The following is a 57671-nucleotide window of genomic DNA, read 5'->3' as shown; positions in this document are numbered from 1 at the left end:
AAGATTGTTGAATTCTCCGATTCCCTGAAATTTATAATCATTTTTTCTGACTGACCGGCAGTCATTTCTCTCTCCCCGGCGCCGAACAGCATAAAGTCTGATTCACCGTCTATCAATTTAATGAGGGTGCTTAGCTCATCTTTATCACTCAGCTGTACTTCTCTGACTCTCATCATCTCTCTATCCTTTCCACACTCTCTTTATACTTTCCTGCAATCGGCAGGCTCTTTGAAATGAACGAACCTACATCACTAAAATTTTAACATAAAAAGGTAATTTTTTTATAATAAATACTCGCCCGCATCCGCTGAGGAATACAGACAACCTTTTAATACATACATTTAACTGATATCCCAAATTCAATGACTAATTAGAAGGTAAAAATTAAAGGGGAGATTAAATTGGCTATCCAGCGCGGAACCCACATCATCCATACAGTTAAACCGGGAGATACAGTTTACAGCCTGGCTGTAAGATATGAGAGTGATATAGATGCTATCGCTCGCGTAAACGGTATTTATCCCCCGTTTACAGACCCGTTTGTCATTTTTCCCGGGCAAGTGCTTGTCATACCAAGACTGACTGTTGATCCTACCGAGACATTTTATGTGATCCAGCCGGGGGACAGCTTAACTAGAGTAGCAGACAGGTTTTCTGCTCCTGTGACAGTCTTGGCAGGAACGAACCCGACGATCCAAAATCCTGATTTCGTTTTCCCGAACCAGCAGATTCGGGTGCCCGTTTTTATTTATGATGTAGAGGCCGGCGACTCTTTATTTTCAATCTCCCAAAAAACAGGAGTGCCAACAGGACAAATTCTGAATGCTAATATGTTCCGGCCGGCAATTTCTCCAGACTTAATTTTTGAGGGAATTAAGTTAATTGTGCCCATACCTGTTTCACAAAATATATTTGTTACAGAGCCTCTGCCCGGAAGCACAATCCAAAACAACAGTCTTATAGAAGGATATGCAAGAGCCTTTGAAGCAAATGTACTTTACAGAGTGGTAGATATAAATGATAGGGAGGTAGCCTCTGAATCATTTACGACCGCTGACTTTGCAGGTCCTAATTTCGGGAAATTCCGTGATTCCATCACTTTTGATAATCCGCCGTCTGCCCAGGAAGGAGAATTACAAGTATATACAAGAAGTGCTGAAGACGGATCAATTCAGGACCTGGTTCAGATTAAGGTAAATTTTCAAACTGGCGCCCCTTAAATAATTTTCATAGAGTAGTCTTATTAAGAAGCTTGGAATTCCTCCAAGCTTTTTAACATCTATTAATTAATTTAAAATTTGCACCAATTCATCATTTATCCAAAGCTGAAGTAAGTGAAATCTGTTAGACAAGTCTTTCCCCTGTGATTGACCTGGCAACATGAACACCTGAACTGGCGGCTCCGATAGAACCTGCTCCTGGAAAAATATTATCCCCACAAAGCCATAAGCCATCGATTCCTGTCCGGTGACGAACAGCACGCCATAGTGCATTTTGCTTAGTCTGCGGGAAGCCCCCCACGCCACCGCTTTTTCTTTTAACAAATCTTTCCCAGGCTCTAGGTCCTCCGCTCAATACATACACGAGACCATGTTCAGATCCAGGAGCGAGTTCTTCCAGCTTTTTCAGCACATTGTTTTTTATTTGCATGGACTTATAATCATACGCTTCTTTTGTCTGCCATTCTTTTAAGTGAACATGTGCTGAGACTGTAATCGTCCTGTAGCCTGCAGGCGCTCTCAGAAGGTCGCCCTTTTTTGAAATAGACATAAAAAAGTGATTTCCTTCACTTGAAGGACCGTCAGGGTCAAGCATAAATTGATGAAATAAGTTTACATCGTCCGGTAAGCAGTCTTCTTTCAATGCCATATAGACTGTATAAGTCCCCCATTGTTTTAAAGGGTCTTCTTTTGCTTTTATTTTGCGATGGATTTTACTCATTACTTCTGTCTCTAAAAGATCACGCAAGTTTGAAAGGGGAACATTCAACACGACATGGTCCGTTTCATAAATATGCCCCCGGTGATCTTCCACCCTCCACTTATCTTCCTTCTTAACAGAAACAACGCTTCTTGGCTTTTTAACGGTTCCCCCGTTTTCAAGTATAGATTTTATAAGCTCCTCAGCTAAGCGAAATAAACCGCCATCTACATAAAAAGCACCTTGGTGATAAATATCCAGGGCTGCACACCCCATCAATAATTCACATTCTTTATATGTGGTTTGCATACTATCCATTAAAACACCATTGATAAAATGAATAAACGTCATGCAATTCTGAAGCCTGTGCTTTTTCACCAGTGAAGCGAGTGACTGGTTCACATAAGGTATAAGGGTTATGGAATCTAAAGAAAATCCCCTTAAGAGTGCGCGGTATTCCTGAAAGGATTCTGGCGGAAGAACAGGATAATGCTGCATATGATTTCTTAAAACTTTACCAACCCTCCAAACTTCATTAAAAAAGTTCATAATTCTAAGTGAATCATCAGGCTCTTCTTTTTCCCACATCGTTAAAAAACGGGATCGTTCCGTGTAATAGGGAAGAGTACGGGATCCTATGCGCACATCCATAACAGTTGGAAGTGGAACAGCATTGATTGTGATTCCTAAATAGTCGTTCACTTTTGTATGAAGACCGTTCGGTTCGAAACCCATGCCTAATGTGGCACCAACCGGGAAAGTGAAGTCTTTTCTTTGAAATTTACCTGCACACCCTCCCCACTCCGCTGCTGCTTCTAATAATGTCACTTGATACCCATTCTTTTGAAGTAACGCTCCTGCGGTCAAACCGGCAATTCCTGAACCGGCTATGAGGACTCCCTTCCCCATGTCTCCCACCTCCCTCTGATAATTTCATTATGTGGAAAAGAAAGAAATATTGCAAAGATATTAAAAAAACACCTTCTCCGACAGAAAGCAGAGAAGGCGCTTTTCTATATTCCGTATTATCCTTCCAGAAGCAAGGCTTCCGGATCTTCAATAAGTTCTTTCACTTTTACGAGGAATCCGACAGCATCTTTCCCGTCAATAATTCTATGATCATAAGATAGTGCGATATACATCATCGGACGGTTCTCAAACCGTTCGTTATCGATAGCTACCGGACGCATTTGTATCTTGTGCATTCCCAGTATACCTACCTGAGGAGTGTTTAATATAGGCGTAGACCATAAAGAGCCGAATACTCCTCCGTTTGTAATTGTAAAAGAACCTCCCTGTAAATCGCCGAGTCCGAGTTTCTTGTTATGCGCTTTTTCCGCGAGTGCTCCAATTTCCTTTTCAATTCCGGCAAAATCCATACGGTCTGCATCCCGAACGACTGGAACCACCAGCCCGTCATTTGTAGAGACGGCTACACCAATATCAAAGAATTTCTTTAAAACAATGTCGTCACCATCTATTTCGGCATTCACGTACGGGTATTTTTTAAGGGCGCCAATAACAGCTTTAGTAAAGAAAGACATAAATCCCAGCTTTACGCCGTTGTCATCGAGAAATTTATCTTTTCTTCGCTTACGAAGTTCCATTAAGTTTGTCATATCCACTTCGTTAAAAGTAGTCAGCATAGCTGCTGTTTGCTGCGCCTCCACGAGACGGTTAGCGATCGTTTTGCGACGTCGGGACATTTTAATTCGTTCGACAGGTTTAGATGGATCGCCTTTTTCTTCTTTTGCTCCTTTTTCAGGGGCCGGGGCCGGGGCCGGTTTGGAGGATGTTTGTTTTGCTTCATATTCATCAATATCTTCTCTTCTAACCCGTCCAAGCGGATCACGCGGATTAATGTCATCAAGGTTGATCCCCTTTTCCCGGGCATACTTACGGGTAGCAGGAGATGCAAGCGGCCGGTGATCGCTTTCTGAACCACCAGACTCTCCCGTCTTCTCTTCGGCTGTTACTGCTTTTTTGTCCGCCTCGACGTCACTCTCTGGTTTGCTTTCCTTTATTTCTTTTTGTTCCTGTTCAGTATCGCCCTTACTTTCAGAAGCTTCTCCACCAGTATTAATTTTGGCGATGACATCGCCTACTTTCACAGTATCTCCAGCCTCAAACAAAGTTTCTTCTAAAGTCCCCGCTTCATCTGCGGCAATTTCAACGTTTACTTTATCTGTTTCAAGTTCTACTATGTCTTCCCCTTTTTCTACATAGTCGCCCGGCTGCTTAAGCCATTCGGCAACTGTGCCTTCTGTAACGGATTCTGCTAATTCAGGTACTTTAATTTCAAGCATTATTCAGGACTCCCTTCGAGATTTCGTGTGACAGCTTCAGTAATAATTCTTTTCTGCTCTTTTTTGTGTACTTTAGGATCTCCTTCAGCAGGACTGGAACGTCGTTTCCGTCCGATAAAGTGCACGTCGCATTCCTGCCCTGTATCTTGCAGATAAGGGAGAATATAATGCCAAGCGCCCATGTTTTGCGGTTCTTCCTGGAGCCATACGAGCTCTTTTACATTCGGGTACTTTTCCAGTTGCTCTTTAATATCTTTAGACGGGAACGGATAGAGTTCTTCGATTTTAACTGCCTGGAGCCAGTCGAGATTATCTATCTCTTCTCTTATTTTTTCATCTAGCTCCACTGCTACTTTACCGGAACAGAATACGAGACGTTCCACTTTTTGCGGATTATTGCCAAGGTCTTTATTTACGAGTACAGGTTCAAACTTTCCTTCACTGAGATCCTCAGGAGAAGAAGATACATTTTCATTTCTGAGAAGGCTTTTAGGCGACATTAACACTAATGGTCTAATCTCATTTTCTTTTAACAGTTTTGCCTGCCGGCGAAGTAAATGAAAGTACTGGCTGGCTTTAGTTAAATTGGCCACGTGCCAGTTATTTTCAGCGGCAAGAGTTAAAAACCGTTCCATCCTACCGCTGGAATGCTCAGGGCCCTGGCCTTCATACCCATGAGGGAGCAGGAGGACGATGCCCGATTTCTGGCCCCATTTAGCCCGTCCGCTTGAAATAAACTGGTCAAATATAACTTGAGCACCATTTGAAAAGTCTCCGTATTGAGCTTCCCAGATGGTTAATGTTTCCGGTGATTCTACATTGTAGCCGTACTCGAATCCTACACATGCTGCCTCAGATAAAGGACTGTTGTGTACCGCGAAAGATGCTTTAGCTGACGGCAGAGTGTGAAGAGGTGAATATATATCATCAGTCTCATAATCATGTAAAATCAGGTGACGGTGAGAGAACGTCCCCCGCTCTGAATCCTGGCCAGTCAGCCTGATCGGAACCCCTTCTGAAATAATCGATCCAAATGCCAGCGTTTCTGCCAGTCCCCAGTCAATTTTCCCTTCTTCTTTTAAGGAATCTACACGCCGCTTAAGAATCTTTTCAAGCTTCGGAAAGACATTAAATTTTTCAGGAAAAATAAGCAGGTCGTCGTTAATCTGGCGCAAGGTTTTGAGCGGCACTTTCGTATCTATTCCTGCAAGAGTGCTTCTGACGTAAGCAGGCGGCTTCATCGTTTCGTCTATATGTTCACGTTTATTTTGCTTAATTTTATCAAACTGGTTTTCCAGCTTAGAGATAAATTCAGATCTTAATTCTTGAAATTTATTTTCTTCAATCAGTTTTTCATCAACAAGTTTTTTTCCGTAGATTTCAAATACTGTCGGATGGTCTTTAATTCTCTTGTACAGAGACGGCTGGGTGGCCAGAGGTTCGTCCATCTCATTGTGGCCGTATCGGCGGTACCCGATTAAATCTATGACAATATCTTTAGTGAATTCCTTACGGTAAAGATACGCTAAATGGATAGCTGCAAGGCAGGCTTCAGGATCATCTGCATTCACATGAATCACAGGAATTTCATACCCTTTCGCCAAATCACTGGCATATTCAGTTGACCGTGAATCGCCGCTTACGGTCGTAAATCCAATCATATTGTTAGCAATCACATGGATTGTCCCGCCTGTTGAGTAACCATTTAACTGACTGAGGTTTAACGTTTCAGCTACAATTCCCTGACCAGGAAAAGCGGCGTCACCATGGATCAAAATCGGAAGAGCTTTATTCTTTTTCTGCTTAGGAAACCCGGGTGATTTCCGGTCTTCCTGTGCTGCTCTTGCAAAGCCTTCAACCACCGGATTCACAAATTCCAGATGACTTGGGTTGTTTGCAAGACTAATCGTGGCGTTTGACTTGCTTTCTTTAATTTCACGGTCAGCGCCTAAATGGTATTTAACATCCCCGGTCCACCCGTAGTTAATTCCTACAGACCCTTCAGAGGGGACTAAATCTTTATTTGGGGCATCATGGAATTCTGAAAAGATCATTTCATACGGTTTTCCGAGTACGTGGGCAAGGACATTTAATCTGCCTCGGTGAGCCATACCAACCATCAGTTTTTCAGTGCCGTCTTCCACTGACTCGCGTACCACTTCATCAAGCATAGGAACCATTGTATCAAGCCCTTCAATGGAAAAACGCTTCTGTCCTTTGAATGTTTTATGGATAAAGTGTTCAAAACCTTCTACTTTATTTAATCTTTCCAGCATCTGCACTTTTTTTGTGTCGGTTAATTCAGGAAGGTAGTCTCTGGATTCAACCTTTTGGAATAACCAGCGCCGTTCTTCAATGTCCTGCACCTGGTCAAATTCAAAAGCAAGCCGTTTAGTATAGGTTTCTTTTAAATGTTCAACAGCTTCTAAACCATTATTTAACGAGGAATAATGGTGCGGGGACAGAAGTTCAGGAGGTACTTGCCGAATTTCTTCGTCAGTAAGACCGAATTCTTCATAATTGAATATGTTGCTTTTCTCCTTCAAATTAACGGGAATAATGTCGGCCATTAAATGGCCATTGCGCCTTATGGATTCTGCGAGCTTCATTGCCCGGATAGCAGTAAAATAAGTATTAGTGCTTGTTTCTTTTAAGTCCTTGTTCTGAACCGGGGTTGCGGGCTCGACTTCTTCTTTATACCCCCCCCATTTTCTGAAAAAACTTTGTAATTCTTCTTCTACTAATGCCGGGTCATCCTGGAAATCTTCATATTTTTCCAGCATATAGCCCAGGTTTGGCCCGTAAAACTGGGACCACCCTTCGCTCAATCTGATCGATTGATTTGCCATGTCGGTAACCTCCATTGATAGTAAATATGTACATCAACCTATTTAACAATACACAAATAGGATAAAAGCGTTTACAAAGCTATTCTACCACTTTACTACTTTAACCTCAAAGGGTTAGTTTCTGAAAATAGCGATTTTTGACGTAATTTATCTATATTTTCTCTTTCCCGCTTAAAATAAAATAAACCGCCTAACTGAATTTATGTTAATTATACCTAATGCTTTCAATAAAAAACTCAACTAAACCTGAAAAGACCCAGTTGAGTTTGCTTACTTTATATTATTTTTTTCCAGAATTTTTCTAATCTCCGGAGTGCTTCTTCCAGTTCCTCCATAGAATAAGCGTACGATAAACGTATATATCCTTCGCCAAAAGAGGAAAAGGCGTCACCCGGCACCACTGCAAGCTCTTCTTCTTCCAGCAGCTTTACAGCAAAATCAAAAGAACTCATTCCCGCTTTTTTGATAGACGGAAATACATAAAAAGCTCCTGACGGGGCTACAGCCGGTATGCCTATTTCCTCCAGTTTTTTTATCATAAAATTTCTTCTCGTTGCATACTGGCTTTTCATCTCTAAGGGATCATTCTGCCCGTTTTTAACAGCTTCCAACGCTGCATACTGAGAAACGGAACTTGCACAGCTCACGTTATACTGGTGAACTTTCAATATATGCCTGCTTATCTCCTCCGGTGCAAAAACAAACCCTATTCTCCACCCTGTCATAGAATGGGATTTGCTGAGCCCGTTTATAACAATTGTTTTCTCGCGCATCCCTTGGAGGCCCGCAATAGATTGATGCACTGACGAATAATTAAGCTCTGAATATATTTCATCCGCCATGACAAACAAATCTTCGTTTTTTAAGTAGTAAGCAAGATCTTTTAACTGCTCTTCATTAAGAACAGCACCTGTCGGATTGGAAGGATAAGGAAGAATCACTGCTTTCGTTTTTGGCGTCCTGTGTTCTTTTAAATGGCCGGGTGTAAGTATAAATTCTGTCTCTGTTGTGTCAATAAGTACCGGCTTTGCCCCGCTAAGGCGGATGATAGGTTCATATGCCGGGTAAACAGGTGCGGGAATAAGAACTTCATCGCCGGGTTCCAGAATAGTACGCATCGTAATATCAATTCCTTGGGATGCACCGGTGGTGACGATCACTTCTGTATCAGGTTTATATGTTAACCCATATTTACGTTTAACAAAATCACAGGCGTAATGTCTTAACTCCGGTAAGCCAGCATTAGGTGTGTACCGCGTTTTGTTACTGTCAATAGCCTCTTTTGCAGCCTCTTTTACGTGTTCAGGCGTATGAAAATCAGGCTGTCCCAATGTCAGCTGAACCGCTTCCGGATACTCCTGAACACGATTGAAAAACTGCCGGATTCCTGAAATTTCAATGGCTTTTGCATGTCTGTTAATTCTTGATTCCATATAAACTGCCTCCATAATACTGCGTTTTAAATTAGGTGAGAGAGAATAGTAATTTTCCAGCAATTTCATCCGGCCTCCTGGCTGAATGGAAATAGAGGAAGTTTCCACTTTGAAGTTAGACAGGGCTGACCCATGCAATCACTAACAGCGTGATAATAAAGTGAAAAACATACAATCCTATGGCGCCGGTAAACACACGCCAGAACCACTCCCCAAACCTTCTGTTTACAGATAAACGTTGTTTAACTATTTTTAATGAAAGAGCTGTAATAATTATAAGGTACAAGACGAGATACAGGATTTCCACCAGCAAATTAGACCCTTGAAGCGGCTGGGCTACTGTATCAGTCATTAAAAGAGTCACATTTGCTCCTAAAGCAATAAATTTAGCTATAAACAATTGAAAAAAAATGATCATATTCAGCCACCACGACCATGTTTTTTTAAACAGTATTCCGACAGCAGCCGGAATAAACAGTAAAAATAAACTATCGGACACCAGAAGCGTAAACATCCTTTCTCCAAAGCCCCATAATATCCCTATATACAGGTAATAGCCGTAGTAAGCCAGGACAAACAGTAACAGAAATACGGCGTAGATATTAATTAAGATAGTCAGTTTGCGTTCCATATATAAACTCCTTCTTGTAGTGCCCTTTCAAATTACTGGTTTAACAGGTCTGCACCGGACCGCCCAATAAGATAGGCTGCTATAGCAAACGCCTCGGTCTGGTCTCTGACACGGTCTAAACCTTGAGGAGGCTGCCGCACCTGCAAATTATATCTGTCAGTAATCTGCAAAGTGTTCTGGTTTGCCTGCCTTAGAAAGCTGGAGGTTTCCTGTAAACCATATCTCCCGCTTTGCATCACTTCATAAAAAGAAACGAACCCGTGCATAACTCCTCTGTATCTTGTAGCCCTGACCGGAACCCCTTCTTCAGCAAGCCTTTCGGCATAAGCCTCGCCTTCATCCCTTAATGGATCAAATTCAGCAGTAATAATTAAAGCAGGAGGTAAACCGCTTAAATCCTCTGCATGAAGAGGAGAAGTATAAGGATTAGTCCACATTACTTCTTCCGGTGTATAGAAATCCCGAGCCCGGTACATCACTTGCCTCGAAAGTAAATAATAGCCACTGTCATAAATTTCCCTTGATTCGAAATGAACGTCCTGAAAAGTTGTTAACGGGTATAAAAGTACTTGGGAAAGAATATCAGGCCCATCCCTGTCCCTTGACATCATGGCAGTTACCGTAGCTATATTCCCTCCTGCACTGTCACCAGCGACACTCAGCCGGTCTATATCCCCGTTAAACGTATCAGCGTGGTCTACTGCCCATTCAATAGCCGAATAACTGTCTTCTACAGCTGTAGGAAAAATATAGTCAGGGGCAACCCGGTAACTCGGAGCGATGACCACACTGCCGGTTCTTGCAGCGAGTGCCCTGATAATATTATCATGAGTATCCAGGTTTCCATATCCTTCCAGAAACGCCCCTCCATGATAGTACATAATAATCGGGAAAGGCCCTTCCCCCTGAGGCCTGTACATTCTCATAGGAATTTGAACGTCTCCCTGAACAGGTATATAAAGGTCCTCTCTTAATAACGGCGACCCGCCCCCTCCGCCTCCTGTCACAATACGGGGTGGTCTGATATTAATATCAAGGCTGACTAAATTATTATTAATTGCATGAAGAACGACAGCAGTTTTTGCCGGAAGTCTCCCTTCATCAGTGGACTGCCATAAATAGACAGCTACAGATATAATAATTAACATAGAAGCCACAAATAATGCGGTTAATAAGAACAGATGTTTAAAAATTTCCTTTGCCCATCTCATGTTGACCAAAAACCTCCTGGTAGTCTAAGCCACTGAGCCGCGATTTTATTGAATATTTTTATTTAAAAATTAAAAGTGAAAGCTTCCAGTCAGGCCTGCCTCAGCTTTTTATATTTTCAAAGCGCTTCATTATAAAATGAGGCCTGTTCTTAATAGATATGCTTTAATCATTTTTGCCGGGATGCTTATCCAGACATTTCCCCTGGATGTGATTTATCAGAAACTGTTAGTTTAAAAGTTTTTGACAGGAATTTGTATGTTTATTTATATTTTAACACTTTCAAGAGAACCTTTGTATTTTTTAATATGTAGCCTGTAAACTCCCAGATTAAACTATGCTTTTCCGTAATATTGAAATTATGGGCAGGTTTCCGGATAAACCCAGAAAATGTTGGTATGCTAATTATACTTTAAATGATAAAAGAGGTGAGAAGAATGAGGATGGAATTAATAGCTAAAGACAGTGCTATTCCTTGCGAGGTCACGGCAGATGCGGATAATGGGATATATACTATTCGAAAAAACGATACTTCCGGCGAAGTGTTTAATGACTTACCATCTTTGAAATCCTGGGTGCAGGAATACTGGGGAGCAGATCAGTTTGTGCCGCCTTCACAGTATAATGAATTGCTGGCTAAGCTTTCTGACCTTGAGACAGATGACCTGTAATAAAAAGGCTTAGTCTGAAGCCGGTTAGACAGCAAAACTAAGCCTTCCAATAACTATTTCAATGATAAGAAAAGAAAACCGGTGACAAACAGCCAGTCAGTAAAATTATGCGCGTCGACCCTGTTTGAAGAAAGGTTTTCTTCTTTTTTCGTGTTTTCAGGGAGATCATAACTGAAAAATGGTAAATCGAGAGGTTCTCTTTCTTCAAGAGTGCTGAAACATATCAGCCGGTTCTCTTCACCGCGTACCGTCAGTAACCCGTTATCAGAAATCGTAAAGGTTATTTCTTCACCTTTTTTTGTACTTACCGGTACCTTCACAGGAAAAATAAATTCTGCCATAGGAGATTCCTTCTCAAAGGTGAGCCACTGCGTCTCGTAATTTGCAAACGCATAGTCAAGCAGTTTTAAGGTGTCAGCCACTCCATGATTTCTTGATGGACTGCTTAAAGTAATTATAATCAGCTCTGTATCTTCTTTAACTGCTGCAGTCGCAAGGGTATAACCTGATTTACGCACATAACCATTTTTAATACCTATAACCATCTCTTGATCCCTGAGAAGCGGGTGGTGATTATAAAGTACCGTTTCCCAGCCTTCTCCAACCCATTCGACAGATTCTGTGCTTACAAGATCTCTAAATACCTCATTTTTCATGGCGTAAGCGCTTATTTCGGCCATATCTTTTGCCGTAGTAATATGGTTCTTATCAAACAGGCCATGGGGATTAGTAAAATGTGTATTCTTAACACCAATGCGTTTTTGTAAAAAATCATTCATCTCATTAGCAAAATTATCTACTGATCCTGCAATATGTTCAGCTAATGCAATCCCCGCGTCATTCCCTGAACTGACCATCAGCCCATGCAGAAGCTGCTGGATGGTGACTTCTTCCCCTTCCAGCAGATAAACGCGTGTGCCTATAGCATTCACTGCCTTTTCGCTGACCGTTACTATGTCATCCATTTCCTGCGTTTCTATCGTTATTATAGCGGTAACCATTTTTGTAATACTGGCTGGATACATAGGCTTATTAATGTTTTCCCCGAATAGTATTTCGCCTGTATTTGCATCCATTACAGCATAGGCTTCACTGTAAATGCCGCCTGTCATCCCACTTGATGACGAACTGGAAACAAACAGGGGTGAAACCATAAGGAAAGGCATGGAAATAACTGCTATAACTAGGAATTTGAGACTAAGAACCTTCATTTTATCACCTTTTTATTTATGATATTTTTATCATAAACAACTTAACATAAGATGAACAAGTCATTCATTATTACGATTCCATTACAAAATAATATTTTTCCAGTATATTGTAATTGTTAAAGGGGTCAGACCCCCCATTAAATGGGAATAGAGGATCAGTCTTCCTGATCCCCTATTGTATAGTCAGTTTATTTATCTTTTACGAGCAGCACGTCGAATGCTGGATCTCCTTTTAGCAGCCCGACAGCGATCGCTGTATAGTTTTCTCCCTGTTTAAGCTCCACGTTAGGGATATTAAATACGGCTTCTTCCTGGCCTGCCGGACGGATATCCAATGAGTACTCCCCGGCTGGAAGAGTATCATATTCACTTGCTTCAGGGAAACCAAGACCGGACACCAGCAGCGTATCCAATGAATACACATCAACTTTTGGAGCATCGGGTGATAAGTGAACCACTCTTAACTTGGCTTCGTCCTCAATTGTAGTTAAATCATCCTTGTACACAGCCAAAGCCAGATCTTCAAGCTTTCCGCTTGCAGCCACAGTATAAGCTTCACCACTCATAACTGTAATATTTTCTTCTAAGACAGCCTCAGCCTTTTTAGGCTTGTCCCCGGCAGCGTAAATTTTAATGTCATAACTTCCTTCTTCAAGAGGAAGGTATTCGCTTATTTCTTTAAATTTTATTCCACTTAAGATTCTATCTTTGTTAACATAGACATCAACAGCCGGTGCATCCGGAGAAGCATGCAGAACACGTACTTTTGCTCCATCAGCTGTTTCAGCGGCCTCTGTGCTGATAGCAGCCGGAAGGAACATCGTTAAAAATGCCAGAAGGCTGAATACTATTAGAAAATGCTTTTTCATTCTATTCACTCCATTCGATGTATTTGACAAGGTTATCCTGTCCTATATTGATGGAATTTATGTAAGTTTTTATTTGAATGTTAACTAACTCCTCTCATACTAGTGCCACTAAACGAGATAACCTAATAAATATAAGTGAGGGATAATTTTTATGAAAAAACTAGCAGACAATTTAAAAAACTTAGACGGAAAATCTTACCGTGCTCTAAAGTCTATTCAAGGAACATACAAAGGCGGTTTTTACCATTTACATTTAGATTATGTGCAAGGAGATCCTTTTGCGGCGCCCTCAAGGCTTCGCTTCTTTGTGCCTGAAAAACATACAGATCTTAAAACCGGTCAATTTAACAATAAAGTCCGCGAGACAGCATTTAAACATTTCTTTGCAAAAGAATGCCAAAAGCAGATTTTTAAAACAAAAAATCCTGTTCATGGAACAGGAAAGAGCGGCATGATATTTATTGACAGCCCAGGCCAGGAGATGATTGACCGGACAGCAGTAAAAATAACAGAACAAGGAATAGAATTCCGTCTTTCTGCAGGGCTGCCGGCACAAGGAAGAAGGATCCTCGGCCACAAAGCAGCAGACCTGCTTACTAACGTCATTCCGGACATAATCAGGAAAACGATAAACCAGTATGACCGTAAGTCCCTGGAAGAACTATTACTGCTTGCTGATGACCAGGAGTTTATCCGGCAGGAACTTACGAAAAGAGGCCTGATTGCCTTTATTGCCAATGACTCAATTCTTCCCCGTCAAAGTGGAATCAGCAATAAACCGTTAAAAAATGAAAAGGTTATTCCTTTTAAGAGCCCGGAAGATTCAGAAGTAAGCTTCAATTTGCCTTCAGGGAAAACCATCAGCGGCATGGGGATAAAAAAGGGAATTACATTAGTGATTGGCGGAGGTTACCACGGTAAAAGCACACTGCTTCAAGCTATTGAGCGGGGAGTTTATAACCATGAGACAGGAGACGGCCGTGAATATGTACTGACCGATGAAAGTGCCGTTAAAATCCGGTCTGAAGACGGCCGTTATGTCGGCAACGTCAATATCTCACCTTTCATTAACGATCTTCCCTTCGGTAAGCAAACGACTGACTTTTCATCAGAAGATGCAAGCGGCAGTACATCGCAGGCAGCCAATATTATGGAAGCTCTCGAAATGAATACGAAACTTCTGCTTATTGACGAAGATACAAGTGCAACTAACTTTATGATCAGGGACGGGCGGATGCAGCGGCTCGTCAAGAAAGATAAAGAACCGATTACCCCTTTTATTGACCGTGTCCGCGATTTATACGAGAAGAAAGATGTCTCCACCATTCTTGTCATCGGGGGATCAGGGGATTATTTTGATGTGGCAGATTATATTGTGATGATGGATGAATACAGACCTTACAATAAAACAGATGAAGCTAAATCCTTAGCTGAAGAAATGACTACAAACCGGACAAAAGAAGTATCTGCATTTGTGAATACAGAGCAGCAAAGGGACCTCCATCGCCGAGAGATCGAAAAATTGTTTGATAAAAAAGAAAAAGTTGAAAGCAAAGGGCTGCACACTATCCGGATTGGTAAAAGCAGCCTCACGCTGAATGATGTCGAACAGCTTGTAGACTCCAGCCAGACACAAGCTGTAGCCCTTATGATTAAAAAGATAGTAAAAGACAGAAATGGCTCACGTGAGCTAAAGAAAGCTATAGATGATTTATATGAGCAGATCGAAAAACACGGATTGGATATCCTTTCGCCATTTCAAAATCAGCATCCGGGAGATTTTGCACTCCCGCGGAAATTTGAATTAGCAGCGGGATTTAACAGAATAAGGAAATAGCTGAAAAAGACAGGTGCATTTACTTTGCACCTGCCTTTTTATATGCTTAAGTTCTGTCTGGAGCTGTGTTCTCGCAGTAGGTTTATTAGAGCTTAAAAGGATTTTTTGATGATAGTTATTCAAATATACTGATAGAAGGGGTAAATTCGCTGATAGAATCATTTTTTCGCTGATTGATTCACTCTTTTCGCCGATTAAATCCCATTTTTCCTTGATTGAAAAATCCACAGCATCTTTTATTTAAAAATTGACTTGTATTCCCCGTACCCTTCTTCTTCAAGCTGGTCTGCTGGAATAAAGCGGAGGGACGCGGAATTAATGCAATACCGTAATCCTCCAGGTTTGGGCCCGTCTGTGAACACATGTCCTAAATGAGAGTCAGCTTCGGCACTTCTCACTTCAGTCCTGATCATAAAGTGGCTTGTATCTTTTTTCTCGACTACAGCATCACTTTTAACAGGCTTTGTAAAACTGGGCCATCCACAGCTCGATTCAAACTTATCGTTTGAACTGAACAACGGTTCGCCGGATACAACGTCTACATACAGCCCTTCTTCAAAGAAATCCCATAACGGATTTTTAAACGGAGGTTCCGTCCCGTCTTCCTGTGTCACTTTAAACTGTATAGGTGTCAGTTTGTTTTTTAAATCTTCTCTATTCATTTTCTTACCCCCCACTCCCTTTTTATAAAGTCTTCCCGTCCGCTGCCTTTTCTGTACATTTTGTAATGAAACGGGTTCTTTTTATGATAATCCTGGTGATACTCTTCTGCTGAATAAAAAACTGAAGCTTCGCGAATTTTAGTGGCAATTGGCTCTTTAAATTTTCCGCTTTCTTCAAGTCTCTTTTTCGATAATTCTGCAATATGTTTCTGCTCTTCATCGTGGTAAAAAATGGCTGTTGTATAAGAATCTCCCCGGTCATGAAACTGACCGCCAGGGTCTGTAGGGTCAATCTGCTGCCAAAACAGCTCAACAAGCTTTTCATACGGAAAAACAGCCGGATTGTAAGTAATTTGCACAGCTTCCAAATGTCCCGTCGTTTCTGAACAAACTTCTCTATAGGTGGGATTGCGGGTATGTCCGCCCGTATAACCTGAGATAACTGAGTGGATCCCTGGCTCTTCATCAAAAGGAGAGACCATGCACCAGAAACACCCTCCAGCAAATGTCGCTTTCTTTAACTCCTCTTCCGCCATAAAATAACCTCCTTGTCTGCTATTTAAGTGACTTAGCCAACTTGGCATCATTATAACATGGGAAATGGTGGATTCCTCGCCATATGCTTTTTGCTGAATATAAGGTTCACTCTCCTGGCATTCTTCACTTTCCGCACTTTAAATACCCTTCATTTTCTTCCTTTCTTGTCAAGACGGCTGCTCCCTTGTTAAAGAACCATGTTTTTTGTATGATTAATCAGTATGTGCGTACGCAGTTTCAAACCTCCTGCGTTATCATCACTAAGGAGACGATAGTTATGCCCAATGAAATGATATGGTTTATTTTTGCCGCGGTTAATTTTAGTATGCTTCTTTTATTTTACCGGTTATTTGGAAAAACAGGTTTGTTTGTATGGATCGGTTTTTCAACTGTCGCAGCCAATCTGCAGGTTATTAAACTGGTTGAACTTTTCGGCCTTGTTGCTACTCTCGGTAATATTATGTATGGAACAGTGTTTTTAGCTACTGATATTCTTAATGAAAAATATGGAAAGAAAGAAGCAAGAAAAGCTGTCTGGTTCGGTTTTTCATCTCTTCTAGCCGTAACAATCATTATGCAGTTTGTTCTTGCTTTCCAGCCCCATGCAGATGATATGGCTCATGAGCATTTATCTTTTATTTTTGAGCTCCTCCCACAGGTGGTCATTGCGAGCCTGCTTGCTTATTTAATCAGCCAGCTCCTGGATGTGCAAATCTATGCTATATTCAAAAAAGTTTTTCATAAGCCATCGCAGCTCTGGATGCGTAACAGTTTCAGCACCGCAATCAGCCAGTTTATTGATACGGTCATTTTTTGCAGCATCGCGTTTTATGGATGGTACGAATTCGGCGTCTGGCTGGAAGTACTTCTGACTACTTATTTTATTAAGTTTATTGTGGCAGCAATTGATACACCATTTATATATATTGCCAGAAAGCTGAATCCAAAAGAAAATTAAACCGAAAGAACTTGGATGAAACAAAAGAATAGTAATCATAAAGAGATCCGAACAAAATTTGAAAATTTTGTTCGGATCTTCTTTTGAGAAAAGCAGTAATTTCGGTCCGCCAGGCGAACACTTGCCCAGGGGCTTGTCTTCAGAAAAATCAACTTAACCTGTATATTTCTTTAATATAGAATCTACCTGGCTTCCGTACATTTCGCCAAATATATTTAAATGTACAAATAAATAAAACAGCTGGTACAAAGGTTTTCTGTTATTATATTCACTATCAACCGGCAACCGCTCTTTATAGGCATCGTAAAAGTTATTTGAAAAGCCGCCGAACAATTCTGTAAAAGCCAGTTCCATTTCATGATGCCCGTAAAATACTGAAGGGTCGATCAAATAAATATAACCGCCAGAGGAGACCATCCAATTACCGGACCATAAATCCCCGTGTAACAGCCTGGGTGTAATATCTGAACCCGGGATCCATTCATCAAGCCTTTCTAACAGCTTTTCTACCCTTTTCTTACGTTTGGCAGGCAGCAGTCCGTTTTTTTCGGCCAAATCTGCCTGGCTCCTCAGCCTCTTTCTTTTATAATAGGTGCACCAGTCAGTCCACCAGCCATTTTGCTGTGGTATTTCACCTATATAAGTTAATTTGCTGTAGCCGAAAGACGTGTGAGTCATCTCATGTAAATTAGCTATTGAACTTCCCAGCAATTGATCAGCCCTGCCGGGGGGCCTGCCTCCCTCTATCCATTCCATCACAAGGCCATGCCGTAAAGGGCTTTCAGTTGCAAATACCCCAAATACTTTTGGAGTATAAACGTCATTAGCCTTTCCAAGAAGCCTAAGACCCTCCGCTTCTATATTAAAAAAATCAGCAGGCATGGAGCTGTGTGTCTTTATAAACAGCTCATGGGTCTGTGTAGTTATATGGTATGCCTCATTTATATCTCCTCCAGAGACTGGCTGGACATTTAATAGACCGCTGTTTAATCCTGTCTGCTTTAAAGCTTCTTTTATCCATGATACCTCCGTCATAGCGTACCTCCGTTTGCAAAGCATTTTTGTCGTAAAAATTTCGAATTTTCATTATAATTAAACTGTAACTATCTGTCATAGGGAGGTGCTTCTATTTTAAAGAAAGACGCAGAACAGATCTGGGCAAAAAATAAGTATGAAATTATGATGAAAGGGTATAAATCATACAAAAGTATTCAAGCGTCATTAAAAACGGCTTCCTCTCAAGAAAATTATAAAACAATTTACGAGCAAATCCGCAGTATTAAATCTGACCCTTTTCTGCATAAAGATGTTATAAATACTCTCGAACATCTCTGGGGCTATTTTAAAGGTAAGGCTCACCCTGGTGATAAAAAACAGTTTTTCATTTTGTTAAACAGGTGCAGACAGCAGCCAGTCATTTCCTACCGCTATTTTCCGGAAGACGTCCGGTACACTCTCGCCTTTATTTCATATTTATTAGAAACATATCCTGACCCTTATTTACTTCAATCCACTTTGTTTTTACCTCAGGATGAATGGCATACATTACCGGATTTGCCCCCAAGTAAAATAAGATCATGATAAAGGAGGGAATTCTATGAATGAAGAGCACACCTGCCCAAACTGCGGCGGAACACTGATCGATGATATATGGGAAACCATTAATACCAGCGCCGACGGTTCTTATACGATTCACTCTTTTCTCGCCAAAAAATGTTTGTTAAAATGCGGTTATTTTACTCCTTTAACAAAGGAAGAGTAGACGGGGGCGTCTACTCTTCCTTTTTTACCTCGGAGTCTCCCTTTTAAACAGGAAGCTGATTAAGAACATTTTGGTATGCAAAATCACGAACAGTTTCTTCACTGTACCTTTTTTGTAATTCATTAATCAGGTTCTGGTATTTTCCGCTGTGTTCCAGGTGTTTAACAAAAGTACTGATACCATCAAAGTCCGAACCCAATGCTACGTGCTTTTTACCCCCCAAAGCGCAAAAATGGTCTATATGGGCGATTAAGTCGTCAATGCCTGCATTTTCTTCACCTTTAACAAATTCAGGACAATAAACAACCCCTATTAATCCATTCTTTTTAAAAATGGCTTCAGCCTGTTTATCATTAAGGTTGCGCCTGTGCGGGCACACACTTTTAGAGTTGGAATGAGTGGCGACCGGATAATGAGCAGTTTCTACCGCATCCCAGAAAGACCGTTCAGAGAGATGAGACAGGTCTGTCCATACTTTTGCCTCGTTATTCATTCTCACCACTTCAAAGCCGAGCTCTGTAAGCCCTGCCCCCCGGCGTTCTCCCACTCCATCAGCGCAAAGGTTGGCGTTATTCCAGGTTAACCCGACAGATTTCACACCTAGCTGGTAAAGGGTTCTCAGCTTTGTTAAATCGTTCCCGAAGGCATCCGCTCCCTCAAGGGATAATAGCGCGCCTGTCTCATTTTCGTTTAAGCTGCGCAAATCATCCCAATCAGTTATTTTTTTAATCTCCGGGTGCTTTGCTATTATTTCGGTATGAAACAAATCAATTTGTTCAAGTGCTGTCTGAAACTTTTCATCACTTGGAATGTAAGGTTCCACAAAAACAGCAAAAACCTGGAGTCCTATTTCCCCTTTAGTTAATCTTTCAGCATTTACATTGAGAGCAGGAGCATCTTTAAAAGATAACGTCCGGTCTTCATGCAATTTCAGCAAGGCATCGCAGTGTAAATCAAAAACTCTCATCCCTAAGCCCCTTCCGGCATTATTCTGTTGGTCTTACCATCTTTTCAAGGTTAATATATTCATCAAATTGCTCTTCTGTTAAATAGCCTAGTTCAACAGCTGTTTCTTTGAGAGTTGAATTTTTCTGAAAGGCAGTTTTAGCAATTGCAGCCGCTTTTTCGTATCCAATGTGCGGGTTAAGGGCAGTCACAAGCATAAGAGAATTTTTCACATGCTTTTCTATAATTTCCTCATTCACTTCAATTCCAACCATACACTTCTCATTGAAGGAATCCATCGCATCACTTAAAAGTCTTACTGACTGAAGGAAATTATAAATAATTACCGGTTTAAACACATTTAATTCAAAGTTCCCCTGACTTGCCGCAAACCCGATTGCCGCATCATTTCCAAACACTTGTGACACTGTCATAGTTAAAGCTTCAGACTGAGTGGGATTGACTTTGCCCGGCATAATTGAGCTTCCTGGTTCATTAGCAGGAATAGTAATTTCACCAATGCCTGAGCGTGGCCCGCTTGCAAGCCAGCGCACGTCATTAGCAATCTTCATCAGGTCAGCCGCAAGGCCTTTAACAGCTCCGTGGACATAGACAATCTCATCATGGCTTGTTAAGGCATGAAATTTGTTTTCAGATGAACGAAATGTTTCTCCTGTTATTCTGCTGATTTCTTCTGCTGTATAGTCACCGAATTTAGGATGGGCATTAATTCCTGTCCCAACTGCTGTTCCGCCTATAGCTAAATTACGCAGCTGTTCGGATGACTGTTCGATCATTTCTTCTGATTTTTTAAGCATATGCGCCCATCCGCTTATTTCCTGCCCTAAAGTAAGCGGAGTGGCATCCTGCAAATGCGTACGGCCAATTTTTATAACATTATCAAACAATTGTGATTTTTCTTCCACCGTCTTTTTCAGCCGCTGCAAGGCAGGCAGCAGACGTTCTTTCACATCTTTTAACGCGGCAATGTGCATCGCAGTTGGAAAGGTATCATTGGAACTTTGCGAACGGTTAACATCGTCGTTCGGATGTATTTTTAATTCGCTTCCTTTTTCTGAAAGCACTTCATTGCCGCGATAGGCCACCACTTCATTCATATTCATATTGGACTGTGTCCCGCTTCCTGTCTGCCAGACAACCAGCGGAAAATGTTCGTATGTACCCTGTTCTCTTAATTCAAGGCAAACATCCTGTATAACCTCTCCTTTTTCTTTTTCAATGTTACCAAGACGGAGGTTTGCAGCTGCCGTCGCTTCTTTTAGTATAGTAAAGGCTTCCACTACTTCTTTCGGCATTTTCTCAGACCCGATTTTAAAATTCTCCAGACTTCTTTGCGTTTGAGCTCCCCACCATTTATCAGACGGGACTTTTACTTCACCTAACGTGTCTTTTTCCATACGATAGCTCATCATACATCCTCCTCAATTTTTAAAAAGTCTGTTTAATTCTTTTGTCCACGGCTAGCCCTAAATATAAATCATACTTACAGTAACCACTTGCTGAATAATATACACAATCAGCAGAATCACGCCAATTGTAAGTATAACCCGGAACACAGCCCCTACAATTCTCAATAGGACAATACCTGCAACAATTAATATTAAAACTGTTAAAATATCCACTTCACTCACCCCTTATGCCCTTATGTTTAAGTTACTTTTCTTTATAAGAAAAATCAAGAATGAACATTTGTTTCCTTCTTTTTAAGATAATAACTTCAGAAAGGTTTGAAATTTCAAAATATTAAGTTTATGATATTTGTATAACTGATTTATTGGAGGTGGCGAGTATGGAAGTTTTAAAACCTAAGCAAGAGACTTATCAGTTAAATGATTATGAAAAAGCCAGAGAGTCATTTCACTGGGATGATGTAAAAAAAGAATTTTCATGGTATAAAAGCGGCAAAATCAATGCTGCATATGAATGTATCGATCGCCATGCAGATGAAGGAAAAGGAAATAAAACTGCCCTTCTTTATTCCGATGCTTCAAGAAATGAAAGTTATACATTTAATGATTTGAAAAAAAGCACTAACCAGGCCGCTCACATGTTCCGCAGACTGAATGTGAATAAAGGCGACCGGGTATTTATTTTCATGCCGCGTTCTCCTGAACTCTATATCACTCTTCTCGGTGCCGTTAAAATGGGGGCAGTAGTAGGGCCATTATTTGAAGCATTTATGAAAGAAGCTGTCCGAAGCCGCTTGGAAGACAGTGAAGCAAAAGTAATTGTGACGACCCCGGAACTTGTATCGAGAGTCCCGCATGAGGAACTTCCCCACCTTGAGAAAATCATTCTTGTAGGAGAACATGCCGCCACAACCGATCCGTTTTATTCTTTCTCCGAAGAAATGAAAGCGTCACCAAACGACGACAGTGCTATTGAGTGGGTGAATTTGGAAGACGGACTTATTCTCCATTATACCTCAGGCTCTACAGGTAAGCCTAAAGGGGTTTATCACGTGCATAACGCTATGCTTCAGCATTACCAGACAACTAAATGGGTCCTGGATTTGCGGGAGAATGACATTTACTGGTGTACAGCGGACCCTGGATGGGTAACAGGCACCTCTTACGGTATTTTCGGTCCCTGGCTAAATGGAGTAACAAACGTTGTGCGGGGAGGCCGTTTCTCTCCTGACGACTGGTATAACACAATTGACGCGTTCAACGTCACTGTCTGGTACAGTGCCCCTACGGCATTCCGTATGCTGATGGCAGCGCCGAAAGATATACTTGAAAAGTACGATTTAAACTCCCTGCGACATATTTTAAGTGTCGGTGAACCTTTAAATCCGGAAGTGGTGCGATGGGGATGGGATGTCTTTAAACATAGAATTCATGACACGTGGTGGATGACCGAAACAGGCGGTATGCTGATTTGTAATTATTTAAGTGAACCTGTGAAACCCGGCTCCATGGGCAAACCCTTCCCTGGCATTCATGCTGCCATTATAGACAATGAAGGGAATGAATTACCACCGAATGAAATGGGCCATCTTGCTATTCAAACAGGCTGGCCTGCCCAGATGAGAAAGATTTGGAAAAACGATGAAAAATTCCAGGAGTATTTTTCAATCCCCGGCTGGTACGTCTCTGGAGATACAGCTTTCAGGGATGACGAAGGCTACTTTTGGTTCCAGGGCAGGAATGATGATGTGATTATGACTGCAGGGGAGCGTGTAGGTCCCTTTGAAATTGAAAGTAAACTGGTTGAACACCCTGCAGTAGCAGAAGCGGGGGTTATTGGTAAACCTGATGAAATGCGGGGACATATTATTAAAGCTTTTATCGCCCTGAGACCGGAGTATAAAACATCAGACGAACTGAAAAGTGAAATTCAGAAGTTTATTAAAACTGAACTGGCCGCCCATGCCGTTCCAAAAGAAATTGAATTTAAAGATAAGCTTCCAAAAACCCGAAGCGGTAAAATTATGCGGCGTGTACTTAAAGCTTGGGAAATGAACGAACCGGCCGGCGATTTATCTACAATGGATGATGCTTAGAAAACAATCGAGTAGGGATAGCCATTACTGACTACCCCTCTCCCAGAACCACACGTGCGGGTCTACGCATGCGGCTCCTCCCGGTTATTCTTCTTTGAATAGCGTTCTTCGTAAATAGTTCTGAGGCTGACTAGGCCGATTTCTTCGAAATAACTGTTATCCAGTGCAGTATGAACCATGTGGGTCTTAGAACTTCGCCACGCCGTCATTCGGATGGGATGAAGACTTTCTTCGTTCCATCCTTTCTTTCTTAGCACTCTATATAAGCTATTCCGATTACGCCAGCTTCTCAGTTGAACCATGCGTAACCGTCTTCGTATCCATGCATCCCATTTCTTGAATTTCGTTGCCACATGCCCAAATCGGAAGTAATTCGCCCAGCCTCGCAGATAAGGATTTAGGATGTCATCAACCAATACCTCAATATTAAGTGTTTGATTTCGTCTCGTTAGTCTTTTGACCTTTTCTTTGAATGTCTTTTCTTTCTTAGGCGCAATCCCTCTGTAATTCCTGTAGAACTCGTAGCCAAGAAACGTGAATGGTTCTTCTTCGGCATTGACTATAACTGATTTTGTTGGATGCACCGTCAGTCTCAGGTCATTTTCAACATACTTCTTGATTCCCCGCATCACTCTTTCACTGCCTTTGGCACTCCGACATAAAACAATAAAGTCATCTGCGAATCGTACGATTCGATGGCCTCTTTTTGTCATCAATTCGTCCAGCTGGTGAAGGTAGATATTTGAAAGTAGCGGACTAATGACACCACCTTGAGGTGTCCCTTCTTTTCCTTCTTTCACAGAGCCATCTTCCATCACACCCGCCTTCAAGAAGAGGTGTATCAAGTTTATGATTGAACCATCTACAATTCGCTTTCTGATGCAGGTCTCTAACTGATCATGAGGAATGGTATCAAAGTATGATTGGAGGTCGGCATCAATGACATACGTATAGTCTTCCTTTAAGTACGCTGAGACTTGATCAATGGCCATATGCGCACTTCTCTTTGGACGAAATCCATAACTGCATGGAAGGAAGTCTTCCTCAAAAATCGGTTCGATGATTTGACGTAGCGCTGCTTGCACAATACGGTCTTCCACTGCCGGTATGCCTAAAGGACGCTTCTTCCCTCTGTCTTCTTTCTCGATATACGTTCTTCTTACCGGCAATGGCTTGTATGACTTCGTTCGCAACTTCTCCTGGAGCACTCCTAGGTTGTCCTCCAAGTCCAGTTCATAGTTCTGAATCGTCACATGGTCAATCCCGGGTGCACCTTTGTTCTTCTTCACATTCGCAAAGGCTTTCTGTAGGTTGGACCATTTATATACTTTGTCATACAAACTGTAATATTTCGCGAGCGCCATTCTATTCACTCCCAACTACGTTGACCTCGGTTCCTCTTTGCTTGTTCGTGTTTCTCCTTATGATGACTTTCACTCGGGTTAATAGCTATGCAATCCCTCGTTCCAGTTATCGGCGATGGACGGGGTACCCTTCTGTTCTCCCCGGACTTCTGTGCTTTGGCAACTGTCCGTTTCTGCCCATTTCCACACGTCATCAAATGGTCGTTTGGTCACTCTTCACGGGTCACACCCTTCGCACGGTTCTTCTTTCTTTCGAATAGAAGTCCGTCAGAATTCGTTTATTCTGTCACTTGTGTGCTACTCCTCTTTCTGGTTACCCAGCCCTCATTGGCACAAGCTTCTTCACTACTATGGTGATCTCTGACTTCTCCCTGCTAAGACACTACCTTGGATTTCCTCCTTGAATAGTTGTCCCCTTCTTTCAAAGGATGCATGGAGACCTCTGTGGGTCACTTCACATATCTTCTCTCTACTTCAGCCCTCTTAACACTTCGGGTGTCACAGTTACTCGGACTTCCTGATGTTTTGCACAGTCATCCTTCCCTCGTGCCAACATGGGATGGTAGCTCTGAGCAGAGATTCACTTTAAGCTCCTCCGCACCTTGCCTCACGACAACGCACTAGCTCTCAGTGTTCGCTTACCGACTGTCAGCGGTGCATTCGAAGGACTTTCACCTTCAATATGTGGGCTGCCACACGCACAAAACCCCTTGGAGGCTCGTTCTCCAAGGGATTTTTTGTCCTTAAATATTATTGTCTCGCAAATACATGATTTCCTATCCGCTGATTAACCGTCAGATTGTTTACCCAATTTGAGGTCGCCGTATCTGGGTTATAAAAGTAAACGGCACCGTTAGTCGGATCATATCCATTTACTGCGTCTTCTACAGCACGGATAGATTCCCTGTCTGCCGCCCGGTATATTTCTCCGTTCTGCACGGGTTCAAATGCGTAAATATTGCCCGAACCATAAGTTTCATATACCACGCCACTCACTGATGAAGGAAAATCAGGATGATCAGCTCTGTTTAAGACAACAGCAGCCACAGCTACTTTTCCTTTATAAGGCTCTCCTCTGGCCTCTGCATGGACTAGACGGGCCAGCAATTCTTTTTCTTGTGAAGAATAAGCTTGAGAAGTGGGTGCTGCTTTATTTATAGTAAGAGACTGACCAGGATAGATCGCTGAACCGGATAGTCCGTTCCATCCGCGTAATTGTGAAACAGTTACACCGTATCTATTGGCAATGATCCATAACGTTTCCCCGTGTGTGACAGTGTGAGTAACCGTACCTCCAGGGATACTAAGGGATTGACCCGGATAGATCATATTGCTGGATAAATTATTTTCTCTTCGCAAGGCTTCAGTAGTTACACCGTAGTTTTGGCCGATTGTCCAAAGGCTGTCTCCTGACCTCACTTCATAAGTTGAGGCAGACACACCATTATGGGAAGTAAAAAGCAAAACTCCAGCCAAAGCAATTGAGAACATCCATTTCTTCATAAAAAAAAAGCCTCCTTTTTTAATAAAAAAAACTACATGTACTATAGTAATGAATTAAAACCAGCAATTCCTTAGTAGATTGTTAGATAAATTCCCATAAACCTCCATATAATGTTGAAAGCCAGCTGAATAAAAAGTAATATTAAACTAGATGCCGAATTTCCAGCACTTATTGACCATTCTCCGGCATCAAAAGAGGTGAGTTAAATTTTTGCAGCGAACGCAGACACTAACGAAATGCTGAAGGCTATTTTAAAAAGCATTGATGAGGGAATTCATGTGATAGACAGGGAAGGAAGAACCATTTATTATAATCGGATAGCTGCGGAGCATGATGGTATGAATGCCGAAGAAGTGATTGGAAAGCCCCTGCTCGAAGTGTTCCCCTCTTTAACTGTTGAAACAAGCACCATGCTAAAAGTTGTAAAGACAGGCAGACCAATGTATAACAAGCACCAGACTTACCGGAATATTAAAGGAAAATTAATCGATACTGTGAATACGACGATCCCCATTATCGTCGGTAAAGACATTCTCGGAGCGGCTGAAATTGCTAAGGATTATTCAAGAGTAAAAGAATTATCCAATAAACTTATCGAATTACAGACACAAATGGACAAACGGATTGAAAAACCGAAAAACGTCAGTAAATATTCAACTAACTATACATTTAAAGATATTATAACTGCGAATCCTGCTATGAAGAAAACCATAGCCAGGGCTGAGAGAGTGTCTAAGACGACCTCCCCTATTCTTGTATATGGGGAGACCGGAACAGGCAAAGAACTGCTTGTCCAGGGCATCCATCATCAGTCTGCCCGGTGCCGCGGCCCTTTTATATCGCAAAACTGCGCTGCTATTCCTCCTTCCCTGCTGGAAAGTATGCTGTTTGGCACAACTAAAGGCAGTTTTACCGGGGCAGAAAATAAAGAAGGGCTGTTTGAATTAGCCCATGGAGGCACATTGTTTTTAGATGAAATTCACACCCTTCCTTTCGACTTGCAGGCTAAGTTGCTCCGTGTTCTCGAAGACGGTGTGGTCAGACGGGTAGGCTCTCACAGAACCGTCCAAACGGATGTGAGAATCATTACAGCCACTAACGAAAAACCTGCTGATTTGCTTAAGAAAAAACTGATCAGAAAAGATCTTTATTATCGCTTAAATGTTGTTTCTTTATCTCTTCCGCCGTTAAGAGACAGAATAGATGACCTTCCTATACTGATTCAGACGTTTATAAATACTTATAACCATAAATTCGGACTGCAAGTAAAGAAGATTGATAAAGAAGCATTAAGTGCTTTTTATCTTTATGATTGGCCCGGAAATATCCGCGAATTGCGGCATGCCATCGAAGCGGCTATGAATATGAGTGACTCGGAAGAACTTACGCTTGAACATTTCCCCCACTATCTCAGTGATCATGGAAGACGTTCTCTCCCCGCCTCAAATTCTGAAGGTTATGATGTTGAAAAACGGGGTCTAAAAACAAGTGTAGAAGATTTTGAGAAAAAAGTTATTTTGGGTATTTACGAGAAAGAAAACAGAAACGTAAAAAGAACTGCTGAAAAATTAAGAATTCCCAGACAGACTCTTCAGTACAAACTCCAAAAATATAAACTTATTTAGCGAAGTGCCGGAAAACCGGCACTTCTTTTAATTTTCAATTTTAAATAAGGGTTAATCAAAGGATCGAAAGCCGTTTTAGTTTTGGCATGAAAATTGCATTATATAAATAGTGAGAATTTTTTTATAATAAAGGAGGCACTCTACTATGAAACTTGACTTGTATAAAGCTGAAAGACACTGGCAAGAGATTGAACTTTGGAAAGACGTAACCGAAGAACAATGGAACGACTGGATTTGGCAATTAACAAATACCATCCGCACGTTGGATGATTTAAAAAAAGTAGTAAATTTAACTCCTGACGAAGAAGAGGGCGTCAAAATTTCCACAAAAACGATCCCCCTCAACATCACTCCTTATTATGCGTCATTAATGAACCCCGATGACCCAAGGTGTCCGATCAGAATGCAGTCTGTTCCAATTTCTGCCGAGATACAAAAGACAAAATATGATTTAGAAGACCCTTTATTTGAAGACGAAGACTCCCCTGTGCCAGGTCTCACACATCGTTATCCTGACCGGGTGCTTTTCCTTGTAACTAATCAATGCTCTATGTATTGCCGTTACTGCACACGCCGCCGTTTTTCCGGGCAGATCGGAATGGGTGTCCCTAAAAAGCAGCTGGACGGTGCCATCAATTATATCAGGAACACGCCGGAAGTCCGTGATGTGCTGATTTCCGGAGGTGACGGCCTGTTAATTAATGATCAGATACTCGAATATGTGCTTAAAAACTTGAGAGAGATCGATCATGTGGAAATTATCCGGATTGGAACAAGAGCCCCTGTCGTATTCCCGCAGCGAATTACTGAAAACCTTTGCAATATCCTGAAAAAATACCATCCAGTATGGGTTAACACTCATTTTAATACGTCCCTTGAAATCACTGAGGAGTCGAAAAAAGCCGTTGAAATGCTTGCCAACGCAGGTGTCCCTGTCGGGAACCAGGCAGTCATTTTAGCTGGGATTAATGACAGTGTGGAAATTATGAAAAAATTATGCCATGACCTCGTTAAAATCCGGTGCAGACCATATTATATTTATCAATGTGACTTATCGGAAGGAATCGGGCATTTCCGCACGCCGGTTTCTAAAGGGCTTGAAATTATCGAAGGGCTGAGAGGGCACACGTCAGGTTACGCAGTCCCATCTTTCGTAGTTGATGCTCCAGGGGGCGGAGGTAAAATTACTCTGCAGCCGAACTACATGATCTCTCAAAGTCCTGATAAAGTCGTACTGAGAAATTTCGAAGGGGTAATAACGACCTACCCGGAACCAAAACACTATCTGCCCGGCACAGCGGACGATTATTTCTACAAATACTACGAGAAAAAAGACCAAAAGAGAGCCGGCGTTTCAGCTTTAATGAATGATGAAGAATTTAACCTTGTCCCTGAAGGTATCCAGCGGTTGAATCGCAGAAGTACCTACAGTCAGGATGAATCTCATCAGTCTCTTAAAGACCGCCGTTCTAAACGGGATGAAATGATTGAAAAAAAATGGGCTAAAGAACAGCAGAAATACAACAAGGAAAAAGTCTGATCAGAGGAGAGTGTATGTATGCAGTGTAAATGGTGTCAATCAGAGCAGGCTGTTGAGTCACTTGAGCCGGCATACTGGGAACTGCCTGATGGAACCAGGGCTGTTGAAATTCAGAAAGTCCCTTCCATTAAATGCCCTGACTGTCAGATAGTTTATATCGAAGAAGATCAAATAGAAAAAATCGAAACTCAATTTATGCTTATCGATACGAAAAAGTTGGGGGCTAAGTTTACGTTTAAAGAGCTCATGGAACAGCCTACTCTTTTGAAAAAAAATTACTTTGCAGTTAAGGAATAGATCTACGAAAAGGCTGGGACAAAAGAATAGTAATTATAAAGAAAGCCGAACAAAACTTCCGAATTTTGTCCGGCTGTTCTTTTTGAAAAAAAGCTAAAAAATGATGAGGTTCAAAAATCACGAGACGCCTGCAGGAAAAGCATCTTCTGAAGATCTCGCAGGCGATTTTTGCCGAGGAGCTGAAGAGATTTCTGCGGCAAGCGAGTGCGTTTATGAACCTCATCTCATCTTATGGTCTATTGTGAATTCATTCTTCGGTTATCCTGGATTTAATTTAGTTTTGTCCCGGCCTCGATATTCTTTTGCATGAAAAAAGAAGGTGTCTCAATTAAGGTCCTTCTTTCAGACCTTTTGAGAAACCCTCTTAGTTTTTCACTGTTTAATTTTTCAGTTTTTTTACCCATATGTTCATATCTTCGTATCCAGAGGAGATTTTACAGTTATTCACCAGGGTCCCTTTATATGTATAATCCAGGCGTTTAACTGTCATATTCATTCCCACAGAAACAGCACGTGTGATAGAAAAAGCGTTAAAGATCCGTTCTTTGACCAGGCGGGTCTCCAATTCCAGAATAAGTCCATGCAGGATGTTCCGGCCACGGTAATCAGGATCAACAGCGCAATCAGTTATCTCAGCGCTCTGGTATCCTGTTTTCATAGCAGAGGCAGCTCCGATGACCTTTCCCTGATCTTTAGCAGTTACAAAGATATAGTTATTATTCATTGAATCCTTAATATAATTCTGATCAAAAATATTTGTAGGATATACATTAAATACCCGCTTATATAAAGCAGTCAATTGATCCAGATCTGATACTTCAAGATGACTGAACAGGATCCCTTTCCAAGACTGCGAAGGTACAGCATTATCGTTTTTTACTATACTTAAAACATCTTTGTTTTTAGTGACTGAGGCGGATTTGTTTCGCTCTTCCTTTAAAAACAATGAGAAAATTTTTGCTGTTTTTCCTTCAAAAAAACCGGGGAGATCCGCTTCATGCTGAAATCCCAGATCAATTAAAGTGTCCTGATGGTTTTCTAATGTATAAACAGTAAACTTACCTGCCGGTGCGTTTTTTATTTTCTCTTTAATCTTCTCCTGCTCTTGCGCAGTTAAGTCAGGCAAGTATGCAACCAGTCGGTCATTCCATAAATCCGCGTCCCACAACGCTTTGAGTCCCATAAACAATCCTCCCGCTTTTAATGCTTCTCTCTGACAGGGAGGAACAGTCTTTCCTCCCTGTCAGATGTTAACATTTTAGTTTTCCCCCGCAACCTGATGTCTAACAGTCTTGTATGATACACTTCAATACACTTATTTAAAAGAGCTATTATTGAAAGAAACAAGTTTTATTTCTGTCATCTCTTCTATAGCGTATTTAATACCTTCTCTGCCGGACCCGCTTTTTTTCATTCCTCCATACGGCATATGATCCACCCTGAAAGTAGGGAAATCATTGATCATGACGCCTCCTACCTCCAGTTCTTCCGAGGCGTGAAACGCATGTGAAATCTTTTCAGTATACACTCCTGCCTGAAGGCCGAAATCCGAATTGTTTACTAAACCAATAGCTTCCTCCCACTCTTTAAAAGGTGAAATTGTTACCACAGGCCCAAATACTTCTTCACAAGAAACTTTCATGGAGGGGGCGACATTTTCAATTACCGCTGGAGTAATCATCCCGTTATTTTCCTCACCGCCCGTAACAATTTTGGCCCCTTGCTCTGCAGCTTCGTTAATCCAGGACAAAACCCGGTCTTTTTCTTCAGGGGAGATCATAGCTGAAATGTGCGTCCCTTCATCAAGGGGATCACCTAAAACCATGCTTTGCGCTTTTTCTTTCATCTTTTTAGTTAATTGTTTGTAACAGGATTCATGCACAAAAATCCGCTGGACAGAAATACACACCTGGCCCTGGTAAGTGAACGCCCCTGTGGCGACCCTGTCTGCAATAGCTTCAATATCTGTCCCTTCATCAATAATAACAGCGGAGTTAGATCCAAGTTCCAGCGTGACTTTTTTTAAGCCAGCTTTATTTCGAATTGACATCCCGACTTCCGGGCTGCCCGTGAAAGTAATTACTTTTACTCTGTCATCTGTTACCAGAGCTTCGCCAACTACGCTTCCTTTTCCTGTCACCACATTCAGGGCTCCCTTTGGAAGACCTGCTTTCTCAAATAATTCAGCTATAAAGAATGCAGATAAAGGGGTTTGGGATGCAGGCTTAAGTACGACCGGACAGCCGCTTGCTATAGCGGGACCGAGTTTGTGCGCTACAAGGTTCATAGGAAAGTTAAACGGTGTAATAGCCGCCACTACTCCTGCAGGCTCTCTAACAGCATACGCCGTACGGTTTTCTCCGCCGGGAGCGGCATCCATATTAACCATTTCATTTGGAAGCCTTCTTGCTTCTTCACTTGCAAACTTGTATGTCATTAATGATCTGGCTACTTCTCCTCTTGCGGTCTGAATTGGTTTAGCCGCCTCAACAGCTATCAGCCTGGCACATTCTTCACGATTCTCTTCAATTAGCCTGCTCACATTCTCCAGAATTTGCGCCCGTTCATGGGCAGGCATTTTTTTCAGCTGCTTTCGTGCGTTGTACGCTGCTTGAACGGCTGCATCCACTTCCTGGAGGGTTGCCAAAGGAATTTCTGCAATTTTTTCACCGCTGTAAGGAGAATATAGGTCCTGAACATTCGCTGCTCCAACCCATTCTCCATTAATGAACAGGCTTTTTCTCATAAACTGTCCCTCACTTTCTTTTTTTACAATGCCGGTCCATGACCGATCTCATTATTTCCAGTCCTTCTTCCAGTTGTTCTTCACTAATAACTAAAGGAGATAAAATTCTTAAGACGTTTCCATAGAGACCGGATCCCATTATAATTAATCCGTTGCTGATACATTCCCTGATTATCGTCTGTGTAAGCTCCTTATCAGGCTCTTTCGTCTGCCTGTCTTTCACAAGCTCCATTGCCATCATAGCCCCTAACCCACGTACATCGCCAATTTCTTCATAGTCGTCCTGAAAAGCTGAAAAGGCTGCCTCTACCTTCTGCCCTATCTCAACGGCCCGGGCTGGAAGCTTTTCTTCGATCATCATCTTTATTACTTCGTTAGCTGCCACACAACCAAGAGGGCTTCCTCCGTACGTACCCCCTATTTCACCCGGCCCTGGTGCATCCATAATTTCGGCTCTTCCAGTGACAGCACTTATCGGCAGGCCGGCTGCAATAGATTTAGACATTGTCATGATATCAGGGATAATGCCAAAGTGCTCAACCGCGAACAATTTACCTGTTCTTCCGAAGCCCGACTGAACTTCGTCTGCTATAAATAAGATTCCATGCTCTTCACAAATTTCCTTTACTTGTTTAACAAATTCTTTACTCGGCACTACAAATCCACCTTCACCCTGGACAGGTTCCATAATAACAGCAGCCGTTTCTTCAGCCGATACTTCTGACAGAAAGAAATTCTTTAAGCGGGTAATACACTCCTGATCCACGTCTTCATTTGTCATCCCTTCAGGTTTCCGGTAGTAATAAGGGTAACTCATTTTATACGTATCAGCTACAAATGGCCCGAACTGATACTTGTACGGTTTAACTTTGCTGGTCAAAGACATGGCCATATAGGTTCTTCCGTGAAATCCTCTTTCGAAGGATAAAATTGCTTTTCTGCCTGTATACTTTCTTGCAATTTTTATAGCGTTTTCTACCGCTTCAGCACCGCTGTTTAAAAAGAAAGTTTTTTTGTGGTGCTCTCCTGGGGTAACCCGGTTTAAATTTTCTGCCAGTTCGATGTACGGTTCATACATCATCACATGAAAGCAAGGATGCAAATATTTTTCCACCTGGTCTTTTAATGCCTGAACCACTCCAGGCGGACAGTGCCCCGCGTTTAATGAGCCAATTGCTCCGGCAAAATCTATAAAGCTCTGGCCATCCACATCTGTTATGAGGGCACCCTCTGCCGAATCGGCAAATGTATAGGCTGTATTGAACGGCCCTCTCGGAACATGCTCATTTCTCCGCTCTAACATCTCATTAGCTTTTGGCCCCGGAATCTTATAAGACTTTATAGTTTTGGTCATGTGTGTGACCTCCCCTTTCTTTCTTCAACATTACACCATTCAATAATTGTAGAAGCGATTACTTCAGCGCATTGCCGTACTTTTTCAATTTCAATGTATTCATTAGCCTGGTGAGCCATACGTGTAATCCCAGGCCCGAACACAACTGAAGGAGTCGAACCGACAGCCGTTATTATGCCTCCGTCTGTTCCCCAAGGGGCAGCTTCGACTTCGGGACTCTTACCTGTAATCCCCTTGTATTGTTCAGTAAGAATTTCCATAAAAGGATGGTTAACATCTATCGATCCCGGCAGCCACCTTGCCCCAAACCATTCAATTTCTACAGGATGATCTTTGAACCACTTATCTTCACCTTCCATAGCACGTATGGCCCTCGTGAATTCTTCCTGTGCTTCCTGCACTGTTTCTTCAGGTGAAATTCCTACGCGTCCTTCTATTTTTACTAAATCAGGAACTGAAGATGGCCATTCCCCTCCTTCAATTACTCCTACATTTATCGGAAGTGGAATTGGTGCTTTAGCGAAAAGCGGATCAGTCACCCGGTCATTCCTTACCTTCTCCAGGCTTTCTAATGCCTGAATGACCTTTTGGGCCTTTAAAATAGCATTTATCCCTTCATAGCTTGTGCCCCCGTGTGCCGATTTACCTTTTACTTTTAGCCGGAACCACATTGAGCCCTGTTGCTTTGGAAAAATTTTCATATTAGTAGGTTCTGGAATGAGTGCGGCATCTGCGGTGTATCCTCTTAAAATAGCAGCCAGCGTTCCCGCTCCTCCGCTCTCTTCTTCTATGACGCTGTGAAAAATGACATCGCCTTTTATCGGGATTTTGAGTGAGGAAATAGCCTGGAGGGCGAAAAGCATAGCTGCATTACCGCCTTTCATATCTGTTGCTCCCCTGCCGTATATTTTCCCGTCTTTAACCAGTCCGGCATATGGGTCTTCTGCCCAGTCAGACAAATTTCCTTCCGGGACAACATCAATATGTCCGTTAAGCAGAATAGATTTCCCTTTCCCTTCTCCTTTTCGAACCCCAACTACATTGGGACTCCCTTTGAAGTGCTCCCTGCGGGAAAGGAAAGCATGATGATTAAACAATTCCTCTCCTCCTGGTTCCCACATCTCCACTGTGAAATCAAGCTCTTCAAGCCAACGTACTGTTTTATGCTGGATTCCGCTTTCATTCATCTGGACAGACGGCTCCTGGATCATCTGCTGAAGCATCGAGAGCAATTGTTTTTCATGGTCAGCCATCCATTGCCTGATGGCCTTATGTGTTGCTGCCGGCTTCTTAATCAAAGTCGCTCACCTTCTTTCAGTCCAGTATTTATTCGAACAAAAGGCGCGCCAGTACATTCTTTGACTTTTTCAACTGTATATGGCTCAAACACCTCATCAAGTACAAGTCCCTCTTTCTCCACTGATATGACAGCCATGTCCGTAATAATCTGGTTAACACATTGTGCCGCTGTTAAAGGAAGAGAACATTCCTTAACTATTTTTGGCCGTCCGTCTTTACTGACGTGATTCATTAATATCATGACTTTCCTTGCTTTTTGGGCAAGTTCCAATGCCCCGCCCATTCCCGGAACTCTTTTTCCCGGTACGATCCAGTTCGCCAGGTCCCCTCTTTCGCTCACTTCCAGAGCTCCCATGATGGTAAGATCAAGGAGTCCTCTTCTAACAATTGCAAAGGCTGTGGCGCTGTCAAAATAAGAACCTCCTGGAATAGTGGTAACTGGAAATCCTCCAGCGTTACATAAATGGGGATTTTCTTTGCCTTCTGAAGGGGAGGGCCCAGTTCCAAGAATGCCGTTTTCCGCGTGGAACATGACGGGCAAATCCTCTGTATAATCAGCCACAAGTGTTGGAATCCCTATACCTAAATTGACGATCATCCCTGGCTTTATTTCTTTGGCTGCTCTCGCTGCAATTTTATGCCTTATGTCTTTTCCCATGCCCATTTCCAGTCAACTCCTTTGCTCTGGACTATGAAGTCTACGAACGCCCCCGGCGTGATGATTTCTTCCGGATCTAACTCTCCATATGGCACGATTTCATCGACCTCTGCGATAGTAATATCACCAGCCATTGCCACTAAGGGATTGGTATTCCTAGCACTCGTATCAAAAACAAGGTTTCCGAAAGAATCGGCTTTTTTCGCGTAAACAATCGATACATCTGCGGTCAGTGAGGCCTCTGCAAAATAGGATTTGTTATTTATCTCAACTTTCTTCTTCCCTTTTTCCACTATGGGGTTCCCCTCCCCTACATCCACCAGAACCCCGCCTAAACCTACTCCTCCTGCTCTGATTTTTTCGGCAAGCGTGCCCTGAGGGAAAAAATTGACCGTTAAGGTACCATCTGTCATTTGGCTGCCTGCATTAGGATTAGAACCTATATGGCTGGCATATAAGACAGAGACTTTTTCGGCAGTTACAAGCTGGCCAACGCCGATATGAGGAAAACCTGCATCATTACAGATGAGGGTTATATCTTTAATATTAAGATCTAATATCGCCTTAATCAGACCAGGCGGGTTGCCCACTCCTCCAAATCCCCCGGTCATCAAAGTCATGCCGTCTTTAAAATAATGTTTTACTTCCCTGATAGTCACCTGTTTGTCTATTTGCTGGAGATTCGGCTTCATTCTGCAGCTCCTTTCATATAACAGTATTAAAGTACCCTTGAATCTGAAGGTCAGATTGAACTTCCTTTACTGATTCTTCAAAAATAGCAACCAGGTCATTAATTTCCTCCTCAACAATCGTAAGGGGAGGTGCAATAAGGACAGCATCACCTGCTTTCCCTTCGATCCCTGCCGAGGCGGGATAAACAAGTAGTCCTTTATCCATGCATCTACTGATTATTTTCTTTGAAACACTTACTTCTGACGAAAAAGGCATATGGTTAAACACATTGGAAATGAACTCGATTCCTGTCAGCAACCCCTTTCCTCTCACATCTCCAATTATCGGATAATGTCGTTTAAGATTCTTTAGCCGGCTCATTAACATGTTGCCTGTTTTTTCAGCCTGTTTTGTAAGATTATAGGTCTCAACATAGTTAAGGACAGCTAATCCTACTGCAGTAGCCTGCGGATTCGCACTGTAAGTATGACCGCTCATAATAATTTTCGATCCTTGTCTTACAGGGGCAAGAACTTTATCACTGATAATCGTGGCAGCAAGCGGGGCGTAACCACCGGTTAAACCCTTCCCTACAGCAATAATGTCAGGCACCACAGACCAGTGATCAATGGCGAACCGTTTTCCAGTGCGCCCAAACCCTGTCATCACTTCATCTGCTATGAACAGTACATCGTATTTATCACAAATCTTTTTTATTCGTTCATAGTATCCCGGAGGAGGAACAATGGCACCTCCAGAAGCGCCTATAACAGGTTCAGCAATAAAAGCAGCTATATGATCTGCACCTTCTCTCAAAATTGCCCGTTCTAATTCATCTGCACACATAAGTCCGCATTGGGGGTGTGTCTGTTTAAATGGGCACCTGAAGCAGTAAGGCGGTTCAACAGAAGGAAAATCTTCAAGTAAAGGGGTAAATCGCGCTCTTCTTCCAACATGCCCTGACATGGATAATGAACCAAGCGTGATGCCGTGATAACTCATCCAACGTGAGAGGACTTTAATCTTCGATGGCTTACCTTTTTCCTGCCAGTATTGAATGGCCACTTTAAGTGCTGTTTCAGTCGCTTCAGATCCACTGTTTACAAAAAACGTCCAGTTTACATCCCCCGGTGCCCAGTCTTTCAGCTTATTTGCCAGTTTTTCTGCAGGCTCGCTTGTAAATTGGGATCTGTAGACAAAAGATACTTTCTCAGCCTGTTTTTTCATTGCATCGGCAATCTCCGGAACACCGTGCCCAATATTTGCTGTTACCGCACCAGACGAACCATCGATATATTTTTTTCCTGTCTTGTCATACAAATAAATCCCTTGGCCGTAATCGGCTACCGGGTAACTTTCATCAAGAAATGGTTTAATCAGATGACTTTTCATACTTTCCTCCTCTCTGTAAACCGTTAAGAGACTAATCATCGATAATCCCTGTATACACATATTTAATATTGTTTAATAATAGTGTATTCTAGATATAAAAGTCTGACTATTCGCTCAACTAACACAAAAATGACCGGTTTTTTTATACATCGTGTATAAAGACAACCTGGAGCCGGGAGGGATGGAATTATGCTGACAGTTCATGAAGCTTTAGAACTTCCTGCTTTTAGAGGAACGAAATTACTTGCTGGGCAGGAAGGGCTTGATCGTTCAATTAAATGGGTTACTACGATAGAAATTATTGAGGATATCACCCGTTTTCAAGAAGGCGAATTGATTATCACAACGGGATTCGGCCTTGAGGATAATGAGTCTTCCCAGCAGCGCTTCCTCGAATTAATCAGGTCCGAAAAACTGGCAGGGATAGCTATTTGCAGCGGGTTTTATATAAATGATATTCCGGTAAGGTTTATTGATGAAGCTGCTGCACATCAGCTTCCGCTCCTTCACATTCCTCCAAAGGTTAACTTTTCTGCTTTAACAAAAGGAGTTCTTGAGCAAATTGTTAACAAGCAGACCCGGCTTCTTGAAAATTCCCTGCTTGTCCATCAGGAAATGACGAAACTTGCTTTTAATCTGGATGGCCTTCCAAATACACTCAAAAAAATCAGCCCGTTGACCAGGGCAAGTATATATGTTTTCAATGAGTCATTAGAAATATCAGCTTTCGTTAAGAAAGAGGCTCATGACTTTTCTGTAAAAACCGATAATCTAACTGCAGGTAAAGAATCTGTTGCCATAAAAAGCCTCATTGAAAATATGGAAACAGATAAAAAACCTTTCCACATCGGAGACTATATTTGCACCTTTTCAACAATTAAATCTGAAACAGTCATATACGGATACCTGTTATCCGTTCACCATTTTAAAGACTGGTCGGAAATGGATGCTGTGATTTCAAATCATATCGCTACATTAATAGGAATTGAAATGGTTAAAAAATACGCGGTCGATGAAACAAAAGTGAGGATACAAGGGGAGTTTGTAGAAGAAATACTGCATAAAGAGCATCTTCACTACATGGAAACTTTAAAAAGAGGTGAACGGCTTGGCTATGACTTAACACTCCCCCATTTTGCCGTATATGTGAAAGTCCCTTTCCAGACGTTTGACAAATCGCTCAGCTCCCAAACCGGGACCCGCCTTTATTACTATGCAAGCCAGGCTTTGCATGCTTCTGGCAGACAAATTATCCTGCTTCCTAAAATGAATGAATTATATGCTTTGGTGGAGTCTTTCACAAAAGACGAGGCGGAAGAGAAGGCTCTCTTCCTTACTTATTTGGAGGATTTACAGGCCAAATGGAGCGGATACTCATCGGAGCCTTTGAAAATAGGAGTTGGAAAAACTTATTTAAATCTGGCATCTTTTTCAGAGAGTGCACGGGAAGCTGAAAATGCGGTATATTATTCCGATCTTCTGTTAAACCACTCTTCAGTCGTTCACTATGATGATTTAGGTTTCTATCAGGTGCTCATTCAGATGGAAAATTCGGGGGTTTCTTTGGAGGAATATTATAAAAAATATCTGGGTGAGCTGATTACTCCAGGCCGTGAGAGAAAAGATCTCATTAAAACACTTGAAGGCTACCTGGCTAATAACTGTCATCTGCAGCAAACCGCTTCAAGTTTATTCATCCATCGGCACACTTTAAAATACCGTCTGGCGCAAATAGAGAAGAAAACCGGCTTAAACCTGCAATCAGCCGACTCTCGATTTAACCTTCATCTAGCGATCGTAGCCTTTAAGTTTTCTGAATTAACGAAAACAAAGTAGCTGATTCATAAACGACAATCTATCCTTTTTTGTAAATGCAAATTGGTGAATAGGCACTGAAGCAATGCTCTTTTCCCGTGATAAAGAAAGTCAGGCAAGACCCTGCAGAGCAAAGCTCGAAGCGGCTTGCAGACTTCTCACGGAACTTTTAAATAAAAACATCCGAACAAATTTTGTCCGGATGTTTTTAAGATTAATTGTTGCTGCTTCTTTTTCCTGTAAACAGTTCTGAAGAAATTCTATAATTAATGGCTGACTTTCAATTCACTGACGCCTTTTAAATTGTATTTATCTCCCAGAATGACTATGTCAACAGGTTGATCTGTTTCATTTGTTACTATGACGTTTGTCTGGTCAACATGAATCATCAGACGGGCTTCACGGAACCGGATTTTAAATGAGAATGAATCCCACTGACCGGGAATAAACGGATTTAAAACAAGCTGATCATTAACGACTTTCATCCCCCCGAATCCCTGGACAACAGACATCCATGTTCCTGCCATACTCGTTGTATGACAGCCGTCTTCCGTATCGTTATTATAATTATCAAGATCTAAACGTGCCGTTCGTAAATACATTTCATAAGCTTTCTCTTTATACCCCAGTTCACAAGCTAAAATAGAATGGACACAAGGAGAAAGAGAAGATTCATGTACAGTCATTGGCTCATAAAAGTCAAAGTTTCTCTTTTTAGTCTCGATATCAAATTCATGATTCAGGAAAAACAAACCTTGAAGAACATCTGCCTGTTTGATAAAACAAGAGCGTAAAATACGGTCCCATGACCAATTCTGATTAAGCGGCAAATGCCGGGAATCGAGATCTTTCACCGCCATAAGTTCTTTATCAAGAAATCCGTCCTGCTGAAGAAAAACACCTTCTTCTTTATCTTCGGGATAATACATTTTATCAATAATATCGACCCATTTTTTCATTTCCTCTTCTTTCAGGTTAAGCTTATTGATCCACTCGTTATAGAGATCTTCATTTGTATCCTTTAAATAATCGAGAACATACAACGTATATTCCAGTGTCCAGCTTGCTATTCTGTTCGTGTACCAGTTATTGTTTACATTGTTTTCATATTCATTAGGCCCTGTTACACCAAGCATCATATACACGCCTTTTCTAGGTACAAAATGCACCCGCTCTTCCCAGAAGCGTGAAATTTCTGCCAGAACTTCAATTCCGTATTCTCCGAGATACGATTTATCCCCAGTGTAATTTACATAATTGTAAATAGCATAAGCAATAGCCCCGTTCCGGTGAATCTCTTCGAACGTGATTTCCCACTCGTTATGAGACTCTTCACCATTCATGGTAACCATCGGATAAAGAGCGCCTTTTTCAAAACCAAGTTTCCTGGCATTCTCACGAGCTTTTTCCAGGTGGTTATGACGATAAATCAATAAATTTTTTGGAATCCTTTCCTCTGCCGTAGCAAGGTAAAACGGCAAGCAGTAAGCTTCCGTATCCCAGTAAGTACTTCCGCCGTACTTTTCACCAGTGAACCCTTTAGGACCAATATTAAGTCTTGCATCTTCACCGCTGTATGTCTGGTTTAACTGGAAAATATTAAACCTGATCCCCTGCTGGGCAGCCACATCCCCTTTAATAACAATATCACTGTCCAGCCATTTTTCTTTCCAGGCGTCAGCCTGCTCGCTTAACAGCTGATTAAAGCCTTTTTCGACCGCATTATTTAATTCCTTTGAAGACACATTTTCCAATTGCTCGGTGTCATGGTCCCGGTTTGTAACGTTAGCTGCGTATTTATATACAGCAATGCTTTCATTCTCTGTCAAAGGCGCTTTATATTTTACCCCTGCATATTTAACGCCTTCTTCCCCGATTCCTTCTAAATCTAATTTTTCGCCGTTTTTAACAAAATGTGTTTCCATAGTGGAACAAAAATGAAAATCCAGTTTTTTCGTCTTTACGGTTACTGAGGCACGGTTTTCTTCTAAATAAGTATTTACTGGATCCCAGAACTTCTCGTCGTAGTTTGCATCTGTGTTTTTAATATCTCCGTCAAGATAGGAGGTCACTTCCATAGTTCCGCTAAAATTGAGCGGTGTCACCTCGTACTTTATTGCACCTATTTCTTTTTGTACAATACTGACAAACCGGGTAGCAGTCACTTTTATCTGCCTTCCCTGTGCAAGATCAGCTTTAAAGGATCGTTTTAAGTAGCCTTCCCTCATGTTTAACTCCCGCACAAAGTCGCTTATTTTTAAATGATTTAAATCCAGCTCTTCCCCGTCAATAACTATACGCAGGCCTATCCAGTTTGTAGAATTTAATACTTTTGCAAAGTATTCCGGGTAGCCGTTTTTCCACCATCCTACACGGGTTTTATCAGGATAATAAACTCCTGCCATATAACTTCCCTGCAATGAGGAGCCAGTGTACGTTTCTTCAAAGTTAGCCCTTTGACCCATGTGCCCGTTTCCAATACTGAAAATGCTCTCAGATATCTCATGCTTGGCCGGGTCGAACCCTTCCTCAATAATTGACCATTCATTCTCTTTTAAATAGCGTTTCATAAGAACCCCTCCCAATATTTGCACAAATAGCGCAATCGTTTGCATGTTCTATTAAAAAAAATCATTTTTCCAGTCTGCTCACTGTCATTTCTTCCATTGTACGGATGTACTCATCTGCTCCTTCTAATATAGCAGGATCTCCAACGCCTACCACGTACATTCCGGCTGATTTTCCTGCTTCTATCCCTGATTGAGCATCCTCAAAGACCACGCAGTTTCCTGGTGCCACAGAAAGTTCTTCTGCCCCGCGTAAAAACACCTCAGGGTCAGGCTTGGCTTGTGAGATGGAATTTCCGTCTACAATAGCATTAAACTTTTCATAGAGGCCAATCTGCTTTAAAATTAACGGTGCGTTTTTACTTGCAGAGCCTAATGCATAAGGAATATTATGTTCCTTTAATTCCTGCAGAAAGCTTAAAACTCCGGGTAAAATTTCACTTTCATCCATTACGGAAATAGCTTCTACATACCTTTTATTCTTTCTTGCGGCCAACTCCTGTTTTTCTGACTCACTTTTATTTAGTCCGCCAATCTCCAGAAGAATATTTAACGAATCCATACGGCTGACGCCTTTAAGTCTTTCATTATCTTCTTCAGTAAAGTTAAATCCCAGTTCGTCAGCCAACTGTTTCCAGGCTTGAAAATGGTGCTTAGCTGTGTCAACTATTACTCCGTCTAAATCAAATATGACTGCGTGCGGTTTCCCCATCTTCTTTTCCTCCTTCACTATGACTCCCTTTCCATTCTAAAACAGGGTGCAAAAAAAGGAAAGCGTTTTTACAGAAAAAGAAGTTACAAATTTTTGTCTTATGGGTAACCTGAATCATCTTTCTGCATACCCCCTGTTCTCTTTTTTTAGCAGTGATATTTTGTCGACTTTAGCCATTTGATAGGAATATTTGATATTAATTGGAGAAAGTCTTCCTATCTTTTTCAGAATCACTGATAATAAAGCTAACACCCAGACTGAACGGAGTGGGAATATGCAGAAAGAGAATTGTATTGAAATAAAGCGTAAAGAATTGCATCAAGCAGCAGCAAAATACGGACTGGCCGCTGATCAGACAATAAAACACTCTCAGGAACTTGATAATTTAATTTTTAAGCACCAATCCACCCCCCAGAAAAGTCAATAACGATTAATCCAGAAGAGCGTCTGCCGCATTAACCATACCATGTCCGTAGAAAGGGTCAAATCCTCTTGGTCCTAAGTCAGTTGAAGTCTTACGAATTTTCTCGTACACTTCCTCATTAGACAGATCAGGGTCATAAGACCTGATTAAAGATGCAATGCCTGCAACATGCGGGGCCGCCATAGAGGTCCCGCTCATCATCACATATTCATCACCTGTAAAAGTACTCGGAATATGTTCACCTGGTGCTGTGACATCTACATGATTGCCGAAGTTAGAATAGAAACTCCTCCGGTTCCGCATATTTAAAGAGCCAACGGCGAGAACTTCTTCATATGCTGCCGGGTACATAGGAATACGTACATTGTCATTACCAGTAGCTGCGATGATAACAACATCCCTGTCGTACGCATATTTTACCGCATCGTGCATTAACTTCGAATCATGGTCATCACCAAGGCTTAAATTGATAACTTTAGCACCATTATCAGTTGCCCACCTGATCCCTTTGGCAATAGAAAAAGAATTCCCCATGGCCTCGTCATCAAGTACTTTTACTGCCAACAGAGGAATATCCCACGTTACCCCTGCAACGCCAAAGTCATTATTAGTCTCTGCTCCCACAATCCCCGCTACATGGGTTCCGTGCCCGTTATCATCCGAAAAAGCCTCATTGTTCTCAAAAGCATTATACCCTTTTATTATTCTGTCTTTTAAGTCAGGATGGTCCGGATCAATCCCGCTGTCAATTATTGCAGCAAGCGCCTCTTCCCCGCCCTTTGTTTTCATCCATGCTTCCTCCAGGTTCAACTGATGGAGGTTCCATTGATAATCCTCATAAAATTCATCATTCGGCAGGAATTCAACTTCCTCATTAACCGTTCTGTCTCCAAGCGATTGTTTTTCAAAAGTGTAATTGGGTTCCATAAATACCACTTCAGGGTCCCCGGCCCATTCTTCTATAAGTTCATAAGGATCTTTAGTTAAATTACGGACGACTGCCGTTTGACCTGTCTGATCAATTAAATGAACATTGTGCCTCTCTGCCCAATCTTCCCCTTCGACATCTTGTTCTAAAATAACTACCACTTCACCTTTTTTATATTCATCTCTTGATAAAGGGGCCTCTTCAGCATTTATATACAGTTCCCAATTTAATTCAGGGATTGTCGTCACAGCCAAAGTCTCGTCAGCTTCTGCTTCTTCTGTTGAAAAGGCTGCATTCATTTCTGAATTGCCTATAAAAAAATTTCCGTTATGGTCTGCAAGGGCTGCAAGGTCTTTTATAAAATGTTCGATAAATGTTAAATCCACTTCCGATACATATATGCCTTCACCCTTTTTTAAACTTATGAGAATTTTTTTAGCCCCCTCTGTAACATAAGGAGCAGAGTACCCCCAATTCTCAGCGGATAAATCCAGCCTTTCCCATAACTCTTCATCTCCGGGTAAGGTCCCTTCTTTGTATACCTTCTCTTTTGTCTCAAAATCATAAGAGGCAAAACCGTCTATGTGCTGATGATTTATAATTTCGGCGGACAGCCAGTCAGATTTCTCTTCATCACTAAAATCAGCCATACGTTCCAGATCATTTTCAACCTGGGCCAAAAACATCTGAATAGTCATAGCAAGATCCTCTGACTGCTGCTCGTTAAAAGCTTTCTGCTGAAGGAGACGCTCGTTGTCAGGAAGAGCTCCACTGTTTAAATGCTCTGAACGAAACCATAATCCTATTAACAGAAGTAAAATTATACTAAAGAAAATTGACATCCTGTAAATCCCTCTCATACCCTCAACTCTCCCTTTCTCGGTCCTCTGATTAAACTTTAGAGTAACCAATAAAGTAAAAGTTTATAAATTAAAGTACACAGCATGCCTTTAATAAAAAGGCTGAAACAAAACTAAATTAAATCCAGGATAACCGAAGAATGAATTCACAATAGACCATAAGATGAGATGAGGTTCATAAACGCACTCGCTTGCCGCAGGCATCTCTTCAGCTCCTCGGCAAACATCGCCTGCGGGATCTTCAGAAGATGCTTTTCCTGCAGGCGTCTCGTAATTTTTGAACCTCATCATTTTTTAGCTTTTTTTGATTGAAGGACAGAAGGCGGCGACGCCACAGGGATTAAGCGCAGTCTGAAGATCCAATTCAACGAAGCTCCAGGCTGAGTTGGATTTAGCTAAAGACAAGCCCCTGGGCAAGCGTCCGCCTGACGGACTGAAATCACTGCCATTACTATTTATCAGAGTAAGTACAAAAGCGAAAAAACCGAACAAAAATCATAAAATTTGTTCGGCTTTTAATTACTATTCTTTTGTCCAGCCTCTTCAAAAATCAAAACGTATAATAAGGTGAGATCATAACATATACGAGCACGCCTGTTGCGCTCACATAAAGCCATAACGGCATTGTCCAGCGGACCCATTTCCGGTGCACCGCCCTCATATCTTTATACCCTGTAAAAAAGCTCATTAAAGCTAAAGGAACTATGACTGCTGCCAGTATTATATGTGTAATTAAAATAAAATAATAAAAGCCTGCAATAAATCCAGTCCCTCCGTAAGGAGTTGACTCAGCCATAAAATGGAAGATTACATATGAAATAAGAAATATAGCAGTGGTAGTAAAAGCCGCATAAATAAAGCGCTGATGCAGTATAATTTTTCTCCTGAGAATGGCCAGTAAAGCGAGCATCAGAAAAATAAAAGTAAACGAGTTTAATACGGCGTTTAACAGAGGCAGCCGTGTTACCCAGTAAGGGAAATCTCCTACATACCCAGGAAGGAAGGACAGCAGGATGACCAGCATATTTACAACAAGAGTAATAATTATAACAGTGCGTATATGATATTTAACAAGTAAGTTCCAAAAACGTCTAATCATTCTCATCCCCTTTACTAACTGGCACAGAATACCGGCAGATTCCTTTTTGTAAGCATAGCAATAAAGGGAAGGTTATCCGGTATCAACTTTCATGCATTAAAGCAAGCAACCGCTTCTTTAAAAAGCGGTATCAGAAAAAATATTTTCTCACATTTATTCATAACATTACACAGTATACACCTATTTCCTAAAAGATTAAAGAGTGAAAAACTGTTTAAAAATGCTAAACCCCCAAATACCAGACCAGGTCCGATAATTGGGGGCACCGCAAAAGAAAATATATAATTTTATGCCATTTTTGTCTGTACCCTCTTAACTCGTTTCTCTTCTTTTACTTCTTTGATATTTTTAGCCATAGCAAGAGAAGTTATAAAAGCGACTAACAGGAAACCGGCAAAAATATAAAAGGTGAGGTTGTAACTGTTTGTAACCTCTCTGACATACGAGACGACCATTGGTCCGACTACCCCAGCCATTGACCACGAGGTCAAAAGGAGACCGTGGATGGCCCCAAGCTGCTTCGTGCCAAACAGATCGCCTATAAAAGCAGGAAGAGAAGCAAAACCGCCGCCGTAAATAGAAATAACAATTAACACTAACACTTGAAATAAAATGGCGTTTGTAACTGTAGGAAGCATAAGAAATGCTGCAAGCTGAACAGTGAAAAAGATAGTGTAAACTCTCGCGCGGCCAATATAGTCTGAGGCAGAGGCCCACACAATCCTTCCACCTCCGTTAAACAGCCCCATAATTCCTACCAGGCTTGCTGCAGCAATTGCCGTCATCCCGACTTTCTCCTGCGCCATTGGAGACGCAACAGAAATAAGCATAATTCCTACTGATATGTTTATAAACATCATGACCCAAAGCATCCAGAAACGTTTTGTCTTGACTGCTTCTTTAGCAGTTAACTGAGCTAAATCTTCTTTTACAGGGGCCTTCTGTTTTTCTTCTTTTTCAAGCATTGATTTAGGTTTCCATCCTTGAGGAGGTCTTGCAATATAAAGTGCTCCTGAAACCATTAATACAAAAAAGGTAGCTCCCAGAATAAAGAAAGTCGCAGAAATACCAGCAGTGTCAATTAACTGAGCAGCTATAGGACTGGCGATTAATGCCCCAGCTCCAAAACCGAATACTGCCATGCCTGTCGCTAATCCGCGGCGGTCAGGAAACCATTTGACTAACGTGGAAACCGGTGAAATATATCCCAGCCCAAGCCCCATACCACCTATAGCCCCGTAAGAAAACAGGAAAAGAGCGAGCGACTCTATCTGTACAGCAATTCCAGAACCGATTAATCCGGCAGAGAACAGGACGGCTGCACACAATGCCGCTGTTCTTGGGCCTTTTTTTTCTACAAACGGTCCAAAAAAAGCCGCTGATATGCCCAGAAAGAAAATTGCAATCGTAAAAGCAAGGGAGACCTGTGTCTGTTCCCAGCCAAGCTGGGCTGCTAAAGGATTTTGAAATACACTGTAGGCGTAAGCTGATCCAATGGATAAATGGATGGCTACCGCTGATAAGGCTATTAACCACCTGTTTTTTTGTTTCATAATAATACCACCTTCCAAATCATCGTCTCTGTTGTTCCTACTATGACTTTAAATGAAAAATGCAAGGTGTAAAAGGACTTTGTTAATATTTTCACAAAATCCCCGAAATTTTTTTACGAATTTGTGAAATATACAGTTTTTGACTGGATTTAATCAATTTATTAAAACAAGAAGTTTCAAAGCTTAATTTAAACTTTGAAACTTCTTTTATAATTATAACTTGGAAGGATTGACTTCATTAACCTTCTCATTTCTAGTGCTTTGTTCCAGTTTGTCTATGAGCTGGCTGATTTCCTGCTTATTTTCTTTAGATCCGAAAACCCGGCGCTTTTCTTTCTTTAAAACTCTGATAAGCAGTTTTTTCTCTTTTTTTGTCAAAACCACGGCTGGATCCTCCTTTTTTAGATACTTTTAATCTATTAAAAGCCGGACTGGTATTTCAATACACTTGCTTTTCGTCACATGCTATCAGAAAATATACCCTTTATTCATTAACAGAAATACCTTTTTTCATATTTAACTTACGGGCGTGCGCTTTAAGAATTATAAACAGCATAAGAGCAGCGGAAAAGAATAACAGCGAAGACAGATAGAACACAGATGAAATACCTGCGATTCCTGCTGCCACGCCGCCTGTAACCGGACCAGCCACATTTCCTAAAAATCTGAAACTCTGATTATATCCAAGCACTTCCCCTTGCATTGAAACAGGGACTGCCTGGCGTATATAGGCGGTGGCACAAGGTATAATGCCCCCTATTGCCATTCCGAAAATAAATCTGAGAATAACCAGCTGCCATATATTTGTAACAAATGCTTGAGGAAGAAAAAATATACCGCCAATTATTAAACAAATAAGAAGAATACGCGCATGCCCGACCCGGTCTCCCTGGATCCCCCAGAACCTTGTGGCAATAAGATTACCGAGTCCTGTTACTGAAAAAGCAAGCCCTGCAAGAAAAGCTATATTTTCTGTTGTTACCAGCTGCCCTGCATAAAGGGCTAACTGAGGCTGAATACTGAAGTTAGCCGTCTGTACTATGAGAGAAGCGACCATAACCATAACCAGAATCCGGTCTGCCAGTACATACTGAATTACTTCTTTCATCGTACGTTTAGGCTGCTTGGCTTGGTCTTCTTTAACCGTCACTTCTTTAATACCGAATAAAACAAAGGTAGTTGCAAGACTGATGACAAGGCCGGTTATAAAAAAAGTATAGGTGAATCCGACAGAGTCAGCAAGAAGTCCGCCTAGAAGAGGACCGAACAGGCCTCCGGAAACCGTACCCATCTGCAATGTTCCAAGTACTTTTCCAGCGATTTCTTTCTCGGTCTGAGCCGAAATCAAAGCCATAGAGGTGGGAATAAAACCTGTGACTACTCCCATAAACATCCTTAATATGAAAAGGCCCTCTACAGAATTTACAAAACTCATCAGAAAGATAGATAAAGCTATGCCGTAGCCTGTAATTAATAATATTTTTTTTCGGCCGAATTTATCACCGAAACGGCCCCACAGTGGAGAAACAAAAAATGCCACCAGAAAAGTGATTCCAAATATAAACCCTGACCATCTCTGGACGTAGGCATCAGAAAAAGAGCCGAATGTTTCAATATATAAAGAAATAAACGGCAAGACCATAGTGGCACTCGCAGCTACAAAAAAGTTGGCTATCCACATGATAAGCAGATTACGTTTTTGCATAATAATCACATACACTTTCTCCATGTATTTCGGGAATCAAAATATCATTATAGCGCAATTGATGAGAAAATGAAAAGGGACAGCACTCAGCTCTCCCGGGTTACTGCTTTATATATGCGGATTAACTAAGCCATTTTTTTAATAAAGCTGTCAAACCATAAAGACCAAGTAATATTCCCACTAATAAAAATACTATATGGACAAAGGGTTCAGGACTCATCCAGCCAAGCTTATGAAAAATCCCTTCTAAATCAAAATATCCAGAGAAACCATAGGAAGCCATTAGAGCCCCCAAAGCAAGAAAGAGGATAGGGAAAACGTATAATAAAGGAGAACCTGTGTCTTTTTTTTCATGGCTCCCATTACCTTTCCCTGCCATGTTCCCCAAACTTTTCTCATCGCTTCTCCGTTCCCGCTCTTTTACGTCCCTGCTTAAGAGAACAATAATAAGCACAGCGATCGTAATTGAAATCACTAAATAAACTAATGAGCGCGATAATAAACTTACAAATGCAAAAAATAGAAGAATAATTAATATACGGTAACTTTTAGCCCGGTTCATCCTGTTTCCCTCACTATACTGCTGATTTTAGATCCTATCCTTCTTCATTTTAACATGCGGTAAGTGATTATGACATGAAAGGCCACCTATTCCCTGCGGCGGATAACCGCAGAGAACAAGCGGAAAATCATTTTTCTGAAAATCCAATGACCTCTGTCGCATTTGTGCTCCAGCTTGTGAGGGATGGATGTTTAATCACCGCAGCGATTTTAAAGAACCAAAACAAAAAGCACCCTGAATTTTAGCTCATTTCTAAAATTCAGGGTGCTTAAAATAACTGAAGAAAGGTTTATTTATGTTTATCCAGGAATGACAGAATCTTTTCATATACGGTTATTTCATTTTTCTTTTTGGAAAAACCATGTCCTTCATCTTCAAGTACCAGGTAGTCAACTGCTGTCCCCTGTTCACGAAGAGCGTTTACTATCTGATCTGATTCTTCCTGTACTACTCTTGGATCGTTTGCTCCCTGGATAACTAACATCGGCTGTGTCATCGAACTTAAATAAGTGATAGGTGAATCTTTCGTTAACCTGTCTTTATCCTTTTCCGGATCACCTACCCACCGGTTCATAATCGGCTTCCAATGATCCGGCACTGAATTAATAAAAGTAAATAAATTTGACACACCAAAAATATCGACTACGGCTTTAAAATAGTCAGGATGGCGCCCGGCAAGAAGAAGCGTCATGTACCCTCCATAACTCCCTCCAACAATAAACAGTTTATCGCGGTCGCATTTTCCCGTCTTAAAAAGCCACTCAATGCCTTCGACACAATCAAGACGGGGCCCCTCTCCCCAGTCCTGTTCCACCAGCTTTTTAAATGTCGCTCCGTAGCCGGTGCTCCCTCGGAAATTAGGTGCAAAGATAGAATAACCCCTGTTAAGAAACGACTGGAACATTGACCTGAACATTTTTCTCTCGGCCGCCTGAGGTCCTCCATGCGGCCAGAAAATAACATGTCCATTATCATTTTCTTTCTTAGCTTTAAACCATAGTGATTCAATTTCTTTATTGTCAAAACTTTTGTAAGAGACAATTTCAGGCGACACCATCTGGTCTTCGTTAATTCCCATAACTCTGTTATCTGTTACCGCTTCCCACGAAGTCCCTTTTTTCCGTCTGAATATATTGAAAGGCTGTGTGCTTGACCGGCCCAGAATATAGAGGCTTCCCTCAGCGGATATAGTGAACTGATCCAGAGTGTCAACAGGCAAGTCGACCCGTACCGGCTCATTTTCCGTAAAGCCCCACTTGTAGAGCCGGTCTTCCACCCCAGGAGCTGAGACAATATAAAGCATGCGGTTTTGTTTGTCCCACTTTACTTGCTCGATACTTTCCCCCTCAAGTTTAAGAGTCTGGACGGGTTGTTTCTTCATATAATCATAAACGACTGCATAGGAAAATTCACTGTTTTCATTAGTTACATAAACGATTTGACTGGCTGATAAAAAAACAGCATCTGAAAATTCATGCTCCTCTTCCGGAGTTTCAGTTAATGCCCAGGCTTCCCCTGTCGAAGTATCTTTTATATAACCGACCTTATAAGTATTGGCAAACATCTTGGTTATGATAATATACCTTTCGTCATTTGAAACAGCTGTAATATAACTAGGAGCTTCTTCTCCTTCGTGAATTAAAGTGTGTGAGGCATCCGGAATACTGTAGACATATGAGTTTAAAAATTGAGGATTCCCCTCGCTAGTAGAATAGTAGACTCGTTTCCCGTCTTCTGACAAGCGGGAAAAGAAATACTTTCCTTTACCTTCATTTCCGCCTATAAGTTTTTTAGCTTTTCCCCCTTCAAACGGCAGAGCATAAATATGATAATTTTCGTCACCTTCATTATCAAAACCTGCCAGAATATACCGGTTTTCCGGGTCTGTTTCCAGGAAACTGGCCGCCTGTCCACTGTCAGAAAAAAGATAAGGAAAAGGACGGTCGGGGTCCACTGCCCAAACAGCCATGCTTCCGTTTAAATTAGAAGTAAATAAAAGTTTTTTTTCGTCTTTTGTCAAAGTAAAATTAGTAATATTATAGGTTTTAAAAAATTGTTCTACTTCCGGCTTTCCAAATGAAATCATAGAATACCCTCCAGTCTTTATATCTATCTATTTAAAAACTCCGATAATTGGTCAAATTGATTTTTAGCTATTTCGTAACCATGGTGGTACAAGGCTTCAAGCCTGTCCTTTTTTCGTTCCAGCCTGGTCACCTCGTGTAGATGGTCAGGCCTGAACACAAAAGCTTTACCCTCCTTTTCCATTTTTTCAACCAGGTCCAGCTGTTTATTATAAATATTCGACCGCTGTTTCACTACGTCAACCAGTCCCGGGTAGTCTTTATATTTTCTCGTAAAATACCACATCCCTCTTTTCGCAGGTTTTTTCAAATACCCTCTTGGCTGTGTAAGCACGATAATATGTTTTTGATTGCCGTCCTCCATTGAACGCTCTAAAGGAATAGGGTCACTGATTCCCCCATCAAGCAAACAACGGCCTTCATGCTCCACAACAGGCGCAACCATTGGAAGAGATGAGGAAGCCCTTAGTACTTTATTAAAAGCACTTTCAAGCTCCTGTTTCTCATAATAGATTGTTTCACCTGTATGGCAATCGGTGACCCCTACATAAAAATACTGTTCAGAATTAAAAAATACCTTATAATCAAACGGGTGTTCTTTATTGGGAATCCGGTCAAAGATTAAGTCCATATTAAATAATTCACCGGAACGGACGAGGCGCTTTACAGAAATGTAATCGGGATGGTGTGCGTATCCTATAGTCACAGCTTTATTGCGTCCAGCCTGCCTGGAAATATATGAAGCCGCGTTACATGCACCAGCAGATACCCCCACGATATACGGAAAATGGATGTTTTGTTCCATAAAGTATTCTAATACTCCGCCTGTAAAGACGCCTCTCATTCCCCCTCCTTCTAATACTAGTCCTGCCTTTTCCAACTTGCACTCATCCTCCTTGGTTATTCTCACTCTATTGTATCTAAATGGTAAATCATGCTCAATTAATTATACATTATCGTATAAATAGTTCATCGAATCTCCATTTATTTTTCAAGAAAGCGTTATCACAAAATGATAAAATTAATAGATAGAAAAGTTTTAAGACTTCAAGGAAAGGACTGAAAAAGATGCCTGTCAAAAATCAAATTGAAACAACTTGCGGTTACTGCGGTACAGGGTGCGGTTTAACAATAGAAACTGAAGATGACCGGATTATTCGTGTAAGAGGAAATAAATCCGCACCGGTAAACCAGGGGCAAACGTGTATAAAAGGAGCCTTCGGTTATCATTACATTCATTCAGAAGACCGTCTGACGGCACCTCTAATAAAAAAGAACGGGGAATTTATAAAGGCCTCCTGGGATGAAGCTATGACCTTCATTGCAAACAAGCTCACGCAAATAAAAGAACAATTCAGTGGGGATGCCTTCTCCATGTTTGCCTGTGCCCGAGCGACGAATGAAGTTAATTATGTCACCCAGAAATTTACAAGGGCTGTCATGGGGACTAATAATATTGATGGCTGCAACCGGACATGACATGCTCCATCTGTCGCCGGTCTGGCGACTGTATTCGGAAATGGTGCTCCAACCAGTTCAATTATGGACGTAGAAAAAGCAGATGTGCTGCTGTTAATCGGCTCTAACACGGCGGATGCTCATCCGATTATTGCTAACAGGATGAAGAAAGCTGCAAAGAAAGGTTTAAAAATAATAGTTATTGATCCGAGAAAAATAAGCATGACAAAATCAGCAGAGATGCATCTGCCTCTTAAAGTAGGTTCAGATATCGCATTAATGAACAGCATGATGAATGTCATAATTGAAAATAAGTGGTACAACGAAGATTTTGTGACACAGACAGCATTGAATTTCGAGGAACTTAAACAGCATGTTGCCAATTACCCTCCCGCCACAGCAGAAGTTATTACCGGTGTTCCACAAGAAGACATTATTGAAGCTGCCAGACTTTATGCTCAGGCAGACCGGGCATTGATCTGCTATACACTTGGTATTACTGAACACCATTGCGGAGTTAACAATGTCTTTGATATTGCTAACATGGCTCTTATTACCGGCCATATTGGACGTGAAGGGACTGGAATTATGCCTCTGCGCGGACAGAATAATGTCCAGGGGGCTGGGGACATGGGATGTCTGCCTAATCAGCTTCCGGGTGGCATACCTCTTGCAGATGAACCCTACAGGAATAAAATCGAAAAAATGTGGGGGCGGGAGATAAACCCCGATGTTGGTAAAACACAGACAGGCATGCTTGAAAAAATGGAAGACGGGTCAATGAAAGCTTTATATGTAATTGGTGAAAATCCTATTGTAGCTGATGTGCATCAAAACCATACGACCGAACTTTTTAAAAAATTGGACTTTCTGGTCGTTCAGGATCTTTTTATGACTGAAACCGCTCTGCTTGCAGATGTGGTCCTCCCTGCAAAAGGCTGGGCGGAAGTGGAAGGGACATATACAAATACTGACCGGAGGATCCAGCGTGTACGAAAAGCAGTTCCCGCTCCAGGAAATGCTCTCGATGATTGGAAAATATTATGCGGAATATCTGAAAGAATGGGTTATCCGATGGATTATGACTCAGCAGAAAATATTTGGAATGAAGTAAGGGAAGTCGCCCCTCATCTTTACGGCGGTATGCCTTATGAACGTTTAGACAGGGAATTGAGCCTTCAATATCCCTGCCCGGATGAAAAGCATCCTGGAACTGCCCTGATTCATCAGGAACTTCACGCAAAAGGTGCCGACAGACAAACAGCTCCGTTTACTCCAGTAGACTACACAGCACCAGTGGAAATGCCAGATGAAGAGTATCCGTTTACCTTGACCACCGGCAGAAGGTATGAGCCTTACAACACACACACTCAGACAAAATATTACCCTGATACTCTTAAAAGAAAACAATTTGAAGAAACTGTGGATATACACCCTGTGGATGCAGAACGGCTATCATTAGCTGACGGAGAGTATGTACGCGTCAGTTCAAGGCGGGGAGAAGTAACAGTTAAAACGAGAGTGACGGAAGAAGTGCAGCCTGATCTCGTATTTATGAGTTTCCACTGGAACGAGGTGCCGACTAACGTCTTAACCATTAATGAATTTGACCCTATTTCAGGGACAGCAGAATATAAAGCGTGTGCCGTAAAAATTGAAAAACTAACCTGAAATAAAAGAAGCTGTCCTTGAGGCAGCTTCTTAATTGTTTATGTCAGATGTACTTTCTGATCACCTTACTTTTCATCAAAGTAATACATTAACGCAAGAGCCCCCGGCCCGGTATGTGTACTTATTATAGGGGTAGTCTCAATAATAGAAATATCATCAAATCCTGAGACCTCTCTTAACGACTCTTTCAGTTGTCTCGCGAGATCTTTTGCTTCAATTTGAGCGATACCTACTCCTTTGACAACTTTATCCTGGGCTTCTTCCTGAAATTTTTTCTTCATAAATTTCAACATTTGCATGTGGGTTCTTACTTTTGTTACAGGGGTGTAAACGCCATCTTCCAATGAAGCGATCGGCTTAATTTTCAGAAGGGAGCCGACGAAAGCCCGGCCTTTTCCGATTCTGCCGCCTTTCATTAGATACTCCAATGTATCTACCATGATGTACAGCGAACTGTTGGAACGGACTTCTTTCAGCCGTTCAACGATTTCCTCTACACTCTTTCCTTCGTTAGCCATCTTTCCAGCTTCTCTCACTTGAAACCCCAGAGCAACGGAAATAAATTGCGAGTCCACCACCGTGACTTCACTGTCTGTCATTTCTGAAGCAGTCTTAGCAGATGTATATGTGCCGCTCATCCCGCTTGACATATGGATGGAAATAATAGAAGATCCATCTTTCCCCAGTTGATCATACACTTCCAGAAAAGAACCTGCAGAAGGTTGTGAACTTTGAGGTATATCCTTTGCCTTTACGAGCTTTTCTGAAAACTCAGCTGATGAAATATCCACACCATCCAAGTAGGACGTCCCGTCAATTGTTACCGACAAAGGAACAACAGTGACATCCAGCTCTTTTATTTCTTCTTTTGGTATATCTAAGGTCGAATCAGTTACAATTTTTACTTTTCCACTCACATGAGCACCCCTTTTACACATCCAGATTACAATTTTATAATACTATAGATAGAACCCAATGTTAAGTTATGGCTGTCATTTGCATGAATTAATTAATACCGTCAAAGTCAAATAGGAGATATTTATGTTAGAATAAGAATGTTTCCGCTAAATTTCGAGCTGATTCTGCATTATTATTTACTTTATATTATTCTTGCAAGGAGGAACTCACCATTGGGCAACCAGTTCGATGCTCCTTTTATTGCTATTGAAGGACCGATTGGAGTAGGAAAGACTTCATTAGCAACAAAGCTGTCGGAGCATTATCACTATTATCTCTTAAAAGAAATCGTAGATGAAAATCCTTTTCTTTCAAAATTCTATGAAGATATTGAAGAGTGGAGTTTTCAAACCGAGATGTTTTTTCTCTGCAACCGGTTTAAACAGCTGGAAGATACATATACTCGATATTTGGCAAAGGGTCATCCTGTTGTTAGTGATTATCACATTTTTAAGAATCATTTATTCGCCAAACAAACGCTGAAAGACCACCATTTTGAAAAATACGACAGGATTTATAATATTTTAACTGACGATCTTCCTAAACCAAATATTATTATTTATCTGCATGCCAGTCTCCCTACGCTGCTGGACCGTATTAAATTAAGAGGAAGAAAAATAGAACAGTCTATTGATCCTGCTTATCTTAAACAGCTCTCTTCAGATTACACTCAATTTATGAGAGATCATAACCGGGTTTATCCGCATGTCCCAGTCCTTTCATTTAATGGGGACAATATGGATTTTGTTCAGAGAGATGGCGATTTTCAGCGTATTACTGATCAGATTGATTACGCGTTAACTCATAAACGTTCATTATTATAAATTATTGGAGTGGCTAATATGGAACCAATTAATCACCGTCTTCCAGCCAGTGCCCTTATTACACTGGCAGGAACTGTCGGAGTTGGCAAATCAACTTTAACCCAGGCTCTTTCAGAAGCACTTGGTTTTAAGTCTGCTTTTGAAAAAGTGGATGGAAATCCTTATTTGGAAGACTATTATTCTGATTTTAAAATGTGGTCCTTTCACTTACAGATGTATTTTCTTGCCGAAAGATATAAACAGCAGAAAAGAATGTATGAAGAAGGTTTAGGCTACGTCCAGGACCGGAGTATTTATGAAGACTCGGGGATATTTGCAAAGCTGCAGTATGATCAGGGAAATATGACTGACAGGGACTTCAATACCTATTCATCCCTTTTTGAAGCCATGGTCATGTCTCCGTATTTTCCAAGACCTGATGTTTTGATATATATTGATGGCAGCTTCGAAAGCATTATGAATCGTATTAAGAACCGGGGCAGAGAAATGGAAATTAATACCCCAGTCACTTTTTGGGAGGATTTATATAACAGATACAGCCATTGGATTGCTGAATTTAGTGAATCTCCAGTTTTACATTTGGATATTGATAATTATGACTGTTATGATCCATCTTCCCTTAAAGAAATCGTATCTGCTCTTGAAGACATTCATTTAAATAAAGATATTAATTAT

At 41.5% G+C, this 57671-nt stretch carries 49 protein-coding genes and 1 pseudogene (1 of these 50 running past the window's edge); 15 read left to right on the top strand and 35 right to left on the bottom strand.

What is annotated here, in order from left to right; genetic code table 11:
- On the bottom strand, nt 1-176 hold the 5' end (the start) of the coding sequence (locus K8O68_RS12570) for a GNAT family N-acetyltransferase (protein WP_230897224.1). It extends 364 nt beyond the left edge of the window; only the first 176 of its 540 coding nucleotides appear in the window; it begins with the start codon at nt 174-176; its stop codon lies beyond the left edge, outside the window.
- Nucleotides 177-401: 225 nt separating this feature from the next.
- On the opposite strand from K8O68_RS12570, the gene K8O68_RS12565 reads away from it, so the two are divergent.
- Nucleotides 402-1220 (top strand): LysM peptidoglycan-binding domain-containing protein, encoded by an 819-nt coding sequence (locus K8O68_RS12565; RefSeq protein ID WP_230897223.1) that lies wholly within the window; start codon nt 402-404, stop codon nt 1218-1220.
- Nucleotides 1221-1344: 124 nt separating this feature from the next.
- Here the strand turns inward: K8O68_RS12565 and K8O68_RS12560 are convergent, their stop codons facing one another.
- The 6 genes from K8O68_RS12560 to K8O68_RS12535 form a co-directional block, all read right to left on the bottom strand.
- Nucleotides 1345-2829 (bottom strand): phytoene desaturase family protein, encoded by a 1485-nt coding sequence (locus tag K8O68_RS12560; protein WP_230897222.1) that lies wholly within the window; start codon nt 2827-2829, stop codon nt 1345-1347.
- Between the two features lie 116 nt (nt 2830-2945).
- Nucleotides 2946-4226, bottom strand: a complete 1281-nt coding sequence (gene odhB, locus K8O68_RS12555) for a 2-oxoglutarate dehydrogenase complex dihydrolipoyllysine-residue succinyltransferase (RefSeq protein WP_230897221.1) — start codon at nt 4224-4226, stop codon at nt 2946-2948.
- Nucleotides 4226-7075: a 2-oxoglutarate dehydrogenase E1 component gene (locus tag K8O68_RS12550; protein WP_230897220.1), complete on the bottom strand. Its 2850-nt coding sequence runs from the start codon at nt 7073-7075 to the stop codon at nt 4226-4228. The genes odhB and K8O68_RS12550 overlap by 1 nt, the downstream gene beginning before the upstream one ends.
- Nucleotides 7076-7350: 275 nt before the next feature.
- The gene (locus tag K8O68_RS12545; RefSeq protein WP_230897219.1) at nt 7351-8508 is read right to left on the bottom strand and encodes an aminotransferase A; all 1158 of its coding nucleotides are present in this window, start codon (nt 8506-8508) and stop codon (nt 7351-7353) included.
- Between the two features lie 115 nt (nt 8509-8623).
- Nucleotides 8624-9139, bottom strand: a complete 516-nt coding sequence (locus K8O68_RS12540) for a hypothetical protein (protein ID WP_230897218.1) — start codon at nt 9137-9139, stop codon at nt 8624-8626.
- 32 nt (nt 9140-9171) lie between these two features.
- Nucleotides 9172-10350: an alpha/beta hydrolase gene (locus tag K8O68_RS12535; RefSeq protein WP_230897217.1), complete on the bottom strand. Its 1179-nt coding sequence runs from the start codon at nt 10348-10350 to the stop codon at nt 9172-9174.
- A 435-nt stretch (nt 10351-10785) separates the two neighbouring features.
- Between K8O68_RS12535 and K8O68_RS12530 the strand changes: the two genes are divergently transcribed.
- Nucleotides 10786-11019, top strand: a complete 234-nt coding sequence (locus K8O68_RS12530) for a hypothetical protein (RefSeq protein ID WP_230897216.1) — start codon at nt 10786-10788, stop codon at nt 11017-11019.
- A 53-nt stretch (nt 11020-11072) separates the two neighbouring features.
- On the opposite strand, the gene K8O68_RS12525 is transcribed toward K8O68_RS12530, so the two are convergent.
- Nucleotides 11073-12185: a D-alanyl-D-alanine carboxypeptidase family protein gene (locus K8O68_RS12525; RefSeq protein WP_230897215.1), complete on the bottom strand. Its 1113-nt coding sequence runs from the start codon at nt 12183-12185 to the stop codon at nt 11073-11075.
- A 233-nt stretch (nt 12186-12418) separates the two neighbouring features.
- Nucleotides 12419-13099 carry a DUF4397 domain-containing protein gene (locus K8O68_RS12520; protein WP_230897214.1) on the bottom strand — a complete coding sequence of 227 codons (681 nt, stop codon included), beginning with the start codon at nt 13097-13099 and terminating at the stop codon, nt 12419-12421.
- A gap of 151 nt (nt 13100-13250) precedes the next feature.
- Between K8O68_RS12520 and K8O68_RS12515 the strand changes: the two genes are divergently transcribed.
- Nucleotides 13251-14936, top strand: a complete 1686-nt coding sequence (locus K8O68_RS12515; RefSeq protein ID WP_230897213.1) for an ABC-ATPase domain-containing protein — start codon at nt 13251-13253, stop codon at nt 14934-14936.
- Nucleotides 14937-15172: 236 nt separating this feature from the next.
- Here K8O68_RS12515 and msrA read toward each other — a convergent pair.
- Nucleotides 15173-16134 (bottom strand): annotated as a pseudogene (gene msrA / locus K8O68_RS21620) (peptide-methionine (S)-S-oxide reductase MsrA).
- 278 nt (nt 16135-16412) lie between these two features.
- Between msrA and K8O68_RS12500 the strand changes: the two are divergent.
- Nucleotides 16413-17093, top strand: a complete 681-nt coding sequence (locus tag K8O68_RS12500) for a queuosine precursor transporter (protein ID WP_230897210.1) — start codon at nt 16413-16415, stop codon at nt 17091-17093.
- 153 nt (nt 17094-17246) lie between these two features.
- Here the strand turns inward: K8O68_RS12500 and K8O68_RS12495 are convergent, their stop codons facing one another.
- Complete coding sequence (locus K8O68_RS12495; protein WP_230897209.1) at nt 17247-18128, bottom strand: fructosamine kinase family protein; 882 nt, start codon at nt 18126-18128, stop codon at nt 17247-17249.
- A 144-nt stretch (nt 18129-18272) separates the two neighbouring features.
- On the opposite strand from K8O68_RS12495, the gene K8O68_RS12490 reads away from it, so the two are divergent.
- Both K8O68_RS12490 and K8O68_RS12485 read left to right on the top strand, forming a co-directional pair.
- Complete coding sequence (locus K8O68_RS12490; RefSeq protein ID WP_230897208.1) at nt 18273-18674, top strand: DUF1722 domain-containing protein; 402 nt, start codon at nt 18273-18275, stop codon at nt 18672-18674.
- A gap of 16 nt (nt 18675-18690) precedes the next feature.
- The gene (locus K8O68_RS12485; protein ID WP_230897207.1) at nt 18691-18855 is read left to right on the top strand and encodes a hypothetical protein; all 165 of its coding nucleotides are present in this window, start codon (nt 18691-18693) and stop codon (nt 18853-18855) included.
- A gap of 43 nt (nt 18856-18898) precedes the next feature.
- Here K8O68_RS12485 and K8O68_RS12480 read toward each other — a convergent pair whose 3' ends face one another.
- The 3 genes from K8O68_RS12480 to K8O68_RS12470 are packed head-to-tail and all read right to left on the bottom strand — an operon-like array spanning nt 18899 to nt 21443.
- On the bottom strand, nt 18899-19822 hold the full coding sequence (locus K8O68_RS12480) for a dipeptidase (protein ID WP_230897206.1): 924 nt from the start codon (nt 19820-19822) through the stop codon (nt 18899-18901).
- 19 nt (nt 19823-19841) lie between these two features.
- A complete protein-coding gene (gene fumC, locus K8O68_RS12475) occupies nt 19842-21230 on the bottom strand; it encodes a class II fumarate hydratase (protein WP_230897205.1) in 1389 nt (462 codons plus the stop codon).
- Between the two features lie 57 nt (nt 21231-21287).
- On the bottom strand, nt 21288-21443 hold the full coding sequence (locus tag K8O68_RS12470) for a hypothetical protein (protein ID WP_230897204.1): 156 nt from the start codon (nt 21441-21443) through the stop codon (nt 21288-21290).
- 167 nt (nt 21444-21610) lie between these two features.
- On the opposite strand from K8O68_RS12470, the gene acsA reads away from it, so the two are divergent.
- Entirely contained in the window at nt 21611-23326 is a 1716-nt protein-coding gene (gene acsA, locus K8O68_RS12465; protein WP_230897203.1) for an acetate--CoA ligase, read from the top strand.
- Nucleotides 23327-23388: 62 nt separating this feature from the next.
- Here the strand turns inward: acsA and ltrA are convergent, their stop codons facing one another.
- Both ltrA and K8O68_RS12455 read right to left on the bottom strand, forming a co-directional pair.
- The gene (gene ltrA / locus K8O68_RS12460; protein ID WP_230897202.1) at nt 23389-24690 is read right to left on the bottom strand and encodes a group II intron reverse transcriptase/maturase; all 1302 of its coding nucleotides are present in this window, start codon (nt 24688-24690) and stop codon (nt 23389-23391) included.
- Nucleotides 24691-25440: 750 nt separating this feature from the next.
- Nucleotides 25441-26193: a cell wall hydrolase gene (locus K8O68_RS12455; protein WP_230897201.1), complete on the bottom strand. Its 753-nt coding sequence runs from the start codon at nt 26191-26193 to the stop codon at nt 25441-25443.
- Nucleotides 26194-26430: 237 nt separating this feature from the next.
- On the opposite strand from K8O68_RS12455, the gene K8O68_RS12450 reads away from it, so the two are divergent.
- From K8O68_RS12450 to K8O68_RS12440, 3 genes are all read left to right on the top strand, one after another.
- On the top strand, nt 26431-27819 hold the full coding sequence (locus K8O68_RS12450; protein ID WP_230897200.1) for a sigma-54 interaction domain-containing protein: 1389 nt from the start codon (nt 26431-26433) through the stop codon (nt 27817-27819).
- A 145-nt stretch (nt 27820-27964) separates the two neighbouring features.
- On the top strand, nt 27965-29359 hold the full coding sequence (gene kamA / locus K8O68_RS12445; RefSeq protein ID WP_230897199.1) for a lysine 2,3-aminomutase: 1395 nt from the start codon (nt 27965-27967) through the stop codon (nt 29357-29359).
- A gap of 18 nt (nt 29360-29377) precedes the next feature.
- Nucleotides 29378-29656 (top strand): YokU family protein, encoded by a 279-nt coding sequence (locus tag K8O68_RS12440; RefSeq protein WP_230897198.1) that lies wholly within the window; start codon nt 29378-29380, stop codon nt 29654-29656.
- Between the two features lie 379 nt (nt 29657-30035).
- Here K8O68_RS12440 and ablB read toward each other — a convergent pair whose 3' ends face one another.
- From ablB to K8O68_RS12405, 7 genes are all read right to left on the bottom strand, one after another.
- Nucleotides 30036-30839: a putative beta-lysine N-acetyltransferase gene (gene ablB / locus K8O68_RS12435; RefSeq protein WP_230897197.1), complete on the bottom strand. Its 804-nt coding sequence runs from the start codon at nt 30837-30839 to the stop codon at nt 30036-30038.
- 132 nt (nt 30840-30971) lie between these two features.
- Nucleotides 30972-32402, bottom strand: coding sequence for an aldehyde dehydrogenase family protein (locus tag K8O68_RS12430; RefSeq protein WP_230897196.1), 1431 nt, complete (start codon nt 32400-32402; stop codon nt 30972-30974).
- A gap of 10 nt (nt 32403-32412) precedes the next feature.
- Nucleotides 32413-33756 (bottom strand): 4-aminobutyrate--2-oxoglutarate transaminase, encoded by a 1344-nt coding sequence (gene gabT, locus K8O68_RS12425; protein WP_230897195.1) that lies wholly within the window; start codon nt 33754-33756, stop codon nt 32413-32415.
- Nucleotides 33753-35054, bottom strand: coding sequence for a peptidase (locus K8O68_RS12420; protein ID WP_255717187.1), 1302 nt, complete (start codon nt 35052-35054; stop codon nt 33753-33755). The genes gabT and K8O68_RS12420 overlap by 4 nt, the downstream gene beginning before the upstream one ends.
- A complete protein-coding gene (locus tag K8O68_RS12415; RefSeq protein ID WP_230897194.1) occupies nt 35051-35719 on the bottom strand; it encodes a 3-oxoacid CoA-transferase subunit B in 669 nt (222 codons plus the stop codon). The genes K8O68_RS12420 and K8O68_RS12415 overlap by 4 nt, the downstream gene beginning before the upstream one ends.
- Entirely contained in the window at nt 35698-36405 is a 708-nt protein-coding gene (locus K8O68_RS12410; protein WP_230897193.1) for a CoA transferase subunit A, read from the bottom strand. The genes K8O68_RS12415 and K8O68_RS12410 overlap by 22 nt, the downstream gene beginning before the upstream one ends.
- A 13-nt stretch (nt 36406-36418) precedes the next feature.
- Nucleotides 36419-37777 (bottom strand): aspartate aminotransferase family protein, encoded by a 1359-nt coding sequence (locus tag K8O68_RS12405; protein ID WP_230897192.1) that lies wholly within the window; start codon nt 37775-37777, stop codon nt 36419-36421.
- A 189-nt stretch (nt 37778-37966) separates the two neighbouring features.
- Here K8O68_RS12405 and K8O68_RS12400 point away from each other — a divergent pair, with 189 nt between their 5' ends.
- Complete coding sequence (locus K8O68_RS12400) at nt 37967-39613, top strand: PucR family transcriptional regulator (RefSeq protein WP_230897191.1); 1647 nt, start codon at nt 37967-37969, stop codon at nt 39611-39613.
- A 245-nt stretch (nt 39614-39858) separates the two neighbouring features.
- Here K8O68_RS12400 and K8O68_RS12395 read toward each other — a convergent pair whose 3' ends face one another.
- Nucleotides 39859-42162, bottom strand: coding sequence for a glycoside hydrolase family 65 protein (locus K8O68_RS12395; RefSeq protein ID WP_230897190.1), 2304 nt, complete (start codon nt 42160-42162; stop codon nt 39859-39861).
- 61 nt (nt 42163-42223) lie between these two features.
- Nucleotides 42224-42871 (bottom strand): beta-phosphoglucomutase, encoded by a 648-nt coding sequence (gene pgmB / locus K8O68_RS12390; protein ID WP_230897189.1) that lies wholly within the window; start codon nt 42869-42871, stop codon nt 42224-42226.
- A 274-nt stretch (nt 42872-43145) separates the two neighbouring features.
- Here pgmB and K8O68_RS12385 point away from each other — a divergent pair, with 274 nt between their 5' ends.
- The gene (locus tag K8O68_RS12385; protein WP_230897188.1) at nt 43146-43298 is read left to right on the top strand and encodes an aspartyl-phosphate phosphatase Spo0E family protein; all 153 of its coding nucleotides are present in this window, start codon (nt 43146-43148) and stop codon (nt 43296-43298) included.
- A gap of 3 nt (nt 43299-43301) precedes the next feature.
- Here K8O68_RS12385 and K8O68_RS12380 read toward each other — a convergent pair whose 3' ends face one another.
- The 9 genes from K8O68_RS12380 to K8O68_RS12340 form a co-directional block, all read right to left on the bottom strand.
- Complete coding sequence (locus K8O68_RS12380; protein WP_230897187.1) at nt 43302-45083, bottom strand: S8 family peptidase; 1782 nt, start codon at nt 45081-45083, stop codon at nt 43302-43304.
- A gap of 90 nt (nt 45084-45173) precedes the next feature.
- The gene (locus K8O68_RS12375; RefSeq protein WP_230897186.1) at nt 45174-45374 is read right to left on the bottom strand and encodes a hypothetical protein; all 201 of its coding nucleotides are present in this window, start codon (nt 45372-45374) and stop codon (nt 45174-45176) included.
- Between the two features lie 259 nt (nt 45375-45633).
- The gene (locus tag K8O68_RS12370) at nt 45634-46188 is read right to left on the bottom strand and encodes a DUF420 domain-containing protein (RefSeq protein WP_370640526.1); all 555 of its coding nucleotides are present in this window, start codon (nt 46186-46188) and stop codon (nt 45634-45636) included.
- Between the two features lie 281 nt (nt 46189-46469).
- Nucleotides 46470-47735, bottom strand: a complete 1266-nt coding sequence (locus tag K8O68_RS12365) for an L-lactate MFS transporter (protein ID WP_230897184.1) — start codon at nt 47733-47735, stop codon at nt 46470-46472.
- Between the two features lie 213 nt (nt 47736-47948).
- The gene (locus K8O68_RS12360; RefSeq protein ID WP_177174130.1) at nt 47949-48119 is read right to left on the bottom strand and encodes a hypothetical protein; all 171 of its coding nucleotides are present in this window, start codon (nt 48117-48119) and stop codon (nt 47949-47951) included.
- 100 nt (nt 48120-48219) lie between these two features.
- On the bottom strand, nt 48220-49440 hold the full coding sequence (locus K8O68_RS12355; protein ID WP_304619394.1) for an MFS transporter: 1221 nt from the start codon (nt 49438-49440) through the stop codon (nt 48220-48222).
- Between the two features lie 121 nt (nt 49441-49561).
- Entirely contained in the window at nt 49562-50002 is a 441-nt protein-coding gene (locus K8O68_RS12350; protein WP_230897183.1) for a hypothetical protein, read from the bottom strand.
- Nucleotides 50003-50291: 289 nt separating this feature from the next.
- Nucleotides 50292-52088, bottom strand: coding sequence for a S9 family peptidase (locus tag K8O68_RS12345; RefSeq protein WP_230897182.1), 1797 nt, complete (start codon nt 52086-52088; stop codon nt 50292-50294).
- 23 nt (nt 52089-52111) lie between these two features.
- Nucleotides 52112-52966, bottom strand: coding sequence for a patatin-like phospholipase family protein (locus K8O68_RS12340; protein ID WP_255717186.1), 855 nt, complete (start codon nt 52964-52966; stop codon nt 52112-52114).
- A 188-nt stretch (nt 52967-53154) separates the two neighbouring features.
- Here K8O68_RS12340 and fdhF point away from each other — a divergent pair, with 188 nt between their 5' ends.
- Entirely contained in the window at nt 53155-55215 is a 2061-nt protein-coding gene (gene fdhF / locus K8O68_RS12335; RefSeq protein ID WP_230897181.1) for a formate dehydrogenase subunit alpha, read from the top strand.
- Between the two features lie 65 nt (nt 55216-55280).
- Here the strand turns inward: fdhF and K8O68_RS12330 are convergent, their stop codons facing one another.
- Nucleotides 55281-56132 carry a DegV family protein gene (locus K8O68_RS12330; protein WP_370640525.1) on the bottom strand — a complete coding sequence of 284 codons (852 nt, stop codon included), beginning with the start codon at nt 56130-56132 and terminating at the stop codon, nt 55281-55283.
- Nucleotides 56133-56345: 213 nt separating this feature from the next.
- Here K8O68_RS12330 and K8O68_RS12325 point away from each other — a divergent pair, with 213 nt between their 5' ends.
- Together K8O68_RS12325 and K8O68_RS12320 are read left to right on the top strand one after the other, a co-directional pair.
- On the top strand, nt 56346-56996 hold the full coding sequence (locus K8O68_RS12325) for a deoxynucleoside kinase (protein WP_230897179.1): 651 nt from the start codon (nt 56346-56348) through the stop codon (nt 56994-56996).
- Nucleotides 56997-57014: 18 nt separating this feature from the next.
- Nucleotides 57015-57671 (top strand): deoxynucleoside kinase (locus K8O68_RS12320; RefSeq protein WP_230897178.1); only part of this gene is annotated, 657 nt, incomplete at its 3' end.

The organism is Salipaludibacillus sp. CUR1 (assembly GCF_021028955.1).
Taxonomy (GTDB): domain Bacteria; phylum Bacillota; class Bacilli; order Bacillales; family Salisediminibacteriaceae; genus Salipaludibacillus.
Note: the sequence above shows the minus strand (reverse complement) of the source record. Positions and strands in the feature narration are given on the sequence as shown.

Bases quoted from the DNA above. Each gene is read 5' to 3' on its own strand.
- K8O68_RS12560 (WP_230897222.1), bottom strand. From the start codon at position 2,829: ATGGGGAAGGGAGTCCTCATAGCCGGTTCAGGAATTGCCGGTTTGACC.
- odhB (WP_230897221.1), bottom strand. From the start codon at position 4,226: ATGCTTGAAATTAAAGTACCTGAATTAGCAGAATCCGTTACAGAAGGC.
- K8O68_RS12550 (WP_230897220.1), bottom strand. From the start codon at position 7,075: ATGGCAAATCAATCGATCAGATTGAGCGAAGGGTGGTCCCAGTTTTAC.
- K8O68_RS12545 (WP_230897219.1), bottom strand. From the start codon at position 8,508: ATGGAATCAAGAATTAACAGACATGCAAAAGCCATTGAAATTTCAGGA.
- K8O68_RS12540 (WP_230897218.1), bottom strand. From the start codon at position 9,139: ATGGAACGCAAACTGACTATCTTAATTAATATCTACGCCGTATTTCTG.
- K8O68_RS12535 (WP_230897217.1), bottom strand. From the start codon at position 10,350: ATGAGATGGGCAAAGGAAATTTTTAAACATCTGTTCTTATTAACCGCA.
- K8O68_RS12530 (WP_230897216.1), top strand. From the start codon at position 10,786: ATGAGGATGGAATTAATAGCTAAAGACAGTGCTATTCCTTGCGAGGTC.
- K8O68_RS12525 (WP_230897215.1), bottom strand. From the start codon at position 12,185: ATGCCTTTCCTTATGGTTTCACCCCTGTTTGTTTCCAGTTCGTCATCA.
- K8O68_RS12520 (WP_230897214.1), bottom strand. From the start codon at position 13,099: ATGAAAAAGCATTTTCTAATAGTATTCAGCCTTCTGGCATTTTTAACG.
- K8O68_RS12515 (WP_230897213.1), top strand. From the start codon at position 13,251: ATGAAAAAACTAGCAGACAATTTAAAAAACTTAGACGGAAAATCTTAC.
- K8O68_RS12500 (WP_230897210.1), top strand. From the start codon at position 16,413: ATGCCCAATGAAATGATATGGTTTATTTTTGCCGCGGTTAATTTTAGT.
- K8O68_RS12495 (WP_230897209.1), bottom strand. From the start codon at position 18,128: ATGACGGAGGTATCATGGATAAAAGAAGCTTTAAAGCAGACAGGATTA.
- K8O68_RS12490 (WP_230897208.1), top strand. From the start codon at position 18,273: ATGATGAAAGGGTATAAATCATACAAAAGTATTCAAGCGTCATTAAAA.
- K8O68_RS12485 (WP_230897207.1), top strand. From the start codon at position 18,691: ATGAATGAAGAGCACACCTGCCCAAACTGCGGCGGAACACTGATCGAT.
- K8O68_RS12480 (WP_230897206.1), bottom strand. From the start codon at position 19,822: ATGAGAGTTTTTGATTTACACTGCGATGCCTTGCTGAAATTGCATGAA.
- fumC (WP_230897205.1), bottom strand. From the start codon at position 21,230: ATGAGCTATCGTATGGAAAAAGACACGTTAGGTGAAGTAAAAGTCCCG.
- acsA (WP_230897203.1), top strand. From the start codon at position 21,611: ATGGAAGTTTTAAAACCTAAGCAAGAGACTTATCAGTTAAATGATTAT.
- ltrA (WP_230897202.1), bottom strand. From the start codon at position 24,690: ATGGCGCTCGCGAAATATTACAGTTTGTATGACAAAGTATATAAATGG.
- K8O68_RS12455 (WP_230897201.1), bottom strand. From the start codon at position 26,193: ATGAAGAAATGGATGTTCTCAATTGCTTTGGCTGGAGTTTTGCTTTTT.
- K8O68_RS12450 (WP_230897200.1), top strand. From the start codon at position 26,431: ATGCTGAAGGCTATTTTAAAAAGCATTGATGAGGGAATTCATGTGATA.
- kamA (WP_230897199.1), top strand. From the start codon at position 27,965: ATGAAACTTGACTTGTATAAAGCTGAAAGACACTGGCAAGAGATTGAA.
- K8O68_RS12440 (WP_230897198.1), top strand. From the start codon at position 29,378: ATGCAGTGTAAATGGTGTCAATCAGAGCAGGCTGTTGAGTCACTTGAG.
- ablB (WP_230897197.1), bottom strand. From the start codon at position 30,839: ATGGGACTCAAAGCGTTGTGGGACGCGGATTTATGGAATGACCGACTG.
- K8O68_RS12430 (WP_230897196.1), bottom strand. From the start codon at position 32,402: ATGAGAAAAAGCCTGTTCATTAATGGAGAATGGGTTGGAGCAGCGAAT.
- gabT (WP_230897195.1), bottom strand. From the start codon at position 33,756: ATGACCAAAACTATAAAGTCTTATAAGATTCCGGGGCCAAAAGCTAAT.
- K8O68_RS12415 (WP_230897194.1), bottom strand. From the start codon at position 35,719: ATGGGCATGGGAAAAGACATAAGGCATAAAATTGCAGCGAGAGCAGCC.
- K8O68_RS12410 (WP_230897193.1), bottom strand. From the start codon at position 36,405: ATGAAGCCGAATCTCCAGCAAATAGACAAACAGGTGACTATCAGGGAA.
- K8O68_RS12405 (WP_230897192.1), bottom strand. From the start codon at position 37,777: ATGAAAAGTCATCTGATTAAACCATTTCTTGATGAAAGTTACCCGGTA.
- K8O68_RS12400 (WP_230897191.1), top strand. From the start codon at position 37,967: ATGCTGACAGTTCATGAAGCTTTAGAACTTCCTGCTTTTAGAGGAACG.
- K8O68_RS12395 (WP_230897190.1), bottom strand. From the start codon at position 42,162: ATGAAACGCTATTTAAAAGAGAATGAATGGTCAATTATTGAGGAAGGG.
- pgmB (WP_230897189.1), bottom strand. From the start codon at position 42,871: ATGGGGAAACCGCACGCAGTCATATTTGATTTAGACGGAGTAATAGTT.
- K8O68_RS12385 (WP_230897188.1), top strand. From the start codon at position 43,146: ATGCAGAAAGAGAATTGTATTGAAATAAAGCGTAAAGAATTGCATCAA.
- K8O68_RS12380 (WP_230897187.1), bottom strand. From the start codon at position 45,083: ATGAGAGGGATTTACAGGATGTCAATTTTCTTTAGTATAATTTTACTT.
- K8O68_RS12375 (WP_230897186.1), bottom strand. From the start codon at position 45,374: ATGATGAGGTTCAAAAATTACGAGACGCCTGCAGGAAAAGCATCTTCT.
- K8O68_RS12370 (WP_370640526.1), bottom strand. From the start codon at position 46,188: ATGAGAATGATTAGACGTTTTTGGAACTTACTTGTTAAATATCATATA.
- K8O68_RS12365 (WP_230897184.1), bottom strand. From the start codon at position 47,735: ATGAAACAAAAAAACAGGTGGTTAATAGCCTTATCAGCGGTAGCCATC.
- K8O68_RS12355 (WP_304619394.1), bottom strand. From the start codon at position 49,440: ATGCAAAAACGTAATCTGCTTATCATGTGGATAGCCAACTTTTTTGTA.
- K8O68_RS12350 (WP_230897183.1), bottom strand. From the start codon at position 50,002: ATGAACCGGGCTAAAAGTTACCGTATATTAATTATTCTTCTATTTTTT.
- K8O68_RS12345 (WP_230897182.1), bottom strand. From the start codon at position 52,088: ATGATTTCATTTGGAAAGCCGGAAGTAGAACAATTTTTTAAAACCTAT.